54 protein-coding genes and 1 tRNA gene (1 of these 55 running past the window's edge) are annotated in these 56,137 nt (G+C 58.3%); 19 read left to right on the forward strand and 36 right to left on the reverse strand.

The features are described 5' to 3' along the window. The 3 genes from WC600_07440 to WC600_07450 form a co-directional block, all read left to right on the forward strand. A protein-coding gene (locus tag WC600_07440) for a glycosyltransferase family 87 protein (protein ID MFA4902564.1) crosses the window boundary here: on the forward strand, window positions 1-309 show its end. The gene continues 930 nt to the left of window position 1, outside the view; 309 of the gene's 1,239 nt are visible here — the last part of the coding sequence; its start codon lies beyond the left edge, outside the window; the stop codon is at window positions 307-309. A gap of 73 nt (window positions 310-382) precedes the next feature. Further along, complete coding sequence (gene nadB / locus WC600_07445; protein MFA4902565.1) at window positions 383-2,002, forward strand: L-aspartate oxidase; 1,620 nt, start codon at window positions 383-385, stop codon at window positions 2,000-2,002. Window positions 2,003-2,024: 22 nt separating this feature from the next. Beyond that, complete coding sequence (locus WC600_07450) at window positions 2,025-3,401, forward strand: diguanylate cyclase (GenBank protein MFA4902566.1); 1,377 nt, start codon at window positions 2,025-2,027, stop codon at window positions 3,399-3,401. Window positions 3,402-3,663: 262 nt separating this feature from the next. On the opposite strand, the gene WC600_07455 is transcribed toward WC600_07450, so the two are convergent. From WC600_07455 to amrA, 3 genes are all read right to left on the reverse strand, one after another. Then, on the reverse strand, window positions 3,664-4,266 hold the full coding sequence (locus WC600_07455) for a CBS and ACT domain-containing protein (protein ID MFA4902567.1): 603 nt from the start codon (window positions 4,264-4,266) through the stop codon (window positions 3,664-3,666). A gap of 184 nt (window positions 4,267-4,450) precedes the next feature. Next, the gene (locus WC600_07460) at window positions 4,451-5,593 is read right to left on the reverse strand and encodes a DUF2333 family protein (protein ID MFA4902568.1); all 1,143 of its coding nucleotides are present in this window, start codon (window positions 5,591-5,593) and stop codon (window positions 4,451-4,453) included. A 14-nt stretch (window positions 5,594-5,607) separates the two neighbouring features. Then, window positions 5,608-6,180: an AmmeMemoRadiSam system protein A gene (gene amrA, locus WC600_07465; protein MFA4902569.1), complete on the reverse strand. Its 573-nt coding sequence runs from the start codon at window positions 6,178-6,180 to the stop codon at window positions 5,608-5,610. A gap of 406 nt (window positions 6,181-6,586) precedes the next feature. Here amrA and WC600_07470 point away from each other — a divergent pair, with 406 nt between their 5' ends. The 4 genes from WC600_07470 (at window position 6,587) to WC600_07485 (ending at window position 10,304) form a co-directional block, all read left to right on the forward strand. Beyond that, complete coding sequence (locus WC600_07470) at window positions 6,587-7,276, forward strand: bifunctional precorrin-2 dehydrogenase/sirohydrochlorin ferrochelatase (protein ID MFA4902570.1); 690 nt, start codon at window positions 6,587-6,589, stop codon at window positions 7,274-7,276. Window positions 7,277-7,367: 91 nt separating this feature from the next. Beyond that, window positions 7,368-8,201: a c-type cytochrome biogenesis protein CcsB gene (ccsB, locus tag WC600_07475; protein MFA4902571.1), complete on the forward strand. Its 834-nt coding sequence runs from the start codon at window positions 7,368-7,370 to the stop codon at window positions 8,199-8,201. After that, window positions 8,198-9,493: a glutamyl-tRNA reductase gene (hemA, locus tag WC600_07480; GenBank protein ID MFA4902572.1), complete on the forward strand. Its 1,296-nt coding sequence runs from the start codon at window positions 8,198-8,200 to the stop codon at window positions 9,491-9,493. The genes ccsB and hemA overlap by 4 nt, the downstream gene beginning before the upstream one ends. A gap of 421 nt (window positions 9,494-9,914) precedes the next feature. Then, a complete protein-coding gene (locus tag WC600_07485; protein ID MFA4902573.1) occupies window positions 9,915-10,304 on the forward strand; it encodes a hypothetical protein in 390 nt (129 codons plus the stop codon). 34 nt (window positions 10,305-10,338) lie between these two features. Here WC600_07485 and WC600_07490 read toward each other — a convergent pair whose 3' ends face one another. Beyond that, a complete protein-coding gene (locus tag WC600_07490; protein MFA4902574.1) occupies window positions 10,339-10,545 on the reverse strand; it encodes a hypothetical protein in 207 nt (68 codons plus the stop codon). A 213-nt stretch (window positions 10,546-10,758) separates the two neighbouring features. Between WC600_07490 and mnmG the strand changes: the two genes are divergently transcribed. Continuing rightward, window positions 10,759-12,639: a tRNA uridine-5-carboxymethylaminomethyl(34) synthesis enzyme MnmG gene (gene mnmG / locus WC600_07495; GenBank protein MFA4902575.1), complete on the forward strand. Its 1,881-nt coding sequence runs from the start codon at window positions 10,759-10,761 to the stop codon at window positions 12,637-12,639. 294 nt (window positions 12,640-12,933) lie between these two features. Here mnmG and WC600_07500 read toward each other — a convergent pair whose 3' ends face one another. The 15 genes from WC600_07500 to phoU all read right to left on the reverse strand — a co-directional run bounded on the left by WC600_07500 (window position 12,934) and on the right by phoU (window position 24,519). Continuing rightward, window positions 12,934-13,128, reverse strand: coding sequence for a hypothetical protein (locus WC600_07500; protein ID MFA4902576.1), 195 nt, complete (start codon window positions 13,126-13,128; stop codon window positions 12,934-12,936). A gap of 259 nt (window positions 13,129-13,387) precedes the next feature. Further along, window positions 13,388-13,621, reverse strand: a complete 234-nt coding sequence (locus tag WC600_07505; GenBank protein MFA4902577.1) for a YMGG-like glycine zipper-containing protein — start codon at window positions 13,619-13,621, stop codon at window positions 13,388-13,390. A gap of 310 nt (window positions 13,622-13,931) precedes the next feature. After that, window positions 13,932-14,174, reverse strand: a complete 243-nt coding sequence (locus WC600_07510) for a YMGG-like glycine zipper-containing protein (protein ID MFA4902578.1) — start codon at window positions 14,172-14,174, stop codon at window positions 13,932-13,934. Continuing rightward, window positions 14,174-14,554 (reverse strand): hypothetical protein, encoded by a 381-nt coding sequence (locus tag WC600_07515; GenBank protein ID MFA4902579.1) that lies wholly within the window; start codon window positions 14,552-14,554, stop codon window positions 14,174-14,176. The genes WC600_07510 and WC600_07515 overlap by 1 nt, the downstream gene beginning before the upstream one ends. Then, on the reverse strand, window positions 14,551-14,934 hold the full coding sequence (locus WC600_07520) for a hypothetical protein (protein MFA4902580.1): 384 nt from the start codon (window positions 14,932-14,934) through the stop codon (window positions 14,551-14,553). The genes WC600_07515 and WC600_07520 overlap by 4 nt, the downstream gene beginning before the upstream one ends. A gap of 39 nt (window positions 14,935-14,973) precedes the next feature. Then, window positions 14,974-15,318: a hypothetical protein gene (locus tag WC600_07525; GenBank protein ID MFA4902581.1), complete on the reverse strand. Its 345-nt coding sequence runs from the start codon at window positions 15,316-15,318 to the stop codon at window positions 14,974-14,976. A 102-nt stretch (window positions 15,319-15,420) separates the two neighbouring features. Next, a complete protein-coding gene (locus WC600_07530) occupies window positions 15,421-15,675 on the reverse strand; it encodes a hypothetical protein (GenBank protein MFA4902582.1) in 255 nt (84 codons plus the stop codon). Between the two features lie 38 nt (window positions 15,676-15,713). Continuing rightward, window positions 15,714-15,790: transfer RNA gene (locus tag WC600_07535), tRNA-Met, on the reverse strand. A gap of 149 nt (window positions 15,791-15,939) precedes the next feature. Further along, window positions 15,940-16,596: an HAD-IA family hydrolase gene (locus WC600_07540; GenBank protein ID MFA4902583.1), complete on the reverse strand. Its 657-nt coding sequence runs from the start codon at window positions 16,594-16,596 to the stop codon at window positions 15,940-15,942. Window positions 16,597-16,627: 31 nt separating this feature from the next. After that, window positions 16,628-17,593, reverse strand: a complete 966-nt coding sequence (locus WC600_07545; protein MFA4902584.1) for a P1 family peptidase — start codon at window positions 17,591-17,593, stop codon at window positions 16,628-16,630. Continuing rightward, entirely contained in the window at window positions 17,590-19,437 is a 1,848-nt protein-coding gene (locus WC600_07550; GenBank protein ID MFA4902585.1) for a penicillin-binding protein activator, read from the reverse strand. Before WC600_07550 ends, WC600_07545 begins: the two co-directional genes overlap by 4 nt. Before the next feature lie 396 nt (window positions 19,438-19,833). After that, window positions 19,834-21,756 (reverse strand): molecular chaperone DnaK, encoded by a 1,923-nt coding sequence (dnaK, locus tag WC600_07555; protein MFA4902586.1) that lies wholly within the window; start codon window positions 21,754-21,756, stop codon window positions 19,834-19,836. A 22-nt stretch (window positions 21,757-21,778) separates the two neighbouring features. Next, the gene (grpE, locus tag WC600_07560; protein MFA4902587.1) at window positions 21,779-22,369 is read right to left on the reverse strand and encodes a nucleotide exchange factor GrpE; all 591 of its coding nucleotides are present in this window, start codon (window positions 22,367-22,369) and stop codon (window positions 21,779-21,781) included. A 140-nt stretch (window positions 22,370-22,509) separates the two neighbouring features. Then, window positions 22,510-23,547, reverse strand: a complete 1,038-nt coding sequence (gene hrcA / locus WC600_07565; protein MFA4902588.1) for a heat-inducible transcriptional repressor HrcA — start codon at window positions 23,545-23,547, stop codon at window positions 22,510-22,512. Window positions 23,548-23,829: 282 nt separating this feature from the next. Then, window positions 23,830-24,519 carry a phosphate signaling complex protein PhoU gene (gene phoU, locus WC600_07570; protein ID MFA4902589.1) on the reverse strand — a complete coding sequence of 230 codons (690 nt, stop codon included), beginning with the start codon at window positions 24,517-24,519 and terminating at the stop codon, window positions 23,830-23,832. A 253-nt stretch (window positions 24,520-24,772) separates the two neighbouring features. Here phoU and WC600_07575 point away from each other — a divergent pair, with 253 nt between their 5' ends. From WC600_07575 to WC600_07590, 4 genes are all read left to right on the forward strand, one after another. Continuing rightward, the gene (locus WC600_07575; GenBank protein MFA4902590.1) at window positions 24,773-26,323 is read left to right on the forward strand and encodes a tetratricopeptide repeat protein; all 1,551 of its coding nucleotides are present in this window, start codon (window positions 24,773-24,775) and stop codon (window positions 26,321-26,323) included. 273 nt (window positions 26,324-26,596) lie between these two features. Then, window positions 26,597-27,574 (forward strand): FecR family protein, encoded by a 978-nt coding sequence (locus WC600_07580; GenBank protein ID MFA4902591.1) that lies wholly within the window; start codon window positions 26,597-26,599, stop codon window positions 27,572-27,574. 415 nt (window positions 27,575-27,989) lie between these two features. After that, window positions 27,990-28,949, forward strand: coding sequence for a FecR family protein (locus WC600_07585; GenBank protein ID MFA4902592.1), 960 nt, complete (start codon window positions 27,990-27,992; stop codon window positions 28,947-28,949). 383 nt (window positions 28,950-29,332) lie between these two features. Then, window positions 29,333-31,579 (forward strand): adenylate/guanylate cyclase domain-containing protein, encoded by a 2,247-nt coding sequence (locus tag WC600_07590; protein ID MFA4902593.1) that lies wholly within the window; start codon window positions 29,333-29,335, stop codon window positions 31,577-31,579. Between the two features lies 1 nt (window position 31,580). On the opposite strand, the gene WC600_07595 is transcribed toward WC600_07590, so the two are convergent. The 15 genes from WC600_07595 to WC600_07665 form a co-directional block, all read right to left on the reverse strand. After that, window positions 31,581-32,276, reverse strand: coding sequence for a DUF1345 domain-containing protein (locus tag WC600_07595; GenBank protein ID MFA4902594.1), 696 nt, complete (start codon window positions 32,274-32,276; stop codon window positions 31,581-31,583). A 26-nt stretch (window positions 32,277-32,302) separates the two neighbouring features. Then, window positions 32,303-34,012, reverse strand: coding sequence for a SulP family inorganic anion transporter (locus tag WC600_07600; protein MFA4902595.1), 1,710 nt, complete (start codon window positions 34,010-34,012; stop codon window positions 32,303-32,305). A gap of 89 nt (window positions 34,013-34,101) precedes the next feature. Beyond that, complete coding sequence (locus tag WC600_07605) at window positions 34,102-34,413, reverse strand: hypothetical protein (protein ID MFA4902596.1); 312 nt, start codon at window positions 34,411-34,413, stop codon at window positions 34,102-34,104. Window positions 34,414-34,803: 390 nt separating this feature from the next. Beyond that, on the reverse strand, window positions 34,804-35,151 hold the full coding sequence (locus tag WC600_07610; protein ID MFA4902597.1) for a zinc ribbon domain-containing protein: 348 nt from the start codon (window positions 35,149-35,151) through the stop codon (window positions 34,804-34,806). 69 nt (window positions 35,152-35,220) lie between these two features. Further along, window positions 35,221-36,645 (reverse strand): M48 family metalloprotease, encoded by a 1,425-nt coding sequence (locus tag WC600_07615; GenBank protein MFA4902598.1) that lies wholly within the window; start codon window positions 36,643-36,645, stop codon window positions 35,221-35,223. Next, on the reverse strand, window positions 36,638-37,033 hold the full coding sequence (gene rsfS, locus WC600_07620) for a ribosome silencing factor (GenBank protein ID MFA4902599.1): 396 nt from the start codon (window positions 37,031-37,033) through the stop codon (window positions 36,638-36,640). The genes WC600_07615 and rsfS overlap by 8 nt, the downstream gene beginning before the upstream one ends. A gap of 54 nt (window positions 37,034-37,087) precedes the next feature. After that, window positions 37,088-37,765: a nicotinate-nucleotide adenylyltransferase gene (gene nadD / locus WC600_07625; GenBank protein ID MFA4902600.1), complete on the reverse strand. Its 678-nt coding sequence runs from the start codon at window positions 37,763-37,765 to the stop codon at window positions 37,088-37,090. Then, a complete protein-coding gene (locus WC600_07630) occupies window positions 37,740-38,996 on the reverse strand; it encodes a glutamate-5-semialdehyde dehydrogenase (GenBank protein MFA4902601.1) in 1,257 nt (418 codons plus the stop codon). Before WC600_07630 ends, nadD begins: the two co-directional genes overlap by 26 nt. A 62-nt stretch (window positions 38,997-39,058) precedes the next feature. Then, a complete protein-coding gene (locus tag WC600_07635) occupies window positions 39,059-39,805 on the reverse strand; it encodes a polysaccharide deacetylase family protein (GenBank protein ID MFA4902602.1) in 747 nt (248 codons plus the stop codon). A 128-nt stretch (window positions 39,806-39,933) separates the two neighbouring features. Next, window positions 39,934-41,181 (reverse strand): tetratricopeptide repeat protein, encoded by a 1,248-nt coding sequence (locus tag WC600_07640; protein ID MFA4902603.1) that lies wholly within the window; start codon window positions 41,179-41,181, stop codon window positions 39,934-39,936. Between the two features lie 159 nt (window positions 41,182-41,340). Beyond that, window positions 41,341-42,534 (reverse strand): Xaa-Pro peptidase family protein, encoded by a 1,194-nt coding sequence (locus WC600_07645; GenBank protein ID MFA4902604.1) that lies wholly within the window; start codon window positions 42,532-42,534, stop codon window positions 41,341-41,343. Window positions 42,535-42,606: 72 nt separating this feature from the next. Then, on the reverse strand, window positions 42,607-44,592 hold the full coding sequence (locus tag WC600_07650; protein MFA4902605.1) for an LUD domain-containing protein: 1,986 nt from the start codon (window positions 44,590-44,592) through the stop codon (window positions 42,607-42,609). 23 nt (window positions 44,593-44,615) lie between these two features. Beyond that, a complete protein-coding gene (locus WC600_07655) occupies window positions 44,616-45,407 on the reverse strand; it encodes a hypothetical protein (protein ID MFA4902606.1) in 792 nt (263 codons plus the stop codon). A 152-nt stretch (window positions 45,408-45,559) separates the two neighbouring features. Next, window positions 45,560-47,440 (reverse strand): SurA N-terminal domain-containing protein, encoded by a 1,881-nt coding sequence (locus WC600_07660; protein ID MFA4902607.1) that lies wholly within the window; start codon window positions 47,438-47,440, stop codon window positions 45,560-45,562. A gap of 72 nt (window positions 47,441-47,512) precedes the next feature. Next, window positions 47,513-48,232: a tetratricopeptide repeat protein gene (locus tag WC600_07665; GenBank protein MFA4902608.1), complete on the reverse strand. Its 720-nt coding sequence runs from the start codon at window positions 48,230-48,232 to the stop codon at window positions 47,513-47,515. Window positions 48,233-48,487: 255 nt separating this feature from the next. Here WC600_07665 and WC600_07670 point away from each other — a divergent pair, with 255 nt between their 5' ends. The 4 genes from WC600_07670 (at window position 48,488) to WC600_07685 (ending at window position 52,712) form a co-directional block, all read left to right on the forward strand. Next, entirely contained in the window at window positions 48,488-48,652 is a 165-nt protein-coding gene (locus WC600_07670; GenBank protein ID MFA4902609.1) for a hypothetical protein, read from the forward strand. Between the two features lie 594 nt (window positions 48,653-49,246). Next, entirely contained in the window at window positions 49,247-51,058 is a 1,812-nt protein-coding gene (locus WC600_07675; protein MFA4902610.1) for a carbon starvation CstA family protein, read from the forward strand. Window positions 51,059-51,118: 60 nt separating this feature from the next. Further along, window positions 51,119-51,592 carry a universal stress protein gene (locus tag WC600_07680; protein ID MFA4902611.1) on the forward strand — a complete coding sequence of 158 codons (474 nt, stop codon included), beginning with the start codon at window positions 51,119-51,121 and terminating at the stop codon, window positions 51,590-51,592. A 100-nt stretch (window positions 51,593-51,692) separates the two neighbouring features. Further along, window positions 51,693-52,712 (forward strand): alpha-hydroxy-acid oxidizing protein, encoded by a 1,020-nt coding sequence (locus tag WC600_07685; protein MFA4902612.1) that lies wholly within the window; start codon window positions 51,693-51,695, stop codon window positions 52,710-52,712. Here the strand turns inward: WC600_07685 and WC600_07690 are convergent. Further along, entirely contained in the window at window positions 52,709-53,647 is a 939-nt protein-coding gene (locus WC600_07690; GenBank protein MFA4902613.1) for a hypothetical protein, read from the reverse strand. The two genes, WC600_07685 and WC600_07690, sit on opposite strands and share 4 nt — an antisense overlap. Before the next feature lie 146 nt (window positions 53,648-53,793). Here WC600_07690 and WC600_07695 point away from each other — a divergent pair, with 146 nt between their 5' ends. The 3 genes from WC600_07695 (at window position 53,794) to WC600_07705 (ending at window position 55,801) form a co-directional block, all read left to right on the forward strand. Continuing rightward, window positions 53,794-54,186, forward strand: coding sequence for a protease inhibitor I42 family protein (locus WC600_07695; GenBank protein ID MFA4902614.1), 393 nt, complete (start codon window positions 53,794-53,796; stop codon window positions 54,184-54,186). 169 nt (window positions 54,187-54,355) lie between these two features. Continuing rightward, window positions 54,356-55,144 carry an A/G-specific adenine glycosylase gene (locus tag WC600_07700; GenBank protein ID MFA4902615.1) on the forward strand — a complete coding sequence of 263 codons (789 nt, stop codon included), beginning with the start codon at window positions 54,356-54,358 and terminating at the stop codon, window positions 55,142-55,144. Between the two features lie 156 nt (window positions 55,145-55,300). Then, entirely contained in the window at window positions 55,301-55,801 is a 501-nt protein-coding gene (locus WC600_07705; protein ID MFA4902616.1) for a TlpA disulfide reductase family protein, read from the forward strand. A 126-nt stretch (window positions 55,802-55,927) separates the two neighbouring features. On the opposite strand, the gene WC600_07710 is transcribed toward WC600_07705, so the two are convergent. Beyond that, window positions 55,928-56,104: a hypothetical protein gene (locus WC600_07710; GenBank protein ID MFA4902617.1), complete on the reverse strand. Its 177-nt coding sequence runs from the start codon at window positions 56,102-56,104 to the stop codon at window positions 55,928-55,930. Window positions 56,105-56,137 lie beyond the last annotated feature (33 nt).

The raw sequence follows: 56,137 nt of genomic DNA on the forward strand, positions 1-56,137 counted from the left end.
CGGGGGGCGGTGCTCGTGTTGGGCACCTTGCTGATCAATCCCTATGCCTTCGACTACGACCTGACCCTGCTGGTGCTGCCGCTGGCCTGGTTCGGCTGGGAAATTTTTCAGAAAAATGACGGGATTGGCGATATACTCATATTTGCCCTGGTCTACCTCAGCCCCGTGCTCACCCTGTATCCGGTGCAGGTCGCGAAGTTTAATCCCGAGCCCCTGCTGATCGCCGTATTTATGCTCGTTATAGCTTACCGGGGCCTCCGGCAGGCTCCCGGGCTTGAGGCCGGCGCAAAGACTGTTACGCCTGGGTAGATTTTTTTGATATCGTAAAAAGATACCTCCTATACCTAGATATTGATTTATCCTCAATCTAAAGGAACTTATTTTGGATCATACCTCAGACATTCTGGTAATTGGCTCAGGTCTTGCAGGATTAGGTTATGCCCTGAAGGTGGCGGATTTCGCCCGGGTCAACCTGATAACCAAAAAAGGCCTGACGGAAACTTCCACCAGCAAGGCCCAGGGTGGTATTGCCGCGGTGTTGGGACCCGATGACCGCTTCGAGTACCACATAAAGGACACCCTCACCGTGGGCGAAGGCCTGTCCCACCCGGATATCGTGGAGTTGGTGGTCCGGCAAGGCCCGGCGCGCATCCGGGAGCTGGTGGAAATGGGGGCCCATTTCGATCATGGCAAAGACAACGGCTACGATTTGGGCCGGGAAGGCGGCCATTCCCACCGCCGGGTGATTCATGCCCAGGACATGACCGGGGCCGAAGTGGAGCGCATCCTCTCGGAAAAAGTCCTGGCCCACCCCAACATCCGGGTTTTTGAACATCACATGGGGGTGGACCTGATCACCCGCCAGCGCCTGGTGCGCCGGGGCGCGGTGGTGGCCAACACCGAGGAATCTTGTCTGGGAGCCTATGTTCTGAACACCATGACCGGAGAAGTTGACACGTTTATGGCCGCCATCACCCTGTTAGCCACCGGGGGGGTGGGCAAGGTCTATCTCTATACCAGCAACCCGGATATCGCCACCGGAGACGGCATCTCCATGGCCTATCGGGCCGGAGCCTGGATCGGCAACATGGAATTTGTGCAATTTCATCCCACCTGCCTCTATCATCCCGCGGCCAAGAACTTCCTCATTTCCGAGGCGCTCCGGGGCGAAGGGGCCACCCTCATCGATCAGGCGGGCAAGGCCTTCATGGAGAAGTACCATCCCCTGAAGGACCTGGCGCCCCGGGACACGGTGGCCCGGGCTATCGACCTGGAAATGAAAAAAACCGGCGCGGACTGTGTCTACCTGGATATCAGCCACAAGCCGGCAGATTTCGTTAAAAGCCGCTTTCCCAACATCTACCATGAATGCGAGAAGTTCGGCATCGATCTCACCAAAGAGCCCATCCCGGTGGTGCCCGCGGCCCATTATATGTGCGGCGGAGTGGCGACGGACGCCTGGGGCCGCACGACCATCTCCAACCTGTTTGCGGTAGGGGAGGTGTCCATGACCGGCCTCCACGGCGCCAACCGCCTGGCCAGCAACTCACTCCTGGAGGCCCTGGTCTTTTCCCACCAGGCGGCCCAGGTAGCCCAAGAGACGCTGCCCGATCTTCTGGCCAAACCCGCGGCGCCGGCGCCGGAATGGAACCCCTTCGGGGCCACCGACAGCGAAGAAGCCGTGGTGGTGTCCCACAACTGGGACGAAATCCGGCGATTTATGTGGAACTACGTGGGCATCGTCCGCACCGACCGGCGGCTGCTGAGGGCGCAACACCGGATCGACCTGATCCAGCAGGAGATTCAGGAGTACTACTGGAACTTTATCATCACCAGCGATCTTTTAGAGTTGCGCAATATCGCCACGGTGGCCGACCTCATTATCCGCATGGCCTTAAGCCGCAAAGAGAGCCGCGGCTTGCACTACAACCTGGATTACCCCCAGATTGATGATGAAAATTTTCATAAGGATACGGTGATTTCCTCTGAAGGCTGGCATTGAAAGGGGGGACAAGATCCTCCTGGTGGATGATGACCCGCAGCTCTTGAGCACTCTGACCGAGTGCCTCGATGGTCAAGGCTATGCCGTGACCGCGGCTGCGGACGGTCATCAGGCCATGGAGGCCCTCACGGCCCAGGAATTCGCCCTGGCCCTCCTGGACCTCATGCTCCCCGGCGCCTCCGGCCTGGACCTGTTAACCCACCTCAAGACCCACTCCCCGGATACGGAAGTTATCCTCATCACCGGCCACGCCGGCCTGGACAGCGCGGTTCAGGCCTTGCGCCTGGGGGCTTATGACTACCTGATCAAATCCGACTTGCGCCTGGCCGAGCTTCAGGCCCTGGTAGCCCGGGCGTTGGAGCGGCGCCGGCTGGCCCGGGAAAACCGGGAACTGGTGGCCCACCTCACCCAGGCCCGGGAAGAACTGGCCAACCGTAGGGCCCGGGAGTTAACCCAGGTGCGCCAAATCGGCGAGACCCTGGTCGGTCCTCTCACCTGGGATCAGCTCAGCCAGGGGCTGGTCAACCTCATCTGGAACAGCTTCCCCGTCCAACTCCTGGGTCTGACGATGCAAGGCCCCATGCCAGAGCTGCCCCTGGAGGCCTTTCGATGTCAGACTGACATCCCGGACGCCGGCTATCGGACTTTTCAGGAGGTGCTGAAGGGTCAACTGACGGCTGACTGCGCCGCGCCGTCCCCCACCGGGACGCCGCTGCCGCAAATGCTCTGGCACAAGGTGGCGGTGGAAGACGTCATTCTAGTTGCGGGGGCCGGACGCCAGGAGCCCTTCACCCCGGAGGAAGCCGAGCTCTTCCAGATTTTTATCCTCCAGGGAGAGGCCGGGATCAAGAATCTGGCGCTCTTCGAGCAGGTGAAAAGCCTGGCCCTCCGGGATGCCCTGACCGGCCTGCACAATTACCGCTATTTCCGGGAAACGCTCTCACATGAGGTGGAACGGAGCCGCCGCTATAACCTGCCGCTCTCCCTGCTCTTCCTGGACATCGATGATTTCAAACAGATCAACGACACCCTGGGCCATCTGCACGGGGATGCGATCATCCGGGACGTGGGTGCGATCCTGAAGAGCGGCATCCGCCTGGCCGACCTGCTGTGCCGCTACGGCGGCGACGAGTTTGTCCTGCTCATGGGCCAGACGCCGCTCTCGCAGGCCGAACTTTTGGCAGAGAGATTGCGGCGCCTCATTGCCCAGTCGCCTTTGAACCAAGCAGGTCTTGGCCCTGGCGTTACCGTGAGTATCGGCATGGCGGGGCTGAGGCCGGGGATGAGTATGGAGGACTTGATCAAGGCCGCGGACGGGGCCCTGTATCGGGCCAAGGAAGCCGGTAAAAACCGGTGCTGTGGTCCGCAACCCGGAGGACTAAGAGTAGAGACCGTCTGAAACCCGCATCACTTATTGCGTTTGCCATAAATTTATGCCGCTGGCTGATTTTTAAATCCCCCTAAATCCCCCTTTTTCAAAGGGGGACTTTATAAGTAATTCCTTATAGTTCCCCCCTTTACCAAAGGGGGGTTAGGGGGGATTTGGGGTGTTAAAGTATCTCCTATTACGGAAAAAACTTTTGGCAAACGCTATAATACCTACCGCATTTTTTGAACTTTTTATGCCGATGTGCTGCGCGTCCACCCGTCACGCACCTGTTTCAGGAAATGGTATCCAGCACCACGTACCCCTGCTGTTTCAAGGTGCCCACGATGGGCTCCAGGTTGGCTTTTTCCAGGCGGAAATAATAGGGACGCTTGTCCCCTTTGAGGGGTCCTAACGCGACGTTGATGACCTTGCCGCCGGCTTCCTTGATGAGGCGGGAGGCCGCGTCCAGGGCCTCGGGTAGGTTGTCCAGGAGGAGGTCCAGGCGGGAGGAACTCTTAAGCAGGCCCAGCATGGCGATGAACGCGCCAATCAGGTCCTGCATGGTGATGACCCCCATGAGCCGATCGCCATCCACCACGGGCATGCCGCCGATTTTATGTTCGTGGATCAGGCGGGCCGCTTCTTCCACGTCGGTGTCGGGAGTGACGCTCAAAGGGGCCTGGACCATGACGTCGCCCACCTTGATCTCTTCCAGCATGGAGGCCAAAAGGATTTCACGCAGATCCCGGGAGGTGATCCAGCCCACCATACGGTTTTTGGTCATAACCGGCAGGTGGCGAATCTTGTGCTTTTGCATTAACTTCAAGGCCTGGCCCACTTGCTTGTCAGGAGAGATGGTGACAATCTTGGTGCTCATTATCTGACTGACCAGCATGACGCGCCTCCTTGGTCCTTCCTTCCCGCCACCTTAAAACAAAGCGGCGGGAATTTCAACGAAATTCCCGCCTGTGGCAAGTTGTGGGCCAGGACCGACACCTCTCCCCCACCCCAACCCTCCCCCATCAAGGGGGGGGAGAAAAAGGTTTCCGAAATGAGTTACGATAAACCCGGAGAGCGTCCTAATTGGTGGCCAGTTGTTGCTGCAAAGTGGCGATGACGTGCTCGGCTTCGCCGATGTAGGTTGACATATTGGCCCGGTGATTGGCCAGGATGCCGTCTTTGGTGCCGTTGGTCACGACCCAGGGGCCTAGATGGGACGCCTCATGGAGGGCATGGATGGCGTCGTCCAGAAGCTTATGGGAGTTTTTCTTTTGGAGTTCCTCGTGAAATTCCTTGGTGACCGCCTCCAGCATCTCCGCCATGGATAAGGCGATGCCCTGGGAGTAATAGAAGTAGTCGTCCACCATAAACCAGGAAACGGTCTGGCCGTCGGCTTCCGTGTCTTTGATGAGGTTGTGGTAGCTGCTGCCCAACAGGTCTTTGTAGTTACTGAGCAGGGCGATCAAGTAATCCACCCGGGAATAGAACCGGGCCCGTCCCACCTTTAAGTTTTCGATATACTTTTCCAGGTCTTGCATGGCTTCCCGGTACTTGCCGGAGGCGGAGGGAAACCAGTATTTGTCAGGGCTGACCATGAAAAAGTTCATGGCTTCGTTTACCCGGGGATTATAGGCCTCGGTGGTGGCAAACCGGGTCATGTGCTCATTGAGCACCACCACGGTGCGCCGGGCCACTTCCAGGACCCCCAGTTGGGTGTTGTTGACGTTGTCCGTCAGGCCAAATTTGCCGAATATGATGCTGTTGGGCCGCCACCCGAACCAGGTCTTGCTGACCTGTTGGTCCATGATTTTAATCAAGGATTCGGTAAAGACCTCACCCTTGACCGGTTCCCGGCTGGGCGGGGCCAGGGCCGGAGCGGCCGGCGGCACATGAGCCGGAGCTTCTTTGGGGGGCGCGGCGGGGATCACCGGCGCCGTATGGGCTTCCTTGGGGGACCCCGGCATGAGAGGCTTTACCTCGGCGGGGGCAGGGGCTGCCGGCGTGGCTTCGCCATGGGGCGCAGCGGCCACAGGTGCCACCGCCGTCTCCGGCGAGGTCGATCCCTTGCGCAGGGCACCCCAGGCAAAGAGCGATCCCAAAAACAGGATGACCACCAGCGAAACGATGAGGAAGCGGTGGCTCATGATCAGATGCAGCAGTCCCCTGGGTGGTGGTACCGGCGCCAGAAACTGTCCCGGTTCGGGAGTATCATTGGGCGTCATGGAGATTCAGGCTCCTAGCGTGATTGGGCTGGTTCTTGAGAGGGATGTTCTGCAAAGACCTCGGCACTAAAAACGTAGATCTTGGTATGGGGGTCCTTCCAGGCATCCGTGGGCAATCCTGCCTTGCAACAGGTCTGCTCCAGGAAAGGCAGGCGGTCCCAGTTGCACTGGGTAGCCACCTGGGGCAGGAGCAAACCCCGATTATAGCCGCTGACGATATAGAGACCGTGTTTGCCTACCTCAATTTCATCGGTGCTTTGGATAAGCCGCATGGGGCTCAGGACGGATATCTCGATTTCCAGATCGTCCAGTTCGCTGGCCTGCAAAGGGCGGAAGCGAGGATCGTGAAAGGCCGCGGCCGCGGCCATTTCCCGCACCGTCTGGAGCAGAGGTTTGACGGCTTCCAGGTAGCCGATGCAGCCTCGGAGCTGTCCCCGGCGATGCAGGGACACAAAGGCGCCCCGGGATTCGCACAGCACGGGCGACTCGGTCTTTACCGGCGTAGCCGATTTCCCCTTGAGATGGGCTTCGATGCTGTCCCGGGCCACGTGCAGCAAGAGCTGTTTATCAGCAGTGTTCAGGTTCATGGCCAACTCCCCCCAACACGGCGGCGCCCCAAGCCCTATGAGGATCGAACCCCCCAGGGTAAGCCAGATGGCACATAGGCGGAAAAGTTTCATAAATCTGGGGTCAAGCCCTGGATTCTGGGCTCGCCATCCTTCTGCCTCAGTATCTAACCAAGATTTTAGATTCCTGTCAATGGCAAAGGTCCGCATGGGACATTTGCGCCTGGTGTTTCTGGCATTCCCCTTGCATCCCGACGGCTGGCTTGGTACATTTTAAGATGCAGTCAGCGATTGTCGAAAGTTCTTTCCTCTTATTCCCCTCTCCCTTGTGGGAGAGGATCAGGGTGAGGGGTTAATAAAAGAGCTTTTTATAATAAGGGCTTGGCGTTAATCTCGCCTCCCTGGCCAAGGGCATCCATCTCCATCCATGAAAACCTACCCGATATTTGCCATCATTGAAGACAAGCCCTGCCTGGTTGTAGGCGGTGGCGCCGTGGGGGAACGCAAGGTGCAGGACCTCCTGGCCGCAGGCGCCAAGGTAACCGTAGTCAGCCAGACCTTGTCCCCGGCCCTGGAGGCCCAGGCCTTAAGGGGCGAGATCGTTTATCTTTCCGAGGACTTTACCGATACCCAGGTAGAGGGCATGGCCCTGGTCATGGCCGCCACCGACGACCCGGGGGTCAACGCGCACGTGAGCGCCGCGGCCCAGGCCCGGGGCATCTGGGTCAATGTCGCGGACGAGCCTGAGCATTGCACCTTCATTGTGCCGGCCCAGGTTAAGCGGGGTGATCTGACCCTGGCCATCAGCACCGGCGGCGCCTCCCCCGCGTTAGCCCGCCAGGTGCGGGAGGACCTGCAGCAGCATTTCGGGCCGGAATATGGCCCTTACCTGGATCTGCTCAAACGGGTGCGAGCCCGGCTTTTGAGCGAGCGCCGGGCCCATCCCGACAATGCCGAACTCTTCACCCGCCTGGTGCGCAGCTCCCTCAAGGACGCAGTGGCCCAGGGGGACCGGACCCGGGTAATGTGGGTCCTCCGGGAAGTTATGGGCGAGGCCTTAAGCACACCGGTCCTGGGTGAACTGGTCTCCCAGGCCTTTAAGGAAACGGAGGGGTGAGGGCCTAAAATCGGGGCTCGTTCCCAAGCTGTGCTTGGGAACGCATTAACCAGCCAAGTTGAGCTTGGCATCCACTGCTGTTGGGTAAAACGTGACTAATTTTTTTCTCTATCTCACCCTGCTCGCCTATTTCGCCGCTACCGGGCTTTGGCTGGCCTACTTCCTGATCCAACGGGAGGGCTATTACCGCGCCGGGATCTGGGTCATGGCCGGGGGCCTGGTGGTCCACAGCCTGGCCCTCATCCAGCGGGTCTGGAGCTTGGGCTACCTGCCCGCGGCCTCCGTGGGAGAGTCTCTGCTGCTGTTTACCTGGGTCCTGGTGGCAGCCTTTCTGGTGTTGATCTGGCGCTATCCCATCAAAGTCCTGGGTGCTTTAGTCGCCCCCCTGGCGGCCCTGATGGTCTGCGGCAGCTTGATCTTGCCCGCACCGCACGGCACCATCGCCCCTCTGCTCAAAAGCTTTTGGCTAACCATCCATATCTGCCTGACCCTAACGGGCTATGCCGCCCTGGCCCTGGCCTGCCTGGGGGGGATTCTCTACCTCATCCAGGAGCGCCAGATCAAGGGCAAACAGTTCGGCTTTTTTTATCGCCGCCTGCCGTCGCTGTCGCAGTTGGATACCCTCAATTACTGGTGCCTGACCATCGGCTTCCCGTTGCTCACTGCGGGGATCATCTTCGGCTCGCTTTATGCCCAGCACACCCTGGGACGCTTCTGGAATTGGGACCCCAAGGAGATCATGACCATTATCGCCTGGCTGATCTACGCGGTGCTCCTGCATGAGCGCCTGGCAGTGGGTTGGCGGGGCCGGCGGGCGGCGCTGCTGGCTATCTGCGGCTTTTTGGTCCTGATCCTTACCTTTGTGGGCGCCAACCTGTGGCTCACGGGCTACCACAATTTCGCCAGGTTCATTCAAAAGCCATGACTCTCCTGCTCTGCGGCGTCAACCATAAGACCGCGCCGGTAGCCCTCAGGGAGAAGCTGGCCTGCCTCATCCCCGACGCGGGGGTGGCCTATGCTGACCTCAAGACCTGGCCGGAACTCTCCGAGAGCCTGCTTTATAATACCTGCAACCGGGTGGAGTTGATGTGCGTCACCGAGGCGCCGGAGGACGCCGCGGCTCTGGTCCTGAAGTTCTTTGCCAGGCATCCGGAGATTGTCCCGGCCGACCTGAAGGCGTCCTTTTATGTCCACCGCGATCAGGAGGCGGTGCAGCATTTCTTCCGGGTCGCGGCCAGCCTGGATTCCATGGTGGTGGGGGAGCCCCAGATCCTGGGGCAGATGAAGGCGGCTTACCGGCTGGCTGCGGATTACCGGTCCACCGGACCCATTCTCAATCGCCTGGTCCACAAAGCCTTCTCCGTGGCTAAACGGGTGCGCTGCGAAACCGGCATCGGCGACCATGCCGTGAGCGTCAGCTATGCCGCGGTCACCCTGGCCAAGAAGATCTTCGGGGACCTGGCGGGCAAAAACGTCTTGCTTTTGGGGGCAGGCGAAATGGCGGAACTGGCTCTGGAGCACCTCAAGGGCCACGGCGTGGCCAAAATTACCGTGGCCAACCGGACTCTTGCACGGGGTGTAGAACTGGCCCGGCGATTCGGCGGGGAAGCGGTCTCCCTGGAAGAGACCCAGGATCAGCTCCTCACCGCCGATATCCTCATCAGCTCCACCGGCTCCGGAGAGATCCTCGTCACCCGGGACCAGGTCAAGGGGGTGATGCGGCGGCGCAAGCAGCGGCCCCTGTTCCTCATCGACATCGCGGTGCCCCGGGACCTGGACCCGGCCATCAACGACCTGGACAACATCTACCTGTACAACATCGACGACCTCAAAGAGGTGGTGGAATTCAACTGGGAGCGCCGCCGGCACGAGGCCGGCAAGGCCGAACGCTTGGTGGCCGCGGAAACCTTGAAATTCCTCCACTGGCTGGAAACCCTGGAGGTCTATCCCACCATCATCGCCCTCAAGGAGAAGGCCGAAATCATCTGCCAGACGGAATTAAAAAAGACCCTGAATCAGTTGGGCCCTCTCACCGACGAACAGCGCCAGGCCCTTGAGGTCTTGACCGCCTCGGTCACCCAAAAACTTCTGCACGACCCCATTATCTTCCTGAAGCGCAACCGCCGGCCCCGTAACCCTCACCAGGAGCTTGACCTGGTGCGGCGCCTCTTCAACCTGGACCCGGACCGCGACAGGGACTATTCCGAAGAAAAATAGGCCCTGGACCCAGCAGTGTCCGGTTAGAAAATTGCATGAGGTTGTTCCGCCCCCCTCACCCCAGCCCTCTCCCCCCGAAGCGGGTGGAGAGGGGGTAGGAGATGTGGCTGTTTTAGTAACCATAAGGCATTAAATCGGTTCCACTTTTCCCCTCTCCCCAATGGGGGAGAGGGTTAGGGTGAGGGGGAGGTAATCTTCTCGGAGCCGGAAGTGCGCAGCGAATTTTTAAGCTGTTGGACTACGCCCAACGAACTTCCTCATTTGCAAAAACCAAACCGGTGACACTGCTGCCCTGGACCATCTCTTGACCCGGACTGCCCGGCTTGATATCCTTAAGTGGGGGAAAAGGCGATGCCAGGGAGGCAGTTGCGCCGCCCGGCCCGGAGTTGGGGGCCGGATTATTACCCTACCCGAGGAAGCCATGTCCAACATTATCGATATTGAAGGCCGGATCAAGCTGGAGCAGAAGAAGAAAACCAAGGTGGACCGGGCCAAAAAAATGGAGGCGGTGCGCAAGATCGTGCAGTGCACCCGCTGCCTGGCCCGTTGCGCCAAGTGCGGCGTCCAGTTCGAGAGCCACGAGATGTACAAGCGCCAAAAAGGTCCCTACCGTTTCTGCCCTTTCTGTCAGGAGGAGTACGAGGACTTCCGCCGGATTAAAGACGCTGGCGCAGAAAGCCCCTTTTATTGGCACAACAAGGAGTGGGTGTCCGTCTGGCAGACCTGGCTCGATTTCCAGCAGGCCATGAAGGCCTATGGGGAGTCCCAGGAGTTCATCGACTTGGTGCGGGAGGTAGAGTGGGACCGGTGAGCTCATGCCCCCGGCCCCAAGCAGGCAGGTTGAACTAACCTTCTGAACCGACACGATAGGCTTGTTGGAGAATCTCCATGGCAAAATTAAAGGCTTGTTCCCGGTCCAGGGTTACTTCGGAATGACAGGTCTTGTCGGCCCCGCTGCAGGTGTAGAACACAATCTTCACCGTTCCTTCGGGGCGTTGCACTACGGCGATCTCGCCATCGGGTTCCAGGGTCTTATAAGTGCGATGCTTCATCTTATCGGGTTCTCCTTCTGGGCTCTTTGTATCCTTGGAAAGTTAGCATAATCATCTCGCGCCATTAATTCAAGCCTGAACTTCTTCACATGGCTTTTTGTAAGCAAATAGCTGGCGACGGTCAGGGACGCCCGACCCACCGGATTACATATCGGACGGGCCTCCGTGCCCGTCATTTTTTCAATTTTTAAGAGTTCATCACAAAAACCGCTCATGGCTCTTTATCCCAAAGAATATGACCTCATCGTGATCGGCGCCGGCCACGCGGGCTGCGAAGGCTCTCTGGCCGCGGCCCGGATGGGGTTAACGGTGCTGCTCTTCAACCTCAACCTGGACACCATGGCCCAGATGGCGTGCAATCCCGCGGTGGGGGGACTGGCCAAGGGCCACGTGGTGAAAGAGATCGACGCCCTGGGCGGGGTGATGGGGCATTTAGCGGATACCTCGGGCATCCAGTTCCGGACCCTTAACCTCTCCAGGGGGCCGGCGGTGCGGGGCACCCGCGTCCAGTGCGACAAGCAGGCCTACCGCCTGGCCATGAAATCCCTGTTGGAACACGAGCCCTTAATCGACCTGCGGGAAGCCATGGTGGAGCGGCTCCTGGTGGAGGACGGCCGGGTGGTGGGCGTGGTGGAAAACCTGGGCCTGACCTATAAGGCCCGGGCAGTCCTCATCACCACGGGCACCTTTTTGAACGGCCTCATTCATATCGGGGACTGCCGCATCCCTGCGGGCCGGGCCGGGGAGTTCGCGGCCACCGGCCTCGCCGCCTGCTTAAAAGATCTGGGCTTTCGGATGGGACGCTTAAAGACCGGCACACCCCCGCGCCTGAGGGCGGGCACCATTGATTTTGCCGGCATGGAACGCCTCTGGGGCGATCCTCAGCCCCGCCCCTTTTCCTGGCGCACTGCCAAGGTGCCCGAGGAGCAGATGGCCTGCTTCGTCACCCACACGACCTCGGCGACGCACCGGATAATCCGGGACCACATCCACCTCTCGCCGTTGTATAGCGGAGTGATCCAGGGGGTGAGCGCCCGCTACTGTCCATCGCTTGAAGACAAGGTGATGCGTTTTTTGGACAAGCCCAGCCACCAGGTGACCCTGGAACCGGAAGGACGGGACACCGCCGAGATCTATGCCAAGGGGCTGGGAAACTGTCTGCCCGCCGAGATCCAGTTGGCCTTGTTCCGCAGCGTCCCGGGACTGGAGGCCGCTGAGGTGATGCGCCCGGCCTACGCCATCGAATATGACTACGTGGACCCGCTGGAGCTTAAAGCCACGTTAGAGACCAAGCGGATCAAAGGCCTGTTTTTGGCGGGGCAAATCAACGGCACCTCGGGCTACGAAGAAGCCGCGGGCCAGGGCTTGTGGGCCGGGATCAACGCCGCCTGCCAGATAATGGGGCGTCCCGCCTTCCTGCCGGACCGCTCCCAGGCCTACCTGGCGGTGCTGGTGGATGACCTGGTGACTAAGGGCACCCGGGAACCATACCGCCTCTTTACCTCCCGGGCCGAGTACCGCTTGCTCCTGAGAGAGGACAACGCCGACGCCCGTTTGTTGGAATGGGGTTTTGAATTGGGATTGGTGGATTATGAGGCGCGGGACCGCTTTTTAGAAAAGCAACGCCTGATGCGGCAGGAAGAGGCGCGGCTTACGGGTCGCCGGGTCTTCCCGACGCCTGAGGTCAATAAAACGCTTACGGCCCTTGGAACCGCACCCTTGAAGATCACGACCCCCCTCTTGAGCTTGCTGAAGCGGCCGGAGTTGGATCTCGCCACCCTGTACCGGCTGAGCGGGGAGGAGCCACCGGTGCCCCCGGCCGTGGTGGAGCAGTTGGAAATTAAGCACAAGTACGAAGGCTACATCAGGCGCCAGGAAGAGACGGCCATAAAATTCGCTCAGGGGGAAGGGAAAAGCATCCCTGCGGAGTTCGATTATGACGGAGTGCCGGGGTTGTCGCTGGAAATCCGGGAAAAGTTAAAGCAGGTGCGGCCTCGGTCCCTGGGACAGGCAGGCCGCATCTCCGGGGTTACCCCGGCGGCAGTGGCCGTTTTGATGGTGTACGTGAAAAGAAAGAGGTCAACCAAAGGCTGAAGGGCGCAAGCTCGCTGTGCCCACTGGAAATCTCTTGGAATTTGATTCGCTCTCTTTGCTGCAACCGAAAACAGTACGAATGATTGGCGGCTTTAGCTATAGCGTTTGCCAAAAGTTTTTTCCGTAATTAGGAGATACTTTAACACCCCAAATCCCCCCTAACCCCCCTTTGTTAAAGGGGGGAACTATAAGGAATTACTTATAAAGTCCCCCTTTGAAAAAGGGGGATTTAGGGGGATTTAAAAATCAGCCAGCGGCATAAATTTATGGCAAACGCTATAACCCGGCTCTCGATTAGTAGCTGCCCGGACCCATGGACTTAAAGGCGCTTTCGGCAAAGTAATTGTCCTTGATGGTGGCGCCGCAGGTGGCGCAGGTGTTGGCCAGGTTGATCATCGAATCCCGGCCCCGGTACCGGGTGTCCGTATCGGCGCAAGCGCCCACTAGCAAAGCTGCCAATAACACCAAAATCAAGCCATTATAATTCATGAGGTTTTCCTTCCTGGAATACCGTTTGTTTTTCGTTAAAAACTTTCTGTGTGACCCCGACTGTTCCCGGTTGGCCATCGGCAGATGGCATCTCACCCTGGGGCCGGTGCTAGGGCCGCTGTTTCAACGTTATATAGCGCTTGCCAAAAGTTCTTTCCCCTTACCCCCTCTCCCCTTGTGGGAGAGGGCTAGGCAACGAGTATAACTGAACTGCGTCGGTCCTCCCCGGCTGCTGGGAGGCCGACACGCTCAACCCGGACTACTTGCCCCGAGATTTCTGATATTGGTCATAGAGATACCCACCCAGAAGGCCGGCGCCGCCGCCAATCGCCGCACCCGCGGCAGGGGAGCCCGCGGCCCAGCCGACGAGGGCGCCGCCACTGGCGCCAATAGCGCCACCGGCCAAGGTCCGCTGCGCAGTAGTGGCATTCATACTGGTGCACCCCCCAAAAATCAGGGTTGCTACCACCAACAGGATGACCGCTTTCTTCATATAATCCTCTCCTGTTATGGTTACTCCTTGCCTTATACTCATTGCCAAAAGTTTTTTCTTATTAACCCCTCACCCTACCCTCTCCCACAAGGGGAGAGGAGAATTAGAGGAAAAAACTTTTGGCAAATGCTATGGGTGGTAGGCTCGAGCTCCGAACCCAGGTTACCACCAGATTCCACCAACAGTCAACTGTACTACAGGACGTCCAGGCGCCCGGGATCCCCGCGGGGACCCCGGGCACGATATGGAGGGAGAACGAGGACTTGGCCAAAGACCAGTTTACCCCGTTGCTACAGAAGAGTGAAAGAGGCTAATGGCCTTTAGATTTTTGATACTGGTCGTAGATATAACCCCCCGCAAGGCCAGCCCCGCCGCCGATGGCGGCCCCGCAAGCGGGACATCCTGCGGCCCAGCCAATGAGGGCGCCGCTACCGGCGCCGATGGCGCCGCCACCCAACGTCCTGTACGCTGTATTGGTATCCGCCGTCCCCCCACATCCCCCTACCAAGAGCGCCGCAACCATGATCAAGATAGCTGCCTTTTTCGTGAGCATTATTTCCCCCTTACAGTGTCCGGCGGACATACCTTGGTACACCGCCGCAAGACCACCTCAATCACGGGGGTGTCCAACTTGCCGGGGTTTTGCTGATAGAATTTATCCACTTCTTGAACGATCTGCATCACGGTTCGGGACTTCAAGTCATCCACGAAGACTTGGGAAAGACAGGTCGGCGCCCTGCCTTTGGAGGCTGCCACCTCGTAATCGGCCAGGTTGCCCATCCCGAAAATATACCCCGCTTTGCCGTCCTCGGAAACCTGCTGCCAGTTCATCCCGGTCCACAAAAAGGCATTTCCGGTTCCCGCTGCCGGGGCCGACGCGGCCAGACCGCCGACCATGAGCCCGATCACGACCAGAACGAGTGCTGCTCTCATTTTTTCTTCTCGGCCGGCGGGGCCGCACAGAGTTTGGTGCAGCGCTCTAAAATCACCCCGATCACCGGCGTTTGCAGCTTGGTGGGATTGTCTTTATAAAACTTGTCTACTTCGGCTATTACTTGGGCAATCGTCTTGGTCTTAAGTTCGTCGACAAATCCCTTGGAGATGCAGGGGGCCTGGTTGGGGCCGCTCGCGGCGGTCTCGAAGTCGGCCATATTGCCGATCCCTTTGACATAGGCCACCTTGATCTCGGTGTTCATGTCTTTCCATTGGGTGCCGTCCCACAGGAACCCCTTATTATCGGCGGCCAGAGCTGCCGTAGCCAGTGCGAAGAGAATCACCAGCACCGCAAAGCACGCTGCACTCCTGATTTTCATGGGCTTGCCCTCCTTGACTTAGGAAAGGTGTGACTTTACTCAGCTTACGACAGTACCGTTCCGATGCTTGCCGCCTGTTTCCGGGGGCTTCTTCTTGGGGGTTTTCTGGCCTTTTTTTGGGGCTTTTTTGGGGGTCGCTTTTGTCGTCGCGGCCTTTTTAGGAGCTTTCTTGCTGGCCTTAGCCTTGTTTTTGCCCTTGGCTTTGGCCTTCCCCTCTTCGGCCTGCTTGGGGGCGGTTGGCTCCTTGGTCTCAGGCTGGGTCAGGGGCCTGCCGCTCTCCAGCATGGGAGGCACTGCCGGCGGCTCCACCTGGCGCTGCGCCCTGGCAGGCTGCAGGCTGAGAAAGAAGAGCCCGGCGGCGACCAGGGTGATGTATTTTTTCATGGTGATTTGAGCAACCCTCCCCTGCGCAGTAGACTAAAGGCCTGGTTCGGGGTTTGATGCCCCGACATGCAAACCCCGAACCGGTGCGCGCAAATCTGATTTTTATTCTACGGGTTTGGCTTTCTTGGCTTTCTTGCTCGTCTTGGCCTTTTTGCTTTTGGCCTTTTTGCCCTTCTTGGTGCTTTTCACTTCTTCCTTAGGAGCCGCCGGGGTCTCCACCGCAGGGGCCATGGGAGCTGTCGCGGCCGGCGGGGCTGCCGGCGGGGCGGGTGCTGGGGCTTTTTCCTGAGCCAGGGTAACCCCCTGGAGGCTCAACAGAAAGACTCCGACGCTGGCCAACGTAACGAGTTTCTTCATCTCCCTCTCCTTAAATGAGGACATAAAATGATAATGGGTGGTGGCGGTGCAGGGATTTGAACCCCGGACACTGCGGATATGAGCCGCATGCTCTAACCAGCTGAGCTACACCGCCGTAACATCTCAAAATATATTCAGACAGGCCGGTTCTGTCAAACAAAATTGCGGCATTGAACCCACTTGTTCGTCCGATTTTTCCCCGGCAAACACCCTGGCGTCATGGAGCTTAGTTTGAAACTTTTTACGCCTGACGGTTCCGTGAAATCAGGTGGCCAAAATGTAGGGTAATTGGGAAATCCGCGGCAGGAGAAAATCCGGAGACGCCGCGGTCAAAGCATCCGGCTCCCCATAACCGTAGGCGACCGCCGCGGTGAAGGCCCCGGCTGCCCGTCCCGCCTGAATGTCCGCAGGTTTATCCCCCACCATGAGGGTGCGGTTCGCTTTTACTCCCATGTCGGCGATCAGCGCCAGGAGCTGGTCGGGGGCAGGCTTCAAGGGGAGATTGGCGCCGCCCCCCCGGATGGCCACAAAAAATCGTGCTATGCTGATCGCTTCCAGGGTCTGTTGGGTCAGGCGCCAGAGCTTGTTGGACAGGACTGCCAGTCTTTTCCCGGTCAAGAGCTCCAGAGTTGAAATTACCCCGGGATAGACGCGGGTCGACTCACCGTTGTGCCGGGTGTAGTAATCCAGGTAGAGGCGCAGGCACTCTTCCACCTTGTCCTGATGGTCCGGTCCCACCAGCCGCTCGATCAGCCTCCGTTCGCCCCCGCCGATCATGCCCCGAATTGCGGTGGGCAGGTGTAGCGGCAGCCCCAGACGGTGGCAGGCATAGTTGGCCGCGGCGGTCAAATCCAGCAGGGTATCGGCCAGGGTGCCATCCAGATCAAAAACGATGAGGTCTACGGCGATTTTTTCTCTCATATGGTTCAAGAGGTGATTCCTCTATTGAGGACTATTTTGCGTCATCATGCAAGTCCTGATAGCTGGGCAGCCCCGCCAGACCCTGGGCGCTCTTGACGGCGTTGACAATGGCACCTGCCAGAGCGGCTTCCGCCAGCACCCCCACGGTATGCACGTCGGCCGCAACCTCAGGGTGCGCCAGGGCGAAAACCAGGTCGCCGTCAAACAAAGTATGCACCGGGCGGATACCGCGGGCCAGGGCATTGTGCCCCATCTGGGCGATCTTCTGGGTCTGCTCCCGGCTGAGTCTGGCGTTGGTAGCCACCACGCCGATGGTGGTGTTGAGTTCGCCAAATTGGCGCCGCACCGAACCCTGGCGGATCATCATGACGGCGTCGGCGAACTCCCGGCTATCCGGATTCTTTCGGGCGCCGGCCAGAATGGCGCCGGTCAGCGGGTCCACCACGTCGCCAAAGGCGTTGACCACGACCAGTGCCCCCACCACCAGGCCCTGAGGGCCTTCCAGGAAACTCGTCCCCAGGCCGCCCTTGGAGGCCTGTTGCACCCCGAATAATTTACCCACGGACGCGCCCAGGCCGGCTCCGACGTTGCCATCGCCCTGGGGCCGGGCTAAAGCCGCCTGGCAGGCAGCATAGCCCATCGGCTTATCGGGCCGCGCCCGGCAGTCGCCCACGGCCAGGTCGTAAATCACCGCGGTGGGCACGATGGGGACATGGGTGAGGCCCACATCGAAACCACGGCCCCGCTCTTCCAGGTAGGCCATGACGCCGCCTGCGGCATCCAGGCCAAAGGCGCTGCCCCCGGCGATACAAACCCCCTGGACTTCCTCGACGATATGCAGGCCCGCGAGGGCATCCATCTGGCGGGTGCCCGCGGCGGAACCCCGCACATCGGCGGCGCCCACCGTCCCCGGGGGGCACAGAATGACGGTGCAGCCGGTGACCCCCTGAAAATCATGAGCATGGCCTACTTCGAACCCCTGGACCCGGGTAATCATTGGGCCGGCTCGGCTCCGGAGACCGGCGGGACCATTTGGATGCCGCCCTCCGTGAAGGTGAGAAGATAGAGCGCCGCTTCTTCCTCCCGCTGGTCATTGAACCCCCTGAACCAGGGCAGACTGGGGACGGCCTTGAGGGCCAACAACTGCTGAGGCAAGGAGGTCCGGCTGAGGGCCTGGTGGCTCTCGGCCACCCGGGCCAGGAGGCGGATCACCACATAGCCCTGGGTTGCCAGGTAATCCGGTTCCGTGCCGTACTGCTGCCGGTAGGCGGCGATGAATTTCTTGACCTCCGGGTTGGGGTCGCCGGCAAAAAAGGCCTCGGGGAAGATGATCCCTTGCAAGGCCGTCAACTGGGGTGCGGCGATTTGAGGATTATGCAGCAGATTGGTGCCCAGTATCAGGGAGCCCTTCAGTGGGGTGGCGTTCAAACCCGCGACGATGGCGGCCACAGTGGCGGCGTCATCCGGCAGGAATAGGGCGGTGGCCTGCGGCGTGCCGCCTCCTTGGAGCTTGAGGCTCTCCGCCATGGCGGTCAGGGTGGGTGCGAACTCCTGGGAGCCGGGGCTATAGAAAGCTTGGCTGGCCACCTCACCCCCCTGCGCAGTCACCTCTTCCTGGAAATTCTGGAGAAAGGTGCGGCCATAGGAGGAATCAGGGTAGAGGATGGCAAAGCGCTTGATGCCCTTACCCGCAGCGTAGCCCACCAGGGCCCGCACCTGCTGCCGGGGCGTCAAGAAGGCCTGAAAAATCCAGGCTCCCGTCCGGGTAAGGCCATCTTTCTGCGATAAGGCGATGAGAGGCAGCGACGACGCCTGGGCCGCTTCGGCCGCACTCTGGGCCACCGCCGATGACAGGGGGCCCACCACCGCCAGGACATTGGCATTCTGGGCCAACTCCCGGGTGAGGCTGGCCCCGGTCTCCGGGTTCGAACCAGTGTCTTTGAACACCAGTTTCACCGGGGCTTTTTTGGCCGCCAGTTCCATGCCCCGCTGGACCCGAAAGCCGATGGAACTCAACTGACCGCTCAAGGGCAAAAGGCAGCCCAACTCCACTTTATTGCCGGCCAGGAGCCGTTCGGCCGCTGCGGTCTCGGGACTCGTTGGGAAGCGCTCTTTGAGGGTCTCCAGCCATTTTGCGGCTTCATCCGTTTGGCGCGCCTCCTGGGCCTGTCGCGCCAGGCGCAGGAGCAGGGCCGCGCTCAGGGGATTATCCCGGTACAGGGCCGCCAATTGCTCAAGTTCCGGGACGGTGGCCTGCTCCAGGAGGCGGGTCTTCAGGTCCTCGAACCACTCCGGGTCTCCGGAACTCAGATCCTGGGCCGCCAAACGGAGTCGATTGAAGGCTTGGGGCACGTTCCCCTGCTTCAAGGCGATCTCGGCCAGGAGGGCCTGGGTGGAGAACCACAAGGACCGGGGCATATCCGTGCCGGTGAGGTTGTCCAAAACCTGGGAGGCCTGCTGATTATCGCCCAGTTTGAAATAGGCCCGCCCGATGCCGTACCGCGCCTTCAGGGAAACGTCCGGGTTGGGCTGGCGGGCCAGAATGCCCTGGTAATGCTTTAAAGACCCCTGCCAGTCACCGAGCAGCCCCAGGATCTCGGCTTCCTTAAGGCGGGCCTCCATGGCCCGGGACCCCTGGGGATAGAGCTCCAGGTAGTAGGAATATTGCTGATACGCCTGACGGTAGGCCAACTGGTGGTAACTGTTTTCGGCTTTCTGAAAGAGCCCGGTTTCGGTGGGCTTGACCTCCTTCGGGGCCGGAGCCTGGGAAGGAAACTGCATGCCGGCGCAAGCCGGCAGCAACAGAATGAACAGGAACAGGCACGCAAGTTTTCGGACCATAACGGGGCTCTCTCAGGGGTTTAAGGCTTTTCGGTTTTTCGTTAAAAAAACTTGAAATTACCAAAAATTGTCATCCTGAGCGTCGCGCCGGCTCTCAATTGTTCAGCCTGCGAGGCTGCGCGGTGCTCAGAATGACCAGGTACCACGTGTGGTTATTTAAATAGCGTAGCAGACTTCCGGCGGCCCGCCGTGCCACCACAGGAGCATTATTTATTTGACGCTCCTTACTCTGCGGATATTAACATTTTTCAACAGCTTTACAGACTCCTTCCCCCGCCTCCGGCAAGCGCTGGGGAGGAGTAAATAAAAAAGGGGGCAGGGGTTCCCACAGGCGCGACGCCTGTGCACTTACGAAAAGCCCCTGGCCCCTCTCCAGTTTTCATACGCGTTTCGGGCCTACTTCACTTCTTCGAACTCGGCCTCCACCACTTCTTCTTCGGGCTTCTTGGCCTTCTCTCCCTGGCCCGGCCCTGCCCCGGGACCGGCCTCCGGGCCCGCGCCGGCGCCAGGCCCACCGGTCTTGGCGTACATCTGCTCCGCCAGCTTATGGGAAGCCTTCATAAGCGCCTCGCTCTTTTGCTTGATGTCCTCCATGTCGGTGCCTTCCATGGCGGTCTTTAGTCCGGCGATGTGGCTTTCGATATCGCTCTTGGTGGCCGCTTCCACTTTCTCGCCCAGATCGGCCAGGGTCTTTTCGGTGGTGTAGATCAAGGTGTCGGCCTGGTTGCGGGCTTCGATCAATTCCCGCTTCTTGTGGTCTTCCGCGGCGTGCATTTCCGCGTCCTTGATCAGCTTGTCGATCTCTTCCTTGTTCAGGCCGCTGGGAGCGGTAATGCGGATGGACTGCTCCCGGCCGGTGCCCAGGTCCTTGGCGGAAACGTGGACGATACCGTTGGCATCGATGTCGAAGGCAACCTCAACCTGGGGGATGCCCCGGGGGGCCGGTGGAATGCCGAACAGTTCGAACCGCCCCATCGTCTTGTTGTCCCCCGCCATATCCCGCTCACCCTGAAGCACGTGGATGGTCACCGCGGTCTGGTTGTCCGCCGCAGTGGAGAACACCTGGCTCTTCTTGGTGGGGATGGTGGTGTTGCGGTCGATGATCTTGGTAAAGACGCCGCCCAGAGTTTCGATCCCCAGGGACAGGGGCGTGACATCCAGCAAGAGGACATCTTTGACTTCGCCCTTGAGCACCCCGGCCTGGATAGCGGCGCCCACGGCCACCACTTCGTCAGGGTTCACCCCTTTGTGGGGTTCCTTGGCGAAGAGCTCTTTAACCTTGTCCTGGACCTTGGGCATGCGGGTCATGCCGCCCACCAGGATAACTTCGTCGATATCCTTGGGCGTGGTCTTGGCGTCCTGTAGGGCCTGCTTACAGGGTCCCTCCATCTTGTTAATGAGTTCGGCCACCAGGCCCTCCAGCTTGGCCCGGCTGACCTTGATGAGCAGGTGCTTGGGTCCGGTAGCGTCGGCGGTGATGAAGGGCAGGTTGACCTCGGTCTCCATGGAGGTGGAGAGCTCCATCTTGGCCTTTTCCGCCGCTTCTTTCAAACGTTGCAGGGCCATTTTGTCATTGCGCAGATTGATGCCCTGTTCCCGCATGAACTCATCGGCCAAAAAGTCGATGACCCGCTGGTCGAAATCGTCGCCCCCCAGATGGGTGTCGCCGTTGGTGGATTTGACCTCGAAGACGCCTTCGCCGATCTCCAGGACGGAGATGTCGAAGGTGCCGCCGCCCAGGTCGAAGACCGCGATGCGCTCGTCCTTCTTCTTATCCAACCCGTAGGCCATGGAAGCCGCGGTGGGCTCGTTGATGATACGCAGCACGTTAAGGCCGGCGATGGCCCCGGCATCTTTGGTGGCCTGGCGCTGGGCGTCGTTGAAGTAGGCCGGCACGGTGATCACCGCCTCGGTAACTTTTTCGCCCAAATACTCTTCCGCGGTCTGCTTCATCTTGTTGAGGATCATGGACGAAATCTCGGAGGGGGAATAAACCTTGCCCCGGATATCGATGTGTGCGTCGCCGTTTTCGGCCTGCACGATCTTGTACGGGAGGACTTTGAGGTCCCGCTGCACTTCCGGGTCGCTAAATTTCCGGCCCATGAGACGTTTGACGGAAAACACGGTATTTAAAGGGTTGGTGATGGCCTGACGCTTGGCGATCTGTCCCACCAACCGTTCGCCGCTCTCGGTAAAAGCTACCACGGAAGGCGTGGTGCGCGTGCCTTCCACGTTGGGGATGACCTTGGGCTCGCCACCTTCCATGATAGCCACACAGGAGTTGGTGGTGCCTAAATCGATGCCTATAACCTTGGACATATATCTGTTCCTCCTAAACCGTTCAATCGGTTTGACATGAAGTATTTTCGTTTTGGGGATTGCGGGCCACCACGACCATGGCCGGCCTAAGCAGGCGCTGGTTCATCAGGTAGCCCTTTTGTAACTCTTTGGTGACGGTGCAATCGGGAACCTCCGCGGTCTCCTCCTGCATGACGGCGTTATGAAAAGACGGGTCGAACTGCTGGCCCACGCTCTCTAGCGGCGAGACGCCGAAGCGAGCCAGGGCCTTTTGAAAACCCTGGTACACCAGGTCGATGCCTTCCAGTAACGCCTCCGGAGCCTCCGATTGCCGGCCGTGGTCCAACGCCCTTTCCAGGTTGTCCACCACGGGCAGGAGTTCTTTGATGAGGTTTTCGTTGGCGAACAGGAGCAGATCGGCGCGGTCCTTTTCCTGGCGCTTTTTTATATTTTCCATATCGGCAGCCAGCCGGACCAGGCGGGCATAGTTTTCTTCGGCTTCCTTGGTCTTTTGCAAAAGCTGCTTTTGTAACTCCGCCGGGTCGCTTAAGAGCGCCAGGTCCACCTGCGGGTCCGTCTGTTCCTCAGGAGCCGCAGGGTCAGGGGAACCCTTGGGGGGTTTGGTTAAGGTCATAAAACTCTTTCTCCTTGTCATACTGCCAACCACTTTTTTACCCCCCTTTTTTAAAGGGGGAGCAGGGGGGATTTTAAATAACGTCTTTAAATCCCCCTAAATCCCCCTTCTTCAAAGGGGGACTTAATGCCGCCTGCATCTCACGACTGCCGCTTGGTGAGCAGGTCCGTAACCATGGCGGCGGTGTACCTCACGATGGGGACCAGCCGGGCATAATCCATGCGCATGGGGCCGATGACCCCCAGGCTGCCCAACTGCGTGTCCTGGGCGCCGTAAGACGAGGCCACCAGAGACAACTGCATCTCGGGAAAATGCTCCTCCGGGCTGATGATAATCTGCACGCCCTGGGCCGCCATAGTTTGATCCAGCAACAGGACGAGATGGTGCTTTTCTTCAAAGGCCTTGAAAATGCTGCGGATCTTGTCCACATCCGCGGTGAATTCCGGGTAATCCAGGATATGACTGGTGCCCTCGATGTAGAGCTCTTCTTCCTCGTCGTTTTGCAAGGCTTGCCGGCTCAGGGTCAAGGCCTGGGAAATCATTTTATCGAACAGGCTCTTTTCTTCTTCCATCTTGCCCAGAATCGCCTGGCGCGACTCGCCCAGGGTCAGATTCTGGCAGAGCTCATTGAGATAGCGGCTAAACCGGTCCAAGACTTCCTGGGAAAACCGGTGCTCGCTGCGCACGAACCGGGTCTGCACCTGATTATCCTGCGATACCAGGATAGTCAGGACGCCATCTTCACTTAAGCTGATGAACTGCATGTGCTTGAGGCGCATGCCCTGGGGCCGCGGCGCCAGGAGCAGCGCGGGATGGCCGGTCATGAATGAAAGCACCCGGGAGGCCTGGCGGAACAGCTCCTGGGGCTCGTGACCCGGTGACGCAAAGGCCTCCTGGATCTGCTGCCGCATTGAGCGGCCCAGTTCCTGGACGGGCAGGATATGATCCACATAATACCGGAACCCTTTGGGGGTGGGGAGGCGCCCGGCCGAGGTGTGAGGTTGGTGCAGGTAACCCGCCTCTTCCAGGTCCAGCATGAGGTTGCGGATGGTGGCGGAAGAGAGGTTGAGCCCCGAGGTCTTGGCCACGGTCCGGGACCCCACCGGTTCGCCGGTCACAATGTACTGAGCCACCACGCTTTTCAGGACCCAGGTAGCTCGTTCCCCCAGGTGTTCCATATTGCTCCTTGCACTCTTCTCAAACTTAAAAGTTAATCAGAACAGCGGGATATGTCAAGGGATATAAGGGATTTTTGCACCACGGCGACCCAGGCCGCGGGTCCTGCGTGGGACACCCCTAACAACTGTTGCCAAAAGTTCCTCTTGTTTATGACCGCGGCAAAAAGCGCAGAACACCCGTCCTCAAGTGTCCAAGTTTAGCATGAATTTTCCAGTCCGTGCCTGCGCGGGCTTAAAGCCTGCGGCTACCGGTGTCGGCCAAGGAGCCCCTTGAGCTGCGAACTACCCCTGGCAGCGGTGGCGGATGCTTTCGCCCTCCACCATATAGACCACCTGTTCGGCGATGTTAGTGGCGTGGTCCCCCACCCGCTCCAGATTCCGCACGATATTAATCTGGCTCTGACTGGGAACGATGGCCCTCGGGGCCCCGGCCATCTCCAGGAGCAGATCCTGGATAATGGCCTGGTCCAGGGCGTCGACGTCAGTATCCGCCAGACAGACCTGCCGGGCCAGGTGAGCATTGCTCCGGAAGAAGGCGTCCAGGCTTTGGCGCACCATCTCCTGGACGCTTTGCGCCATGAACTCCAGTTGGGGATGAAGTGCCCGGGGCGGCAATTGCCCTAGGGTGAGCACCTCTTCGGCGATGTTGGTGGCCGAGTCGCCGATACGCTCCAATTCGGTGATGATATGGTCCACAGCCATGAGTTGGCGCAGATCCCCGGCCACCGGTTGAAACAAGGCGATGAGGCGCACGCATTCCCGGTCGATGTCTTCTTCCAGGTCATTGATGGCGGTGTCCGCGGTGATCACCTGGCGAGCCAGGTCCGGGTCACACCACAGCACGGCCCGGACGCTCTTCTCCATGGCGGTGGCGGAAAGGCTCGCCAGCTCCGTGAGCTTGTCCTGCAAGGCCGCCTGTTCCTGAGAAAATTTGGCCTTGCTCCGGGGTCTTTCGTCTGATGCCGATACCATGCTCACACCTCCCGAACTCTTAAAACCTCAATGTTATATTTTATCACACCTGGGGCGCTGTCGGCAGTTACTCTCCATCAGGGATCAAAAGCAGCGTTGGCTATCTTTAAATAAAAATAGCGGCTAAGTATTAGTAACTAATTCCAATAAAATGAGAATATCTTTTACATTCTAAACTTTTGTGCTATCTTGGGCATGGTTAAATTTGGGGGCTAGTACGTTCTTTTTTTTGCCCAGAAAGGGGTGTGGGGTGATGGGTTTCCGGAAAGTTTTGATCCTCGCATGGTCAGTTTTGCTGTTTTTAAGCTTGGCGCTGCCGGGTCTGGCGATCACGCCGTATGACGATGTGCTGGTGCAACAGGCCGCGCAAAACCTGCAACAGGAGAATTATGACGAGGCCCTGGCCCAATTGACCGAGGCCTGGCAAAAAGGCGTCCATACCCCGGAAAAAGCCTTTCTCTTGGGCCAGACCTACCGGCTTATGCTCAATTACCCCAAGGCCAAGGAGTATTTGGAAGAAGCCTTGCGCTTGAAACCGGGCTTTCATCCGGCGGAATTGATGCTGGCCGACACCCTCATGGCCCTGGATCAACCCAAGGATGCCGTGCCCGTTCTGCAAAAGCTGGAGGCCTCCGGCTTCGAGCCGGGCCAAACGGCCTTCCTGTTGGGGGTAGCGACTACCAAGGAAGGCAAGTACAGCGAAGCCCTGGACTATTTTAACAAGGCTAAAGCCGATCCCCGGATGGCTCAGGAAGCCACCTTCCAGGCCAGCCTGGCCCTGGCCGCCCTCAATCGCGTCAAAGAAGCCCAAAAAACCATGGCCGAGAGCATTGCGCTGAACCCCCAGAGCCAGACCGCGGATTTCGCCCAACGCTATATGGGGGTCCTGACCGAGCGGGCAGAGTCCCTGCGCCCCTTCCACATCACCGCCTCCATGGGCTATGACTACGACTCCAATATCTCCGTGTCGCCGGCCTCACCGGGCCAGGTAACCAAAATATCCGGGAAGGGCGGGTCGGTGTTCACCCAGACGGCCCTGATGGAATACACCCTTCTCCCGGCCGGCCCCTTCAGCGTATTGGGGCAATACTCCTATTTCCAGAATTTCCATCCCACGGTGCCGGGCTTCGACATCATGAGTCACTTTGTGGGGCTTACCCCCACCTATGGCTTCAAAAACGGCCGGTTTTGGTTTCCCGCCAGTTTCACCTACATGGATTTGCAGTCCGATAAATATTACACCGGGTTCCTCTTCACCCCCACCTATCTCCATCTCTTCACCGAAAATATCGGCGTGGAAGCGGGGGCCAAGTATAATCGCCAATACTATCCATCCCCTGTATTCTTCAAGCAGGATATTCGGAGCGGCAAAGCCTTGGGCGGCAGCCTAGGTATGTATTATTTTTTCAAAAAACAGAAGGGCTATGCCCAGGTGCGGGCCAGTGTGGAGCAGAATGACACGGTCGGTAACAACTGGGACAGCTTCACCTACCGCCTGCTCATGGCGTTCCTCTATCCCATCACCGATAAATGGAAATATAATATTTTCCTGGACCTCATGCACCAGCCCTTTTCCAACGATTTCTACAATGGGGCCACGATCGGCAATATCCAAGGAGCGCCCTTGTTACCCCAACCCAATCGGCTGGACCAGATCTTGATCCTGGGCATGATGTCCACCTATGAATTCCTCAAAGGCCTGGAGTTCGGCGTCCATTGGTACTATATTCGGGATAATTCCAATATCGCGTTGTACAATTATAGCCGCCACATCGTCGGCTGCCAGTTCGCTTACCGTTACTAGAAGCCGCTTTACCATTTTTTTGCCTACCAGCCTGAACGGCGCGCGCCCCTTCTGCCCTTGGCGCAACGAAAGCCCCTGTTCTGATCCTCCGCTTTCTTCTGCCAAGCCTCTCATCTGGAGCGCACGCCAATGTATTTCAGCCACCATAACTTTTTTAAATTGATTATTACTTTCATTATCGTATTGTTTATGTTATAGTTAATCTACTGGAGACTTATGTAGCCAAGGATGGCATGCAGAGAAGCCGTGGACCTATGACCAGGGAGTCGGGCCATGAAGACGTGTGTATGCCTTTGCGGTATATTAGCGGCAGTATTTTTGCTCGCTTGTTTCCAGGCCCAGGCCGCGGTGGTGGGCCGTTTTACCCAGGTGGATGGTCGGGTGGATCTCCTCAAAGGGGGCAATCTTCCAGCCACTCTGATCAAGGTCGACGACACCGTAGAGCCCCAAGATGTAATCCGCACCAAATCCCTGTCTAAAGCCCAAATCACTTTCATCGACAACAGCGTCATCACCATTTCCCCGGAAAGCCGTGTTGCCATCGAAACTTATGTGGTGGACCTGGCGCAAGGAAAACGCCAGGCGGTGCTGGAGGTCTTTCAAGGCCTGGCCCTGGCCCTGGTCAATAAAATCTACAAAGCCGAGGAACCGGATTTCGTCGTTAAAACCCATACCGCCATTATGGGAGTGCGAGGCACCGAAATCGGCATTCGCGTCCACCCCAATAGTTCAACCATCATGAATTTTAAAGGCCTCACCCAGGTTGGCAATATCTTTCCGGAGGTGAGCCAATTGTTTTTGAAGGCCTTCAAAGTCGCTTACTCCTTCGGCCCCTTGAACGATAAGTCCGGCCGTTGGGTGTTTTTAAAAGATATGCAAGGCACTACAGTGGACCGCAACCTGCCCCCCACCTTGCCTTATGGAATCACGAGCCAAGACCGCGATCTATTTATGCGGCAACTCACCACTGCTGCCCCCCAGGTGAACAAAAACTCCCAGGACACCGCCCGCAACGCCGCTCTGAACCCTGCGGCCGCAACCATGCCGGTCAGCTTGCCTGGTGCACAAGCCATATTAACTATTCTGAATACTGTCACCGTGCCGCCAACAGTGACACAGCCGACGGTGACGCCCACTGCGGTAACCCCAAGCCAGCCTACCGCCCCACCCCCGAGTCTGCCGAAAAACAGTGGCCCGCTCGGTGGGGACAGCAACAGACTCCTCCAGAACGTTAAATCGCCTACTCCTTAAACCAACAGGTTGGGCCCGTGGTCTCGCCTCCTCTCCCCGGGGGAGGCAGCCGCGCCGAGAGCCTGATCTTCAAACCAATGTGCATTCAAATGGTGGCACAGGCGAGATGCCTGTGCAGGGACAGGCCACAGCCTGCGACTACCCGAAATAACTTTTTGAACGCAACGTTGTATCTATCCCTGCCCCGCCCGATTCCCGCTGCTCTATCCTGATCCTCGCACGAGGCCCTCGTCGGTTACCGTGCCCCTGGCCAGCACAGCTTCAGTGGACCCTTGCCCGGCCATGGTTTTTTCAAGAAAACTAAAGAATTTTTTTCCAGATGCCGATATTATAGGATAATAGGAATGTGACCTTATAGTTTGGGTCATAGCCTGTAACCATCGCCCCTTAACGGGGTCGTCCAGAGGCAAAGCTAATGAAAAGACACTTCATGTTCAAGTCTATGCTGATGGTTTGCGCAGCAATGCTGACTTATGCGACTGTAGCCGGTGCCGCGACCGTAGGCCGTTTTACCCTGGTTGAAGGCCGGGTGGACCTCCTGAAGGACGGCAACCTGCCCGCCACAGTCGTCAAGGTTGACGATGCGGTGGGGTCCGGAGACGTCATCCGCACCAAGTCCCTCTCCCGGGCCCAAATTACCTTTATCGACAATTCCACTCTGACCATTTCTCCGGAAAGCCGCATCGCCATCGAAGAATTCACCTTTGACGCGGCCCAGAACAAGCGCAGTGCCGTGCTGAAAATTTTTCAGGGTCTAGCCCTGGCCGTCGTCAACAAAATCATCAAGGCCGATGAACCGGATTTCGTGGTCAAGACCCATACCGCCATTGTGGGGGTAAGGGGCACCGAGTTCGGCGTTCGCCTCAGTCCCAACAGTTCGACAATCTTGAATTTTATGGGCGCAACCCAAGTGGGCAACATCTTCCCTGAAGTGAGCCGGTTGTTTCTCAAGGCCTTCAAAGTGGCCTTCTCCTTCGGCTGGAACAATGGCACCAATCGGTGGGTCCTCCTGAAAGCCATGCAAGGAACCACGGTGGGGCTCAATGTGCCCCCGACCAAGCCCTTCGCCATCAGTCGGGAAGATCAGATGCAGTTCATGCGCCAACTCGCCACCAATGCCGGTGGCCGGGGTAATGCCCCCCAGGGCCTGCCCCAAACCATCGCGGGTTCGTCCATCCCCACGACCGGGCCGCCCTCCATCACCACCCCGGGCACCCCCAGCACGTTGAATCTGCTGACCACCGTGACCGTGCCGCCCACACTGGCGCCCCAGGCCAAGACACCTCCTCCAACGCCCCCTGCCGTCTCCGCACCTACGCATAGTACCAGCACCGGCAGCACTGGTAGCACCGGTAGTATCAGCACCGGTTACTAACCACTCCGCCATAGGCCACTATCCGGACCGCACGCCCGTGGTCCACAAGACCACGGGCGGTTTAACCGCCGGGCCTCAATCATATTCCCCAGGGACAGCGCCGTGTCGGGTGCTGTCCCTGGGGTTGCATGGGTTCGTGCCAGGTTGGCGAGCTTGCCGCCCTGATTTTATGCCAAGCCGTCCCGGTCGGTTACCGCCAATAACTGGTCTTAGCCGTTTAAAAATATTTACTTATGGTGCGGATCTTCTTATGATAGCCCCAGCACTCAGGGAACCGGGCCGCAGGGTGGAAGCTTGAAGCACGTTCAATGTGCTGGCCGGCAACCATACCGGGCTGATTCCCGGACCGGAACCCAAAACCGCCAAGAGGCTGGTTTCCGCTTATGATGCGCCGCCTGGCCGCTTTTGTGAAATCGCCCATCGCCCGCTGGATCACCGGCGTCACCCTGCTGATGGCTTGCCTGCTCGTTTGGCGTCCCACCTTCACCGAGTTTATCGAACTCAAGCTCTACGACCTCAAGTTCCGGTTTCGGGGAGCCCGTGCGCCCGGCAAAGATGTAGTCATCGTGGCTATCGACGACGACAGTGTGAAGACGGTGGGGCGCTGGCCCTGGTCCCGGGAGAACATGGCCCGGCTGCTTACCGGTCTGAAAACGGCCGGTCCCCGGGTCATAGCCTTGGACATCGTCTTTGCCGAAAAAGAAGAGACGGTGGCCTACCAGGCCATCAGGAATCTCTGCGATGAGATCGCCCGGCGGGGCGCCTCGCCGGAAGTGCTGGCTCTGCTGGAGGCCGAGAAAAACAAAGCCGACGTGGACCGGCTGCTGGCCAAAGTCCTGTCCCAAGGTCCTCCCACCATTCTGGGGTTCTTTTTCGAGAGTGTCGGCGGCAAGGCTGGGGGAGTACAGCCGGAACAGCTCATGGGCGGCACTTTCCTCAAGGCTTCCACCTATAACGTGGTGCGCCTCCTGGATACCCAGCCTTCCCAGGTTCCCCTGGTAAGCGCCACCGGAATTGAGCGCAATCTGCCGGAAATCACCGAGGCCGCGGCGGGCGACGGCTATTTCAACATGATTCCTGATCCCGACGGCACGGTGCGCTGGTTTCCCATGAGCATCCTGTATGGCGGAGAGTTCTTCGCCCCTCTGACCCTGGTGACCCTGTCCCATTACCAAGACAAAGCCCCCATGGCCATTACCCTGTCCCATTGGGGAGTGGAGGGGATTCGCCTGGGACGCCGCCAGGTGCCGGTGGACCGCTATGGCCGGCTGCTCATCAATTTTTTGGGCCCCGCCGGCCTCATCCCCACCTATTCCGCCGCCGCCGTCATGAACGGCAGCTTGCCGGCCGGGGTCTTAAAGGACAAGATCGTCCTGGTGGGGGCCACGGCCGTGGGTATCTACGATCTCCGGGTCACCCCTTTCTCCGGGACTTTTCCCGGGGTGGAGATCCAGGCCACCGCCATGGACAATCTGCTGCATGGCAATTTCATCAGCACCCCTCCCTTGGCGCTGGGTATCATGCTGCTGATTCTGGTGGTACTGGCCATCCTGCTGGGTCTGGTGCTGCCCCGGCTCTCCGCTGTCCTGTCCTTCATCTTCACCCTCATCGTCCTGGCAAGCTACGTGGGCCTCAACTACTACCTATTCAGCCGCCAGGGTATCCAGTTGGATCTCTTCTATCCCCAGGCCCTCATTGTCCTGGTCTTTCTGGGAGTGACCTCGCAACGGTTCCTGGCGGAGGAGGAGGAGCGGAAACGTATCCGCAAGGCCTTTGAATCTTATGTGGCTCCCACCGTCGTCCAGGAGATGCTCAAGCACCCCGAGCAACTGCGCCTGGGAGGGGAGCGCCGGGAGATCACTATCCTGTTCACCGACATCCGGGGCTTTACCACCATGTCGGAAAAACTCGACCCCCAAGCCCTGGTGACTCTGCTCCACGACTTCCTCAATCCCATGAGCAACATCATCATCAACCAGGGAGGCACCATCGACAAGTACATGGGGGACGCCATCATGGCCCTCTTCGGTGCCCCCCTCGCTCAACCGGATCACCCCCACCTTGCTTGCCGGGCCGCCCTGGAAATGGTGTCCAGCCTGGCGGCCTTGAACCAGGATTGGGCCGCTCAGGGCCGTCCACCTTTGCGGGTCGGGGTGGGGGTCAACACCGGCCCGGTAGCCGTAGGCAACATGGGGTCCGACCGTCTCTTCGACTATACCGCCATCGGCGACAATGTGAATTTGGCCTCCCGCCTGGAGGGGCTCAACAAATACTACGGCACCTCTATCCTGATCAGCCAAGCCACTGCTGCAAGCTTAGGAAACGACTTCATTCTCAAAGACGTGGATCGGGTGCGGGTTAAGGGGAAAGCCCAGGCGGCCCGCATCTATGCGCTGTTAGGAGAAGGTGAACCCGGTCCGGAACTGGCCCGGTATCTGGACCTCTACCACCGGGCCCTGGCCTTCTTCCGGGAAGGCCGCTTCGCCGAGAGTCTGACTGCTTTTGGGCAGGTCCTGGAGGTGCGCCCCGGGGATGCCGCCTGCCAACGCTACGCCGCCCTGGCCCAAAAGTACCTGGAAAACCCGCCGGGTCCCGACTGGGAAGCCGTGACGGTCATGGATGGCAAATAGGTCAGGAAGTCACAATGGCGTTCAGAACACCCCCCAGGATGGTGGAATAAAAGAAAAACGAAATCACGCTGTGGATGAGAACCATCCGCCGTTGGACTTCGTTGGTTACGTTGACATCACTCATGGCATAGGTCAAACCCACGGTAAACGAGACATAGAGGAAGTCCAGATAGGTAGGCTCCGGCGACCCGGGAAAGGTAAAGCCCTGGCGCATGCCCCCGGCAAAGAGGCGGCCGTGGCGATCCGTATCTTCATAATACAGCCGGGCGTAATGCTGTCCCACGGCCGTGTGCAGGAGAAACCAGGACATGACCACGGCCCAGACGCTCAAGGCCACCAGGCGGCGGGCGTGGGTCGGATGCTCATTGCCCACCGAGGTGAGGATGACGCCCACGCTGATATTGCCCAGAAGGGCCACCAGGATCAGCACGATCAGCAGAAAGACCCGGTTAGGCTCATCCCGGGAGACCCTTTGTTTGGTCATGGGGCCGTCGGCCTGAAAAATTACTATTCCCAGCAAGCCCAGGTAGATGTTCAAGGCCAGTATCCAGCCCAGGAGAAAGGCGACCTTCCCACTAAACCCGAACCGTTCCCAGCAGATGAGCGCCGCCACCGCTCCCAGGAAGAGCGCCAGCACCGCCCGGTACTGGTCATGCAACTCCCAGGCGAAATGACCAACCCGCTTTTTGAACGTCATGGTGAGCCCCTCCTCCCATCTTCGCCCTAAGGCTGCGAAACTTTTTGGTTCTCCTGGTAAGCGCTGATCATCAAACCCCCGGTGGCATAAAAGGAGTCCCGGCCCACCAGGTCGATGATCCCCGAGCGTTCCAGTTGGTCATAAACCTCATCTGCAACCTCGGAAAATACTAGCCTGATCCCATGCGCTTTGAGGATGGTATAAAGGTGGCGCAGAGTTTCAGCTGCGGAAAAGTCAATATCGTCCACCGCGGCGGCGTCAATGCAGAACCAGGCCAGAGGCGGGCTCGCCGCCTTGACCAACTTGGTGACCTGCTCGGACAGCAGCGCAGCATTGGCATAGTACATGCCGTGGGAAAAGCGATAGACCAGCAGCCCCGGCAGCATTTGGGCCTGAGATTGGACCGGTTGGGTCTTCCAGCCCCCCGACCGGGCCGCCACGATCAACGCATTTTTCGGGCGGTAGCCGTGCCGGGTGTGGCTCACCAGCGACAGGAACATGGCCAGGAGGATGCCCTGCTTTACACCCACCAGGACCACGGTGGCCGCGGTGATGAGGGCCACCCAAAATTCCCAGGGGCGCTCCCGGTAGATACGGCGCATCCCCTTAATGTCGATGAGGTCCACGCAGATGAGGAAAACCACCGCGGATAAAACCGCGGCCGGCATGTAGGCCAGCGGACCGGTCAGGAACAACAGCACCAACAGGACGATGCTGCTGCTGGTGATCTGGGCCAATTGGGTGCGGCCGCCGGCGCTGTGCACCATCTCCGAGGCCGTGGGGCTGCCGTTGACCACGAAGGCCCCGGATAGCCCGGCCCCGATGTTGGCCACGCCCAAACCCACCAGGTCTAGGTTCTCGTCCAGGCGCTCGTTATAGCGGCTGGCATAGGCCCGGGAGGTGGCGGCGCTTTGGGCCAGGATAACCACGAAAATAGAAAAGGCTGTAGGCAAAAGGGTTAGCAGCAGACCTGTGTCCAAGGGCACCCGAGGCAGGCCGAATTCCGGCAAACCGCTGGGCACGGCCCCCAGAGTGGCGACGCCATGGGATTTCAGGTCAACGGCCCAGCTCACCACGATGGCGCCGACCACGGCAATGAGCGCTCCGGGGATTTTTTTGGAAATCCTGCGGGAACCCAGAATGATGGCCAGGACGACTACGGCGATGGCCAGGGTGTAAAAGTTCGTCTGGTGGAGATGCTGGAGATCGTAGATGAGGTGCCCAATGGGGCTATGCCTGCCACTGGCCAGCCCCAGCATGCCCCCGATCTCCATGAGGGAAACCTGGACCCCCACCCCGGTGAGAAACCCCACCAGCACGGTGCGGGACAAAAAGTCCGCCAAAAAGCCCAGGCGGATTAAGCGGGCCACAATAAGGAACCCGGCCGCCATCAGGGCCAGCAAGCTACAGAGGGCCATATATTGGGGGGAACCCGTGGCGGCTAAACCCATGAGACCGCCGGCGATAATCGCGGCGGTGGCGGAGTCGGCTCCCACCACCAGGTGCCGGGATGATCCGAAAATCGCAAAGAGCGACATGGGGATGAGGATGGCATAGAGGCCGGTGATCACCGGGGTGCCGGCGATCTCGGTATAGCCCATGGCCTGGGGGATGTTCAAGGCTGCCAGGGTGATGCCCGCCACAATATCTGCGGGCGCCTGTGAGCCCTTAATCGGCAAAATCCCCTGGAGGATCGGGACCCGGTTGCTTTTGGCCTGAGTGGCGGGGCTCGCCATGGCTGCTCCTTGTCTAAGCCCGGAGATTGGCCCGGTGAGGCGGCAGGTCTCTGCTGCTGCCGATAACCAGGCGGATCGGGCCAGAAGCCCTAAAGTCCTTCAACCAAGCGTTCCGCGGCGTTGGTCTCTTCGGTTAACCTCATTTTATTTTCTGCGACTTCTTCCATCAGCCTTTTGAGTTCCTCACGATCAGCCTCGGGCTTGATGAAGCCTTTGCGTTCCTGACGCTCTTCAAAGGCATCGGCCATCTCATCAGCCAGGTCGAGATACAGGTTGGTTACCGGCTTGACGAGGGGCTTGAGGATAACCCCAACGATGGGAAAGACTATCGGGGCCAACACGGCGACTCCGGCAACGGTCAGCAACGTAATAAGAGGACGGGTGAATAACAAATTAAACATGGCTCATCTCCTCCTGCCAGGAAAGTGACTGCGCCCCAAGGCCTTTCCGTCCATAACAGAAATTACATATACCATTTCCGGCGAGTTATGAACAATTACCTAAGCCGCGGATTATAAATTCAAGAACAGAGCCAGCGTGGGAGTATAACTGTAGGACGAGTTTTGGGGCCAATGGCTTGGGTGATGGCGGAATCCGTGACAATGGGGCGGGTAGTGCTGGGCAGGGAGGGGTGGGTGAGTTTCGTGGAGGCCCTCTGCGTTCTCTGCGCCTCTGCAGTGAAAAAAAAATAACCGCAGAGACGCTGAGGGCGCAGAGATAAATGTGTCAAATTATTTATGACGCTATGCACATCATGCCGCCTCTCTGAAGTGCGCCCCCGGGGTCGTGATTCAAAAATCCGTCTCGGCGGCCGCGCCCCCCTCCTGGCTTTCCATGGCTTCTTCCACCATTTCATCCACCTCGCCAGGGAAGTCTTCGCCCATTTCCTGCCCCATCTTCTTGAGCACTTTGGCGACACTCTTGGGATCATTTTCATCCATCCCGGACCAGGCCGCGGGGTCGGCCAGGCGTTCCATGCGCGTCTCTTCGGAGAGGCGCACATGCACTCGGGACAGCACCCGCTCCAGAGAGGAGCCGCCACACTGCTTGCACACCGGGGTGAACGGTTCGTTTAGATTTAAGATGAGAAACCCTGAAATGCGTCGACAATCCTGGCAGCGAAACTCGTAAATCGGCATAGAACTTCTCCTGACATCGCCTGCAGCCACAACTCAAACTCTTCTGCCTGCCACCTTAGCCTTCGGAGGCTAATTCCGCACCCTGACCTTCATTTTTTCCAGGCGGGTCAACTGCAACCGGGCTTCGGTGTAACGGGGGTCACCGGGGGACAAGTCCTTGACCGCCCTTTGAAAGTGAAACATGGCGGTAGGCAGGGCTTTGACATAGAGACTATAAAACGCCAGATAATAATGGGCCAGCCCCAATTTCCCCTTCTGGCCGTAAAGGGTTCCCAGGTTGTAGTAAACATCGCTGAAGGTAGGATTGAGCTTGTGGACCTTTTCAAACAGGGGCAAGGCCTGATCGGTCTTCTTCTGCTCCTGATAGATCCGCGCCAAATAATAAAGCGAGACGTCATCCTGGGGATAGCGCAGGGAAAGCTCATTAAAGCTCTTTTGGGCCTCGGCAAACTTATTATGGTCGAAATAAAAAACGGCCAAGTCCCGTATAATCAGGGGATTATCCGGAGCGAGCTGCAAAGCCTGTTGAAACGCTGCCAGGGCTTCGTTATCACGGTCCAATTTGGCCAACGCCAGAGCGCGACCGTAGGGGTAGACGGGATTATTGGGCTCGTGCAGCGCATCCAGACTCATCCGCCGCAGGAGTTGGTTCGCGTTGCCGCTCAGGGACTCCAGTTTGGCGGTGAAGAATTGAAAAGCAGGATTGTCTTTTACAGGCTGTAATTCTTTTTGGTGCACCACCAACTGGTGGGAGAGTTCCACAACCCGATTGTCCACATCCGGGTGAGTGCTGAGATAGATGGGCAGCTTCCCCCCTTCCAGCCAGCGTTGCTTATTCATCTTATTGAATATGCTTACCATATCCCGGGGGTTATACCCCGCCTTGAGCATCCACTTGAACCCCATGGCGTCGGCCTCGGATTCGTTATCCCGGCTGTACTTCAACATGGCGCTTTCCCCGGCGGCCATAGAACCCACCATGAGGGGCACGCCTACCCCTCCCAAGAAAACGGACGCCAGGGCCCCGATCATGCTGGCAATGCTGACCGCTCGGGATTTTTCCATCATCTTGGACATGTGCCGGCAAGAGACATGGGAAATTTCGTGGGCCATTACCCCGGCCAGTTCCCCCTCCCGCTCGGCCATGCGAATCAAGCCCGTGTGGATGAAAATATAGCCGCCCGGCACCGCAAAGGCATTCATGCTAGGGTCGTCCACAATAAAAAACTTGTACTGAAACGGCTGGGGCCCTATTTGGGCCACCAGTCTCTGACCTAATTTATTTAAGTATGAAGTCAGGAAAGGGTCTTTGACGAGTGGGATTTCTTGCTGAACTTCAAGGAGAAATTGCTCGCCGAGCTGCTTTTCCTTTTCGACGCTCAAGCCGCCGGACATCATATCCCAAAAGGCCCAACTGGAACGAACGGGCGCCAGGAGCAAGCTCGTAGCCAGGATAATGATGGCTACCAGCCTCCAGCGAGAACTTTTATTCATGATGGACGGGCTCGGAATCGGAAAGAGCGGTGGCTAAAGGGTCCTGGGAAGAGAAGGCAGATTCGTTGTCCTGATCTATCTGGATCTTGGGGGCGTCCGACCAGAGATCTTCCAAATTATAAAAATCCCGCAACGGCTCAAGGAAGATATGGATCACCATGATATTGTAATCCAGTAACACCCATTGGCCTTCTTCACGGCCTTCAACCCCCAGAGGCTGAAGTCCGGCCCGGCTCAGGGCCTCTTCCAGATGTTCGGCCAGGGCCAGCACATGCCGTTTTGACCCGCCCGAGCAAATGACGAAATAGTCCGCAAACGAACAAAACTCGCTCACCTTCAGGAGCACCGTGTCAATGCCCTTATGGGCGACGATGGTCCTGACGGCCAATTCTACCGGTGCTGCCGGGGTGAAAGGGGCTGAAGTTGCCGCCGCGTTTTCCTCCTAAGTATAAAACTTATGGTTTATTATATATCTTCGCACCGCCTCCGGCAAGAGGTAGCGAATGGAATGCCCCTGTCGAACCAGGTTCCTGATTGTGGTGCCTGAAATATCCAGGAGCGTGGTTTCCTGGAAAATCACTTTGTGGCCGTCAGGGTGCTTAAAACCGTGCTCACCCTGAAGGGGCTTAAATTGCGGATGGACTTCCCGGAGGAGGACCTCCCCCAACAGGTGGCGGTCATAGCCGGGGCGATCCAGGACCACAAAATGGCTTAAGGTGAAAAGGTCCCGATAGTCCTTCCAACTGGCGATTTCCAGAACGGCATCCAAACCCAGAATAAAATAGAGCTCCCACGTTGGACCTACTTCCCGGCGGACCTGCCGCAGGGTTTCGATGGAGTAGGATCTCCCCGGCCGCCGCCCTTCCAGGTCGGATACCGACATCACCGGGTGGTCGCCCACGGCCAGCCGGGTCATCTCGAGGCGGGTTTCGAACGGAGTGATGCCTTGCGCGGCCTTGTGGGGCGGCTCGCCCGCAGGAATAAACCAGAGGCGGGTCAATCCCAGGGCCTCACAGACTTCTTCGGCGGACCGCAGGTGCCCGTAGTGGATGGGGTTAAACGTGCCGCCGAAGAGCCCCAGACGCGGCGTCGCCTCAGGTTCTGATCTGTCCGTCGCCATAGACGATAAACTTGGTGGTGGTCAGCTCTTCCAGACCCATGGGCCCGAAGGCGTGGAGCTTGGAGGTGTTGATGCCGATTTCCGCGCCCAAGCCCAACTCGCCGCCATCATTGAAGCGGGTAGAGGCGTTGACCAGAACCACCGACGAGTCCACCTCCTTTAAAAACCTTTGGGACCGGGCATAATCCCGGGTGATGATGGCCTCGGTGTGGTTGGAACCATACCGGGCGATGTGCGCCAGGGCCGCGTCCAGGTCCGACACCACCTTCACGGCCAAAATCAGGTCCAGAAATTCCGCGCCCCAGTCGGCCTCCTGGGCCGGGGTTATCGAGGCAATGATTTCACGGGTAACGGGGCAGCCCCGTATTTCTACGCCAGCCTGGCTTAAGCGAGCGAACATTCGGGGCAAAAACTCAGGCGCCGCAGCTGTGTGGACCAGCAGGGTTTCCATGGCATTGCACACCCCGGGACGCTGCACCTTGGCGTTGAAGCAAATCGCTTCGGCCATTTCCAGGTCGGCGGAGTCATCCACAAAGATGTGGCAGACCCCCTTGTAATGCTTGAGCACCGGGATGCGGGAGTGTTCCGCCACGAAGCGGATCAGTCCTTCGCCCCCCCGGGGGATAATCAGGTCCACCAGCTCGTCCTGCTTCAACAGCTCCAAAGTGGCCTCCCGGGCCACGCTGGGGATGACCTGCACCGCGGCGACAGGGGCCCCGGCCTCGGCCAGCGCATCCTGCATCACTTGGGCCAGGGCCAGATTGGCATGCAGGGCCTCTTTGCCGCCTTTGAGGATAACCGCGTTCCCACTCTTAAGGCAGAGAGCGGCGGCATCCACCGTCACATTGGGACGGGACTCATAAATAAAGCCGATAACCCCCAAGGGAATGCGCTGTCTCCCCACTTTCAGGCCGTTGGGGCGCACCCACATGCCGGTGACGGCCCCCACCGGGTCGGGCAAAGCCGCCACTTCCTGGAGACCCTTGATCATCGAGACAAATACTTTATCGGAAAGCGTGAGCCGATCTATAAATGCCGGAGCAAAGTTCTGGGCCCGGGCCGCGTCCACATCCCGGGCGTTGGCCGTCTGTATCCCGGTCTGGCGTTCCTTCAGCAAGTCCGCCACCCGGAGGATGACCCGGTCTTTCACCTCCCGGGACAGCGTGCCGACGCGCCGGGCGGCGCCTTTGGCCTCTTGGGCCATATGATGAACCATTTCTGGGATATCCATGTGTCTGCTCCGTTGCTTGGTTACTTAAAGATGGTAGCCGAAACTGGGAAAGAGCGACCACGTTAATTCCCTTGCCGCTTTGCCCCCTTATAAAAATCTTTGCAGCCGACCAGTTCCGAAACCGTCACCATGCGGTAGCCTTGGGCTTGCAGAGCGGGCAGGATAGTCTTCAAGGCCTCCACCGTGGGGTGACGGTCCGCTCGGGTCTCTGCGCAACAGTCGTGAAAAATAATGATGTCGCCGTTTTTCACCCGGCCCAAGACATTGTGGATAATGGCCGGGGCCGCCAACCCCTGCCAGTCGCCGGAATCCAGGCTCCACATGACCATGCGCCGTCCGGTATGAGCCATATAAGACTTTAGCCGGTCATCCCAGGCGCTGTACGGGGGCCGGAACAGCCTGGATGTCTGGGGGCAGCCCACCAGGTCCAGACCCACCGCGGTGCGCTCCAACTCCCGCTCCCTGGAGGCCTGGTCCGCCTTGGTCATCCGGGGATGGCTGAAGCTGTGATTGCCCACTTCGTTGCCATCTTTAAGCAGCGCCTGCACCAACCCGGGGTTTTTCTCCACCTTGTGCCCCATGACAAAAAAAGTGCCCTGGGCGCCATACTGCTTGAGTAAGGCCATGATTTGCGGAGTATAGATGGGTGAGGGGCCGTCGTCAAAGGTCAGGGCCACGGCTTTGACATTGGCTGGTCCGGCCCAAATGGTCACAGGGTCGGCCCCCCAGGCCGTCCCCAGCGCGCCGCCGCAGTACACTGCCAACAGCATCAGAATCATCCTCAACCGCAGGCGGATAAATCGTTGCATCCGGTTATTTTACCTGGAAATAAGCGAAAATTCAAATGGATAAACCCGGGAAGCTATCTCTGTATTGCAAATACTATGACGTGGAAAAATTAGGTCTTATGATTCGGGGGGCTCCCCCAGCCTGACATTTAGTGGGAAGATTTAGTGATTTCTCTGATGCGCTGTAATATATCTTGATACTTATATTTTTCGGCCATCTCTTGAATCGTCTGCACCGTCCGCTCATCATGCTTACTTTTTTCCAATGCCATGTACAGTCGCATAGACGCTTCTCGCGGCCGGTGAAAACGCTCCAGGATGGCGGCCCACTTAATCATTTCCGGAGGATCGGGATAAACTCCCAAAGCTCCTAACTGTTCGTATGCTTCTAAGGCCTTGGCATCGCTGCCAGCCTCCTGATAGCACGTCGCCATCGCCAGATAGATGTGAGGGTTATCCGGCATAACCTCCTTGGCCTGACGAAGATAATAGAGGGCTTCATCGGTTCGACCCAAGGCCGCCAGAGGATAAGAGATATTGGTCAAACATTCAAGCAGATTAGGCTTTTGCCACTTAGGAATCATGACGTGCGCGGTTTTAAAAGCCGATACCGCTTCCTCCATCCGACCTAACTTGTAAAACGTAATTCCCAGCTCATTATAAAGTTGACCATAGGTGGGGAATAACTTGATGCCTTCTTGAGCCGTGACAATAGCCTGATCATAGGCCCCGGAACTCCATAGGGCTATGGTAAGATTATTATAAACCGCCGGTTCAACATCACCTGCCCGTATGGCAGCCTTGAGCATACGGACCGCGGCAGGAAAATCTTTGAGGTCATTTAATGTTGCACCTAAGTTACTCATAGCTTTGGCGTAGTCGGGTTTGATCTCTAAGGCCTTTTCATATGACTTGACCGCGCCTTTGTAGTCTTTTTGAATATAACGAATATTTCCTTGGACAAAGTAAAAGCGATATAAATCCGGAACGTTACTTCTTATTACAACTTCAACTTCAAAGGCGAGCTTCGCCAGTTCTTCAGCCTGAATATCTTGGAGGCGATAGAGGGCGTGGAGTAAGCGGGTCTTCTTCAGTTCAAGCTGCACCCCAAAATCATGTGGCCGGAAAGAGAGGGCTTCCTCAAAAGATCGGGACGCCTCATTGAAACGCTCCTCATTGAAAAGCGCCTGACCATAATTGACGTAGGTGGAAAAGAGAGAATAGCGCTGCGTCGTGCCTGACAACTTATCAAGTGAATCCAAAATCTGCGGCCCAAACCCGATTAAGGTGGTGATTATGCCTAAGCAGACCACCAGATCTTTGGAAAACGACATTACGGACTTTTTCGGTTTGCCCGCAGGCGCAGAGGGTTTCTTATTCCCGCTCTTTGTGTCCATACTGCCTCGGAATCCGGATGAAAATTAGACCACTTAGAGTATGCTGTAAATTTATTATAAATAATCGAAAAGCTCAACAATTTCGGTATAACCCCGTAACCCGCAACCCGTAACCCCTCACCTCTTACTGGCCACTGACCACTGACCACTGATCACTGATCACTGTTTTATTACGGTAATCCCCCGTGGGCTGTGGGTCAGCCATTCCACCCCCGCGGGGGTAATGCGGCCGGTGTCTTCCTGGCCGATCATGCCGATCTCCGGCAGAAAAAACTTGGGCTCGAAGGCCAGCACCATATCGGCCTCCAGGGGATAGGGGAACCGGGCCGTGATGAACGGGAATTCATCCAGTTCCAACCCCACGCCGTGGGCCAGAAAACTAACCCGGTCCGCTCCCGGGCCCATAAAGCAGTCCCCCAGGCCCCGGCCCCGGACGGCCTCCGAGAGCACCTGGAAAATGTCCCCGGGTTTAACCCCGGGCCGGGCCGTCGCGACAAAGAGCCGATAGAGTTCCTCCACCGCGTCGAAGGCCTCCCAGGCCGCCTCAGGCAGGGATTCCAGGGCGTACATCCGCGTCATGTCCACGATGTAGCCGTTGACGCAGGCGGCCAGATCGACGCTGATGGGTTCGCCCACCGCCAGCGGTTTTAAAGACGGCCCCTGGGGGAAGGCTGTGCTGAATCCCGGGCCGCCACTGGGGGTGTCGGTGTAGGCCGTCAGCAAACCCGATATTCCGGAGAGCACGTGGCCGTAAAAAACCTCCAAATCCCAGTTGCGCACTCGCACCAAGCCCTGGTGGCCCAGGAGGCGCAGGCGGTATTCCAGGGCTGCGGACACCTCCAGTTCGGACATGCCCGGCTTTAAAAGCCCCGGCACCTCCTCATGGACCTGGTCCAACACGGCTGCAGCCAGACGCACCTGGTCCAGCTCATAGGCGCTTTTGACCATGCGCTGCTGCCGGATGAGGGGTGAGAGGTCCATAATGGCATGCCCGGGGAAGAGCTGCTCCTGGATGCGCTTAAACATCGCGGCAGGGATGACATCCAGCTCCAGGGCCAGGGCCTCCCGGGGCGTAAACCCCGAAGCAGCCAGAATTTTGGGAAGTTCTTTTAAGTCCCGGTACATGGCCCGGGGCCAGGGGCCCGCCTCCGGCGGGTCTTTATGGGGACGGCGCACCAGCAGCAACGGCTGCGAACCGGCGGCCACCGCCAGGAAGCCATCCACCACCGTGCCGGTATAATAGAACAGGTCCGCGGGCTGGCGAATCAGGGCCAGGCCGATGCCGGCCGGCGCCAGCTTTTCTATAAGGGACTCCACCCGGGAGGTGATTTCAACCACCGGCACCGGCTCCATTATTCCTCCTCCTGGCACAAGATCATTTCCAGGCCCTCAGGAAGCCATGCCTGGGTTTATGCTCGGGTTCCATCATTCCTGGTCTTCGTACAGGATCATCTCCAGACTTACCGGACCTTGGGCGCCCAGCACCAGCACCTTTTCGATGTCCGCGGTGCGGGAAGGGCCGGTGAGCCAGCTCACCATGCCCGGTCCCCGGTCCCGGACGTACTCGAGCGCCTGGGACAGGCTCAGATTGGCTCTATCCGGGGGGATCAGGATTATGTGTTGTTTGGCTCGAAAGGACAGAGTGGCCGCGGCCCCGCACCCGGAGTCCACGAGGACGCTCCCGGTCTCGGGGATGGCCCCCAGGGCCACGGAAACTACCGTACCGGCCTCCGGAGCCCACTCGGCCTGGACGATATGGTGTTTAACCCCCAGTTCCGCGAGCCTCCCGGCCACCTGCCGCAGCCAGGGATGATCTTCCAGCCACAGAGGTGCTGCCGCCATTGCCAGCCGCCGGGCCAGGGCGACGGGACCTTGCACCCGGCTCAAGGAACTGCGGGCTTCAGCAAGCCTTTGCTCCAAAAGCGCGCCTGTCGGGGCGGCCCCATGTGTCGGTCGCAGGAACGAATCCAGATTTGTAAGATCGGACTCAGGTGCTTGCTCTCGAGGGGAAGGCCCCGCTAAATTCCTCCCTTTGGAAAAGGGGGGATAGGGGGGATTTAGGTTCTTGCACCCACTCCGGTCCTCCTTCAGGCGGCCCCGTTGTTGGCGATGGAAGCTCTCCGAAGCCAAACGCGGCAGCCCGCGCCCCCAGCCCCGGCGCGCCACAAGCCCGGTCAATCCACGCCATACCAACTCCAGGCCCCGATACCCGCGGGGATGGGCCAGCGCCGCGCCGGCCGCGGCGCTTAAGCCCCGGATAGCCCGGAATCGGCGGCTCTGCCCGCGCAGCCCCTGGATTTTATCGCGCAGCCGGATGCCCACGGGACAAATCTCCTGGCAGGCCCCACATTGGGTGCAGAGATCGCAGATATCTCCCACCGGGGCCAGGTAGGGCGCTAACAAGATGCCGATGGCTCCGGGATAGACCCGGCCGTACAGATGCGCCGCGCCCACCTGAAAAATCGGACAGGTATTGAGACAGGCCCCGCACCGGAGGCAATACAAGGCCTCGGCCATCTCCGGGTCCGCGGCCAGACGCCGCCGGCCATTGTCCAAAATCACCAGATAAAAGGCCTGCTTCCCCCGGGGCTGGATCTTGAGTCCCTGAATGAAGTGGACCAAGGCGGTGAGCCGCTGGCCCGTTGCGCTAGCCGGCAACAGGCGCAGCATCACCTCAACGTCTGTGAGCCGAGGAATGATCTTTTCCAGGCCCATCACGGCCACGTGGACTTTAGGCAGGGTGGCGGTGAAGCGCAGGTTGCTTTCGTTTTCCACCAGAATCAGGGTGCCATCCGGTGTGGCGAAATTGACCCCGGTGATCCCCATCTGGGCCTCATAAAAGCTGGGATTCAAATAGGTTGTGGCCCACCGGGTCAGAGCCTCCGGGTCCGCCGGAATTTGGGCGCCCAGGTGGTCGGCAAAGATTTCGGCAATCTGGTGGCGATTCAGGTGGAGGGCCGGAGCGGTGAGGTGCGCCGGGGGGTGGCCGGCCAACTGCACAATGAACTCCCCAAGGTCTGTCTCCCTGACCATCAGGCCCGCCGCGGTCAGGGTGGGATTGAGCCCGATTTCCTCGGTGGTCATGGACTTGGACTTGACCACCGTCTTGACCCCGTGTTCTTGGGCAATGGCAAGGATCAGCCGCCGCGCCTGGGCCGCATCCTCAGCCCAGAGCACCCGCCCGCCCCAGGCGGTTACGGCCTGCGCCAGGCTCTCCAGGAGCTCGTCCAAACGGGCCACAGCCTCGGTTTTGATGGCCCGGGCCTGACGGCGCCAGGTTTCCCAATGGGGATAGTCGGCAAGCAGCAGGTCCCGGGCTGCCAGGGCGCGGTGCGTCGCCGCCCGGACCGCCGGAGACCTCCCTAAGGTTTCGGGGGGATTGTCTGATTCAGGATTAGCCGTGACGTTCAACGCCGAGGGCTGCCGGGCCAGGGTTATTTAGGCCCAGTGACGCATTGTTCAAAAGCAGCCATCCATTCCGGGAAATGCAGATCTTCCGGCCTTTCCGTCGCAATGACGAGGAATTGGTTGACCTGTTCCTCGAGCCAGGGATGTTTGGCAAAACTATCTAGAGACTCTTGCATCACATCCTTAAAGTCAGCCGGCATATTTTCATCACAGGCAAGCTGGCTTTTCAAATAAGCCAGCATCATTGGAAATGATATCAGCTTCTGCTCTAACCCATAATGCCGCAGTTGATCCTTGATATCCTCCCGCACCCTTTCTGTCGCCATATCACGGAGAAATTCAAAAGGATTGGTGCCACTGAACAGAGAGGGGACGGTATAACGAGCATAATTAAACCTTTTCCCCGTACGCCAGATATCATGGAGAACGTCGTGTTGTTCCGGGCTGGTGGAAATTTTCAACAACGCATCGCGGTATGGCGCCTCAAATTTCGATAAAATTACGTAATAAACCATAATCAAGTTAACAGCAAACATGCCAAAAATGCTGATGGAACGCAGAGTTGGTTGAACGGTACTGGCCCAAATGAACATGAAATAAATAAATACCGATATAGCAATAGTCATTCGTACCATTCGGACGCCGGAAACCTTCATCCGCCTGTCTCGCCGATGAAGAACAAAGTAGATGACCAGCATGATTAAAAGGACTAACTCGATGTAGGCGCTGGAAAGTAAATCTACCAAAAATTGAAACATATCTTCTCCTCTCGTCGGCCAAGGCAGGGCAGGAAGATTATCGAATATGCCGGCAAACACGTAGTGGAACCCTCATCAGCCAGAAGTGAGACCACTGACGTCGTTTATTTTATCATACTCATACACCCAAATCCGAGCAAAATATCCCGGTATGCCGCAAGTCCCTGCCCGTGCCCTTGAGGCCGCGGCCAAGACCGCTAAGCCAGCCCTTCTTATTCGGGCACAAACACCTGGATCTTGGCCCGGCGGCGCTCCCCGTCCAGCCAGGAGGCGAAGAGGAGCTGCTGCTTCTGGTTAAGAAATTGGGTACGCATCCGGTCCCGCTCCTTTTGAAATTCCTGGGGGTCCGGTTCCCGCCGGGCCTTGAAGGCCAGCAGGTAATAGGCGTCTTGCCATAGCAGGGGTTTTTCGGGATACGGGCGTTCCTGGGAAAGTTGGAAGGCGGCGCCGGTGAGGGCCTCGGCCTCCGGCTGCTTGTGGAAACCCTGGAGCCGGGTAAAAAAGCCGCTGTCCTGAACGGTCAGCCCCGCCGCGGCCGCCACCTGGGCCAGGGGCTTGCCGCCCCGGAGTTCCCCCAACAGCCGGGAGGCTTCCTGCTCGGCTTTTTTCCGGGCCAGGTTTTTTTTCAACGCGGCCTTCACCTGGTCCTTGATCTGGGCCAGGGCGGGCAGGTGCGCCGCCTGATATTCCACGCCTTTAAGGACCGCGAACCCGTCCGGCAACTCCACCACCTTGCTGACTTCCTGGGGTTTGAGGTGAAGGGCGGCTTGGTTGAAAGCAGGCTGCACCCCCAGTCCCGGGACGGCATCTTGCAAGGCAAACAGCGGGGTCTCCCGGGAAGTCACGCCCAATTTCTGCGCCACCGTGGCCGGGGAACCCTGGGCCAACTCTTTCTGGGCCTGCTGGGCCGCGTCCTTCGCCAATTGTTGCGCCTGTTCCTCTTTAAGCCGCTGCTCCACCTGCTTGGCGGCCTCAGGCACAGCCTCCGTCTCCTTGATCTCGTCCACCTTGATCAGGTAAATCCCCGCAGGGGTGGCCGCCATACCCACGCCCCCCGGTTTGAGGGCAAACGCGACCTTGTCCCATTCCGGGTGATTCTGGCCGCGTTTGACCACGCCCAGGTCTCCCCCCTTATCCTTGGTGGCCGCGTCCTGAGAGTTTGCTCGGGCCAGGTCGGCGAAATCCGCCCCCGTCTGAGCCTGCCGCCCCAGGTTCTGGGCCTTCTGCGTCACTTGCCGGCGCTGGGCGTCCGTGGCCTGGGCGGGCAAAGTGAGCACGATCTGGTGCGCCTGAATCGCCTTGGCGCGGACATATTCGTCTTGGTGCTCTTTGAGAAAAGCTTGCACGTCATCCGGGCTGAGCTTGACCTTCTTAAGAAAATCCTTAGTCTGGAAGATCAGGTAGTTAACCCGGGCACGGTCCGGCAGACGAAATTCCGCCTCATTCTCCTTATAATAGCGGTCCACGGCTTCGTCGCCGGGATTTTGCTGGGCCAGGTATTTATCCGGGGAGATCGTCAGGTAGTTGACGTCCGTCTCTTCTTGGGTGATGCGGAAGAGTTCCTTTAGTTCCGCATCCGAGACCTTGGCTAAAGAGGTCACTTCCGCGATGACCTTGCGGAGGAGCAGGCGCTGGCGCTCCCCAGCCTCGAAAGCCTGGGGGCTTAGGTGGCTCCGGGTTAGTAGCCAGTTATAGCGCTCCTCGTCGAACTTGCCGTCTTTTTGGAAATAGGGGTAGCTCTGGATCTGGCGGCGCAGCTCGGTGTCGGTCACGCCAAGACCCAGGCGCGGCGCCGCTTGGAGGATCAGGGTCTCTTCCACCAGTTGGCTCAGGGCCATCTCCTTGAGCCGCAGGGCCTTGATCATTTCGGGCGTCAGTTCGCCCGCGGCCCGCTCCTGGTACTGCTTGACCAGGTCGTTGTAATGCCGCGCGAACTCGGTCATGGGGATAATAGTGCCGTTGACTTCAGCCGCCTCCTGGGAGCGGGCCGATTTGTAGGAGCCCACGCCCCAGAAAATAAAGACTACCACGATGGCCCCGATGGCCAAATAGATGAACCAGGAACGGGAAGATTTACGCAGCCATTGTAACATGGGTTCAGATTACCTCGATTTGATGTGCCCGGAAGCCGGCCAGCTCGGAAATGATCTACGGAAGCCGCAGAGTTACCGCGCGGCTGGCTTGGAGCCTTCCTTCAACATTTTCTGGGCCTCTTTGGCTTCGGGACTGTTTGGATAAGCCTTGACCAATTTTCTTAACGTGTCCCGATACGTACTCATTTGCTGCTGGTTTTTGTAGCACAGGGCCTGGCGCAGGAGACCCGCAGGGGCCAGGATGCTCTTGGGGAACTGCGTCCGCAACTTATTAAACTCCACCCCGGCTTCCCGGTACTTGGCATCCTGGTAGAAGCTGTCCGCCAGGTAATAACGTGCTTCCGGAGCCCTGGGGCCCTTGGGCTGGCTCTTCAAATAATCATTAAACTGGGTCCGGGCCTCGCCGAATTTCTTGGCGTGATACTGGCGCATGCCCTCGGTGTAGTGCTTCTCCGCCGCAGCGCCGGAAACTGCCGGTTTGGCCGTGGCTTTGGGATAGGCCGGGGTGGAGGGCGCCGGGACGGCATGCGGCTTGGCCGCCGGTGCTGCCGGGTGGGCTTCCAGTTGAGCTACCCGGCTCTCCAACTGCTGCACCTGACTTTGCAAGTTTTGGACCTGCTGTGCCAGGTCTGGGGCGGGAGCCGGGGCCTGGCCCGGCGCCGCGGTGCCCGCCGGGGTCTCGGCCGGCACCGGCGGCATGGACGTGCGCATGCCGGGCATGGTGCCACAGGCCATCGGGAGCACTAAAAGGGTTACCGCCGCCAGATACCGGATCACACCTGCCTGCCTCATGTCTCGTCCTCCTGGACCATTAAATATCGCCTGACCGCTGCACGGGCGACTCCGTGGCGGCCGCCCGGCGCCCACCATCACCCTAACTTATTTGCCTAAATGTTTCATAATATTATCTTGAGGGCTTGATTGTCAAGGACACCTTACGGCTGGTAATGTCTTGCTTTCTCTATGCCTGAGGATAAATGTCGAAACAGCCCAGGCTGACAGCCAGGCAGGACCGGGGTTTTCTGGAGATTAATATAGTTTACAATAATGTCTTACCATAGCGAGGTGATTCAAAGTAAAGCCGGGGATTACCGGGTTGCTGTCGGCAAGTACGGCTTTGACGCGGCCATCGCAGAATTAAAGAAAGGCGTCGATAACAAAATTTTCCCAACAGATGCCTGGATCATCAGTCAGGAAAGGGTACTCCAGTAATTGCCGTTCCCCGGTGGAGCTGCCTTCCAGCGAATCCGGGGGGCGAAGGCGTCCCGGTCAGGATAACCCCAATAATTTAGTTGCAAGGCTCTAATCCTATATAAACTTAATCCCCCTTTTTCAAAGGGGGACTTTTTACCCCCTCCCCTTAAGGCTAGCCGGTTTCAGGCACGAAGGTTCGGCCGGCACCTAACTTCTTTGAAGTTATCTTTATGAGCGCAACCCGGTATGAGAGATCAATGGCCAGGAGGAAGCAGTTTCGAGCCCGGTGAATTTGAGCCGAGGCGACGGGACTTACCCGGAACCGGAAGCAACGAACCTAAGATATTGTTTAAATTTAATCAATAGGTTACCTAGGATTTTTGCATGCTCTATGACTTATCTAAAAAGAATTGTGTTTAAGAGGTTTTCTGCTATATACTGGCCTTAAGGATGCCCGGAGAAGCTGGTTATCTTATTGATTTGATTAATTAATTTATTATCAATTGAGAAAGGAGGAGGCGGGGGTTCGAAGATTGTATCTTTTTTAATTTAATAATTTAGTGAAACCCATGGCGTCCTGAAAATTAAGTAACCGAGAGGAGGGGGGTTTACATGAATGCTTTGACCCTGGTTTTCGTGGCATTGTGCGTCTTTACCATAGCCTACCGGTTTTACGGCCTGTTCATCGCCAAAAGGGTCCTGGAGCTGAAAGTCGAAAGGCTGACGCCGGCGGTGAAATTGGCCGATGGCCACGATTATGTCAAGACCAATAAATTCGTCCTGTTTGGACACCATTTTGCGGCCATCGCCGCGGCCGGGCCACTCTTGGGACCGGTCCTGGCCGCCCAGTTCGGTTATCTGCCCGGGGCGCTGTGGATTATTATCGGCTGTGTCCTGGCCGGGGCCGTGCACGACATGGTCATCCTCTTTGCGTCAGTCCGGCATAAGGGGCAAAGTCTGGCGAACATTGCCTCCAAAGAAATCAATCCTACCATCGGCGGCGTGGCCTCCGTGGCCGTCCTCTTTATCCTGATCCTCACCCTGGCGGGCCTGTCCATCGCGGTGGTCAACGCCATGTTCTCCAGTCCTTGGGCCACCTTCACGGTATTTTCCACTATGCCTATTGCCATTTTAATGGGGATTTATCTGCATGTCTGGCGGCATGACGATGTCCTGGGGGCAAGCATTCTCGGCGTTGTGCTGCTGACCATCGCAGTCATCGCCGGTCCTTATATCGTAGCCAATCCCACTTTGGCCTCCTGGTTCACCCTATCCAAAAATCAACTCGCCGTCATTATTCCTATATACGGTTTTATAGCCTCGGTCCTGCCGGTCTGGCTGCTCCTCTGTCCCCGGGATTACCTGTCCACCTATCTGAAGGTGGGCACCATTGTCATGCTGGCCGTCGGCATCGGGTTTATGCGGCCGACGCTGTTAATGGAGCCCATCACCAAGTTTGTCAGCGGTGGCGGCCCCATCATTCCCGGTGCAGTCTTCCCCTTTGTCTTCATTACCATTGCCTGCGGCGCCATATCCGGATTCCACGCTATCATCGGGACCGGCACCACCCCCAAGATGATAGGCAATGAACGGGACGTCTTGTTCATCGGCTACGGCGGCATGTTGCTGGAAGGCTTTGTGGCCATCATGGCCCTGATTGCCGCCTGTGTGCTGGTGCCCGCCGATTACTTCGCCATTAACTCCCTGCCCGCAGTCTTTGCCAAACTTGGCATGAACACGGTGCATCTCAATGATCTGGCCAAAGAGGTGGGGGAAACCATTCAAGGCCGGCCCGGCGGCGCGGTTTCTTTGGCCGTCGGCATGGCCTATATCTTTGACGGCATCCCGGTTCTGAAAGGCTTAATGGCTTACTGGTATCACTTCGCCATCATGTTTGAGGCCGTGTTTATCCTCACCGCGGTGGATACCGGCACCCGGGTGGGCCGTTTCTTCCTCCAGGAAATGATCGGCGCCTACATCCCCAAGTTCTCCGAGAAAAGATGGGTCCCGGGCATTGTCATCACCAGCGCCATCTTTACCTTCTGTTGGGGCTATCTGGTCTATACCGGCAATATCTCCACCATCTGGCCGCTATTCGGCATGAGCAACCAGCTCCTGGCCTCCAGCGCCCTCATCATCGGCACCACCATGCTTATGCGGCTGAACAAGGTCAAATACGCCTGGATTACCGCAATTCCCGGTGTGCTCTTGGCCTTTATCACCATGTATGCCGGCTACCTGAATATATTTGACAATTTCCTCCCCAAGAAGCTGTATCTGCTCAGCGCCATGTCTATAATCGTTATGGTTCTCATGCTCATTGTGTTTGTGGGAGCCATCAAGAAGTGGCTTGAGCTGCTGCAGATCAAAACCACGGTGCGGGATGCATACGGTGAACCGGTATTGGAGATCGTGCCGGAATAAACCCCGGGATCGGTTATTAAAATAAGTTGTGCAGTGTGGTTCCCCGACAAGGAGGCAATCATGTTCAAAAAGATATTGGTGCCACTGGATGGCTCGGACCTGGCGGCCCAAATAATCCCCCAGGTTGAGACGCTGGCCAAACATGCCAATGCCCAGGTGACGCTGTTGTCCGTGGGCTCTTCAAATATCTGCGCCATCGGCGGCGCCGGGGAGGCAGCACCGTGCCCTGAGACGCCTTTGGCCAACCAGTTGGAGCAGATCACCGCGAGACTAAAGGCCGCGGGCCTTGAGGCCAATTGGATCTATAAACTGGGCCGCCATCCGGCCCAGGAGATTGTGGCCTATGCGGAGGAAAACCAGGTGGACTTGATCGCCCTGGCTTCCCACGGAGCCGGCGAGGTCGCCTGGGTCTTGGGGAGTGTGGCCAAGCGGGTCATGGATCACGCCCCTGTGTCCGTGTTGCTGCTGCGGGTGGCGGAAATCGAACCTCCCACGCTCAAAAGCGAGATGTTTTATTCCATGCAGACGCCGTAAGCTCTAAGCTCTCTGCGTTCTTTTGCGCCTCTGCGGTGAAAAAATTAACCGCAGAGACGCTGAGGGCGCAGAGCAAGCCGCACCATGAGGGACGAAATCGATGAATTTAGCCGAACTGCGAGAAGTTGCTAAAGACAAATTAAAGGGGTATTGCCGGGTCTGTCCGGTCTGCAACGGTCGGGCCTGCGCCGGCGAAGTGCCCGGCATGGGCGGAGCCGGGACCGGGAGCGCCTTTGCGGCCAATCTGGAGGCCTTGGCCCGGTATCGCTTGAATATGCGGACCTTGCACGATGTCAAGGAGCCGGACACTTCCTTTACCCTGTGGGGGGAAAAGCTGTCCATGCCCATCTTGGCCGCGCCCATGACCGGGGTCTCCTACAATATGGGCGGCAAGATTTCGGAGGAGGGGTTCCTTCAGGAGATTGTGGCGGGAGCGCTAATCGCCGGCACCCTGGGCATGTCCGGCGACGGCGCCGACCCGGAGATGTATGCCGGCGGCCTGAAAGCCATTGCCGATCATCACGGCAAAGGCATTCCCATCACCAAACCCCGGGCCCAGGCTGAGGCCATTAAGTACCTCAAGGCCGCGGCGGAGGCGGGGGTTCTGGGAGTGGGCGTGGATATCGACGGGGCCGGCTTAATTACCATGGCCCTCAAGGGTCAACCCGTCGGTCCCAAAAGCTTTGACGAAATCAAGGAACTGATCGCATCAACAAAGCTGCCCTTTCTGGTCAAGGGGATCATGACCCCGGAGGAAGCCGAACTTGCCCTGGCGGCCGGGGCCGCGGCGATCGTGGTTTCGAACCACGGTGGGCGGGTTCTGGATAGCACCCCGGGGGCGGCTGAAGTATTGCCCGCCATCGCCGACCGGGTCAAAGGCAGGGTGCTGATTTTTGCCGACGGCGGCGTGCGCTCCGGCAGCGATGTCCTTAAGCTCCTGGCCTTGGGGGCTGATTTGGTCCTCGTGGGCCGGCCCCTGGTTATCGGCGTCATGGGTGGCGGCCGGGAAGGTGTGGCCTTATTGCTCAATAAAATGAAGAGCGAACTCATCCAGGCCATGTTGCTAACCGGTGCCGCGGACGTGAAAAATGTGCCCCGGGCGATTCTGTATGGCAGTTAACTATAAGGGATCTCACCGAAATCTTCCCGGTCTTTCCAGGTCCGGGTGAGATGGCTCAAAGGAATGATCAGAACATAATAAGGGATCAGGTACAGCGCGGCCACAACCGAAGTCAACGGATCGTTGAAATAGCTCCCTAAGACGATGACCAGGACGTTGTTGATCCAGCCCAGGGCCCCGGCAGCCGCCACCCGTTCGGTTGGTAGGCTGGACTTAAACAGGATCAGCCCGGTGCCGGCCATTAACACCCCTAAGCCGGTGCCCACCAGCACCGCAACCACTACCTTATGCTGGTGCGCCCGCAAGAACGGCGCATAAAGACCAAAGGCGCCCAGGTTCATGGCCACAAAGAGAATCAAGGATATGGCGTAAGAGTGCCTCTCCATCCAATCCGACGCCCTCGGTAACCAGCGCCGGAAAAACAGGGAGGCTAAGAGCGGCACAAAGATCAAGGTCATCATGAATTTGGCCAGGCCGAACAGGTCAAAATGGATTTCCCGGCCCACCAGGAATTCGACGATCAGCGGCAGGGTCAGGGGCAGCAATAACGTGGTAACCACAGTCATGGCCAAGACCAGGGGAATGTCCGCCCCCACCAGCCCGGAAAAAAAGGCGGCCGACAAACCGGTGGAGGCCCCGGCCAGTAAGAGCAGACCCAAGGCATAGTCCGGGATGAATTTTATGGCTAGGAGATAAACGATAAAGGGCAGAATGATCAACTTGATCAGGACTAACAGGGTCATCTTGACGGGATAGCGCCGCAGGGTGTGCCAAATGGCCGGCGGGTACACCTTCAGGAAGGCCAGAAAGAGCAGGCCCATTAGGGTCCACGACAGGAAGGGACCTAAAGAGCTGGTCACCCTGGGCCAGGCCACCCCGGCTGCCATGCTGCCGAAGACCACGGCCAGCAGAATGATATCTTTAATTCTGATCATGAATTGGTGAGGACTTGATTATTTTACGCCCGACTTGGCATGAGTAAGGAAGATATCATGTTTCCCCATATCCTGCCGCTATCGCCAGGCAATTTCAGGAAAATCACTCAAAGCAATTTTAGGCAAAATAGTGCCGAGGTGACCGCGTGAAGAAACTTGGCGTCATGACCGGTGCGCTTATGTGCGCCATCCTCGTCGCCTGGCTGGCTTGGCCGGGAATGACGGTTTTGCAGATTCAAGACCACGGCAAGGAGATCCGAGTGCAAGCCGGGGAAGTTATCGAGCTTGCCTTGAAAGAGCAGGCAGGCACCGGCTACACCTGGGAGTTTAATAAGCTTGATGAAAAACATTTCCAGGTCGTGCGCACCGAAACCAGGCGCCTGGCTCCCCAGCCTCCGGTGGGAGGACCGGTGCTTAAAGTTTGGCAATTGCAGATCAAAGCACCGGGGGAAGCCAGGCTCAGCCTGGATTATCTGCGGCCCTGGGAAGGCCGGGCCAAGGCCGTGGAACATTTCGAAGTTATGGTCCACATACGATAAAGCCGAACCAGACCGGCACCGTGGCCTTTTTTACCAATCTCTTTGATGAACCCGGAACACCAGGAGTGGAGCCATTTCCGAGGCACTGGCAGCAACCAGGATCACACCCGTTGTCGTAGACCGGTTCCGGCAGCAAATTTACCGGTTCTTTGCTGACCACGGCCGCCAAATGCCTTGGCGGGAGACCTCTGACCCTTATCACATTCTCGTCTCCGAAATCATGCTGCAGCAAACCCAGGTGGAGCGGGTGGCCCTCAAGTATGAGCCCTTCATCACCGCCTTCCCTGACGTCCTGTCGCTGGCCCAAGCCCCGCTGCGAGAGATCATGGCCAGGTGGCAAGGGCTGGGCTACAACCGCCGCGCCCTGGCTTTGCAGCGCCTCGCCCAACGGTTGGTGACCGAGTTTCAGGGGCGGCTGCCAAACTCGGTCGAGATCCTCCGGACGCTGCCCGGCATCGGCGCGGCCACCGCAGGCGCGGTGGCCGCCTTTGCCTTCAACCAACCGGTGGTGTTCATCGAAACCAACATCCGCCGGGTCTTTCTGCACTGCTTTTTTGGGGACCAAAACGGCATCCGGGATAACGAGATTCTGCCCCTGGTGGACCAAACCCTGGACCGGGCCCGGCCGCGCCCCTGGTACTATGCCCTCATGGACTACGGGGCCATGCTCAAGCGCGCCGTCCCCAACCCCAACCGCGCGAGTGCCCACTACCAGCGGCAATCCGCGTTTGCCGATTCCGACCGGCAAATTCGGGGGTTGATCTTAAAGACCATGCTGGAGTCCCCGGCTCTCTCTGTAAAGGAGCTGGTGCGGGCCGTGGGGAAAAGCCCGGAGCGGACGCGCCCTCTCATCGAGGCCTTAATCCACGAGGGCTTCCTGCAGCAGTCGGGAACCCGTCTGAGGATCGCCTCCGGAATGGGGCCTGGCGTGGAGCCAAAAAAAACGGGCGATGTTTAACAGCGCCCGCAACTCGCAGTCCATCCGGTTGCTGCCGGATCAAAATTTGGGATAGATTCTTTTTAGGCCGTGGTCCGGGTAACAAATAGTGGCGCCGGGAATTTTCGGATATATATTATGATGAATTTTGCAGCAATCCATACCAAGGAGATGTACATGAAAACTAAGACTACGGTGGGTCCGGCGAGGATCTGGCTGGCGCTTATAGTGGCTCTGGCTTTAACAGCAGCGGCCTCTGCGGGATGGGCCGCGAGCGCCCCGGACTTCACCTTAAAAGCCGTGCAGGACGGCAAAGATTACAGCCTCAGCCAGTTCAAGGGCAAGGTGGTGCTGCTTAATTTCTTCACCTTCTTTTGTGGTCCGTGCCGGCAAGAGATGCCGCATCTGAGTCAGATAGACCAGGAATTAAAGGGGCAAGGCTTTCAGACCCTGGGAATCGCCCTGTCCTCCACTCCTGAACAGCTCAAACAACTTATCTCGCAGTTGGGCCTTAAGTACCCGGTGTTGGAAGGCAATGACGCGGTGAGCAAGGCCTACGGCGGTATCGAGTTGGTGCCTATGACCTTTATCATTGACAAGCAGGGGAATATTGCCCAAAAAATCCTGGGAGCCCGGAGCAAAGAGGAATTTGTGAAAATGATTAAACCTCTGCTCTAAACCAAAAACGGCCCACCCGGGGGTAGAGTCGCACCTCGATTCTACCCCCAGCGGCAGTCAAAAGTCCTTGAGGCGGCGTCATCTCTTAGCTTGATCCAGCAATGCCAGGCAACGAAAACCGCACGCTTACCCCAAGCGTGGGTCCATACTGCCGCTCCCGCCGCAATCCGGCAAATAGCAACTCACGTCTTTGAATTCGCAGGCTTCTTTGCACTCGGGGCAGACCTTGGGCGGCTGGGGTTCCGTGAGGGTATAGCCGCACTTGGTGCATTTCCAGTAGGTTTTGGGTTGGGTGTCGTCCATGGATTTGATCTCCTGTGGTAGGCCCGGTGCACC

The organism is Desulfobaccales bacterium, assembly GCA_041648175.1.
Classification (GTDB): domain Bacteria; phylum Desulfobacterota; class Desulfobaccia; order Desulfobaccales; family 0-14-0-80-60-11; genus 0-14-0-80-60-11.

What these genes read in the sequence shown, in the direction of transcription:
- WC600_07455 (MFA4902567.1), bottom strand. Translation starts at nt 4,266, where the DNA reads ATGCTGGTCAGTCAGATAATGAGCACCAAGATTGTCACCATCTCTCCT.
- WC600_07530 (MFA4902582.1), bottom strand. Translation starts at nt 15,675, where the DNA reads ATGAAGAAACTCGTTACGTTGGCCAGCGTCGGAGTCTTTCTGTTGAGC.
- WC600_07470 (MFA4902570.1), top strand. Translation starts at nt 6,587, where the DNA reads ATGAAAACCTACCCGATATTTGCCATCATTGAAGACAAGCCCTGCCTG.
- WC600_07630 (MFA4902601.1), bottom strand. Translation starts at nt 38,996, where the DNA reads ATGGATATCCCAGAAATGGTTCATCATATGGCCCAAGAGGCCAAAGGC.
- WC600_07500 (MFA4902576.1), bottom strand. Translation starts at nt 13,128, where the DNA reads ATGAATTATAATGGCTTGATTTTGGTGTTATTGGCAGCTTTGCTAGTG.
- WC600_07540 (MFA4902583.1), bottom strand. Translation starts at nt 16,596, where the DNA reads ATGAGAGAAAAAATCGCCGTAGACCTCATCGTTTTTGATCTGGATGGC.
- WC600_07670 (MFA4902609.1), top strand. Translation starts at nt 48,488, where the DNA reads ATGTCTTACCATAGCGAGGTGATTCAAAGTAAAGCCGGGGATTACCGG.
- WC600_07680 (MFA4902611.1), top strand. Translation starts at nt 51,119, where the DNA reads ATGTTCAAAAAGATATTGGTGCCACTGGATGGCTCGGACCTGGCGGCC.
- WC600_07520 (MFA4902580.1), bottom strand. Translation starts at nt 14,934, where the DNA reads ATGAAAATCAGGAGTGCAGCGTGCTTTGCGGTGCTGGTGATTCTCTTC.
- WC600_07640 (MFA4902603.1), bottom strand. Translation starts at nt 41,181, where the DNA reads ATGGACACAAAGAGCGGGAATAAGAAACCCTCTGCGCCTGCGGGCAAA.
- amrA (MFA4902569.1), bottom strand. Translation starts at nt 6,180, where the DNA reads ATGAACCTGAACACTGCTGATAAACAGCTCTTGCTGCACGTGGCCCGG.
- phoU (MFA4902589.1), bottom strand. Translation starts at nt 24,519, where the DNA reads ATGGTATCGGCATCAGACGAAAGACCCCGGAGCAAGGCCAAATTTTCT.
- grpE (MFA4902587.1), bottom strand. Translation starts at nt 22,369, where the DNA reads ATGACCTTAACCAAACCCCCCAAGGGTTCCCCTGACCCTGCGGCTCCT.
- WC600_07605 (MFA4902596.1), bottom strand. Translation starts at nt 34,413, where the DNA reads ATGTTTAATTTGTTATTCACCCGTCCTCTTATTACGTTGCTGACCGTT.
- WC600_07580 (MFA4902591.1), top strand. Translation starts at nt 26,597, where the DNA reads ATGAAGACGTGTGTATGCCTTTGCGGTATATTAGCGGCAGTATTTTTG.
- WC600_07515 (MFA4902579.1), bottom strand. Translation starts at nt 14,554, where the DNA reads ATGAGAGCAGCACTCGTTCTGGTCGTGATCGGGCTCATGGTCGGCGGT.
- WC600_07485 (MFA4902573.1), top strand. Translation starts at nt 9,915, where the DNA reads ATGTCCAACATTATCGATATTGAAGGCCGGATCAAGCTGGAGCAGAAG.
- WC600_07610 (MFA4902597.1), bottom strand. Translation starts at nt 35,151, where the DNA reads ATGCCGATTTACGAGTTTCGCTGCCAGGATTGTCGACGCATTTCAGGG.
- WC600_07615 (MFA4902598.1), bottom strand. Translation starts at nt 36,645, where the DNA reads ATGAATAAAAGTTCTCGCTGGAGGCTGGTAGCCATCATTATCCTGGCT.
- WC600_07675 (MFA4902610.1), top strand. Translation starts at nt 49,247, where the DNA reads ATGAATGCTTTGACCCTGGTTTTCGTGGCATTGTGCGTCTTTACCATA.
- WC600_07685 (MFA4902612.1), top strand. Translation starts at nt 51,693, where the DNA reads ATGAATTTAGCCGAACTGCGAGAAGTTGCTAAAGACAAATTAAAGGGG.
- WC600_07590 (MFA4902593.1), top strand. Translation starts at nt 29,333, where the DNA reads ATGATGCGCCGCCTGGCCGCTTTTGTGAAATCGCCCATCGCCCGCTGG.
- WC600_07585 (MFA4902592.1), top strand. Translation starts at nt 27,990, where the DNA reads ATGAAAAGACACTTCATGTTCAAGTCTATGCTGATGGTTTGCGCAGCA.
- WC600_07575 (MFA4902590.1), top strand. Translation starts at nt 24,773, where the DNA reads ATGGGTTTCCGGAAAGTTTTGATCCTCGCATGGTCAGTTTTGCTGTTT.
- WC600_07705 (MFA4902616.1), top strand. Translation starts at nt 55,301, where the DNA reads ATGAAAACTAAGACTACGGTGGGTCCGGCGAGGATCTGGCTGGCGCTT.
- WC600_07490 (MFA4902574.1), bottom strand. Translation starts at nt 10,545, where the DNA reads ATGAAGCATCGCACTTATAAGACCCTGGAACCCGATGGCGAGATCGCC.
- WC600_07525 (MFA4902581.1), bottom strand. Translation starts at nt 15,318, where the DNA reads ATGAAAAAATACATCACCCTGGTCGCCGCCGGGCTCTTCTTTCTCAGC.
- WC600_07710 (MFA4902617.1), bottom strand. Translation starts at nt 56,104, where the DNA reads ATGGACGACACCCAACCCAAAACCTACTGGAAATGCACCAAGTGCGGC.
- WC600_07595 (MFA4902594.1), bottom strand. Translation starts at nt 32,276, where the DNA reads ATGACGTTCAAAAAGCGGGTTGGTCATTTCGCCTGGGAGTTGCATGAC.
- WC600_07635 (MFA4902602.1), bottom strand. Translation starts at nt 39,805, where the DNA reads ATGCAACGATTTATCCGCCTGCGGTTGAGGATGATTCTGATGCTGTTG.
- WC600_07690 (MFA4902613.1), bottom strand. Translation starts at nt 53,647, where the DNA reads ATGATCAGAATTAAAGATATCATTCTGCTGGCCGTGGTCTTCGGCAGC.
- hrcA (MFA4902588.1), bottom strand. Translation starts at nt 23,547, where the DNA reads ATGGAACACCTGGGGGAACGAGCTACCTGGGTCCTGAAAAGCGTGGTG.
- mnmG (MFA4902575.1), top strand. Translation starts at nt 10,759, where the DNA reads ATGGCTCTTTATCCCAAAGAATATGACCTCATCGTGATCGGCGCCGGC.
- WC600_07665 (MFA4902608.1), bottom strand. Translation starts at nt 48,232, where the DNA reads ATGAGGCAGGCAGGTGTGATCCGGTATCTGGCGGCGGTAACCCTTTTA.
- WC600_07460 (MFA4902568.1), bottom strand. Translation starts at nt 5,593, where the DNA reads ATGACGCCCAATGATACTCCCGAACCGGGACAGTTTCTGGCGCCGGTA.
- WC600_07545 (MFA4902584.1), bottom strand. Translation starts at nt 17,593, where the DNA reads ATGATTACCCGGGTCCAGGGGTTCGAAGTAGGCCATGCTCATGATTTT.
- WC600_07510 (MFA4902578.1), bottom strand. Translation starts at nt 14,174, where the DNA reads ATGCTCACGAAAAAGGCAGCTATCTTGATCATGGTTGCGGCGCTCTTG.
- WC600_07600 (MFA4902595.1), bottom strand. Translation starts at nt 34,012, where the DNA reads ATGGCGAGCCCCGCCACTCAGGCCAAAAGCAACCGGGTCCCGATCCTC.
- WC600_07700 (MFA4902615.1), top strand. Translation starts at nt 54,356, where the DNA reads ATGCCTTGGCGGGAGACCTCTGACCCTTATCACATTCTCGTCTCCGAA.
- hemA (MFA4902572.1), top strand. Translation starts at nt 8,198, where the DNA reads ATGACTCTCCTGCTCTGCGGCGTCAACCATAAGACCGCGCCGGTAGCC.
- WC600_07505 (MFA4902577.1), bottom strand. Translation starts at nt 13,621, where the DNA reads ATGAAGAAAGCGGTCATCCTGTTGGTGGTAGCAACCCTGATTTTTGGG.
- WC600_07660 (MFA4902607.1), bottom strand. Translation starts at nt 47,440, where the DNA reads ATGTTACAATGGCTGCGTAAATCTTCCCGTTCCTGGTTCATCTATTTG.
- dnaK (MFA4902586.1), bottom strand. Translation starts at nt 21,756, where the DNA reads ATGTCCAAGGTTATAGGCATCGATTTAGGCACCACCAACTCCTGTGTG.
- WC600_07645 (MFA4902604.1), bottom strand. Translation starts at nt 42,534, where the DNA reads ATGGAGCCGGTGCCGGTGGTTGAAATCACCTCCCGGGTGGAGTCCCTT.
- WC600_07550 (MFA4902585.1), bottom strand. Translation starts at nt 19,437, where the DNA reads ATGGTCCGAAAACTTGCGTGCCTGTTCCTGTTCATTCTGTTGCTGCCG.
- nadD (MFA4902600.1), bottom strand. Translation starts at nt 37,765, where the DNA reads ATGGCGACGGACAGATCAGAACCTGAGGCGACGCCGCGTCTGGGGCTC.